The organism is Pseudomonas sp. IT-196MI5, from assembly GCF_949767415.1.
GTDB lineage: Bacteria > Pseudomonadota > Gammaproteobacteria > Pseudomonadales > Pseudomonadaceae > Aquipseudomonas.
The window spans coordinates 684,809-740,604 of sequence record NZ_CATKPZ010000011.1; the positions used below are offsets into that span (position 1 = coordinate 684,809).

Sequence of the window (55,796 nt, forward strand, 5' to 3'; positions counted from 1 at the left end):
CGTTGGAACCGCCGGTTTCAACGCCGATCTCGCGCAGTACCGCCAGGGAGGCGTTACGCAGGATCTGGTATTCCTTGTCGGTCAGGGTCTGTGCCGGAGCCACGGTGATCGAGTCACCGGTGTGCACGCCCATCGGATCGAAGTTTTCAATGGAGCAGACGATGATGCAGTTGTCCTTCTTATCGCGGACAACCTCCATCTCGTACTCTTTCCAGCCGATCAGCGATTCGTCGATCAGCAGTTCCTTGGTCGGCGACAGATCCAGACCACGGGCGCAGATTTCTTCGAACTCTTCACGGTTGTAAGCGATACCGCCACCGGTGCCGCCCATGGTGAAGGACGGACGAATGATGCACGGGAAGCCGAGCTTCTCGAGGACCGCATTGGCCTCTTCCATGCTGTGGGCGATACCGGAACGCGGGCACGCCAGGCCGATGGATTTCATCGCCTTGTCGAAACGCGAACGGTCTTCAGCCTTGTCGATGGTGTCGGCGTTGGCACCGATCATCTCTACGCCGAACTTCTCCAGAACGCCTTCGCGCTCCAGGTCCAGGGCGCAGTTCAGAGCGGTCTGGCCACCCATGGTTGGCAGCAGCGCGTCCGGACGCTCTTTCTCGATGATCTTGGCAACGGTCTGCCACTTGATCGGCTCGATGTAGGTGGCGTCGGCCATGGCCGGGTCGGTCATGATGGTGGCCGGGTTGGAGTTCACCAGGATGACGCGGTAACCCTCCTCGCGCAGGGCTTTGCAGGCCTGGGCGCCGGAGTAGTCGAATTCACAGGCCTGGCCGATCACGATCGGGCCAGCACCAAGAATCAGGATGCTTTTAATGTCTGTACGTTTTGGCATGGGTTTGTCACTCAAATCCGCAGGTCAGTCGGCAAGCCGTCTTGTTCAATCTCTGAAGCCTTGAGGGGGCCGCCGGTGTCGGGACCACCCTCAAGCTTTGCTACATCAGGGCGAGCGATCAGCGTCGCTTGGCCATCTCGGTGATGAAGCGATCGAACAATGGCGCTACGTCGTTCGGGCCAGGGCTGGCTTCCGGGTGACCCTGGAAGCTGAAGGCGCTCTTGTCGGTACGCTCGATACCTTGCAGGGTGCCGTCGAACAGCGATTTGTGGATCGCGCGAACGTTGGCCGGCAGGGTCGCTTCGTCTACGGCAAAACCGTGGTTCTGGCTGGTGATCATCACCACGCCGCTGTCCAGGTCCTGGACGGGGTGGTTGGCACCGTGGTGGCCGTGACCCATTTTCAGGGTCTTGGCGCCGGAGGCCAGGGCCAGCAGCTGGTGACCGAGGCAGATACCAAAGACCGGGATCTCGGTTTCCAGCACGTCCTTGATCGCCTGGATAGCGTAGTCGCAAGGCTCCGGATCACCAGGGCCGTTGGACAGGAACACGCCGTCCGGCTTCAGTGCCAGCACCTCGGCAGCAGGGGTTTGTGCCGGCACGACGGTCACGCGGCAACCGCGCTCGACCAGCATGCGCAGGATATTCACCTTGACGCCGTAGTCGTAGGCAACCACATGGTACGGCAGCTCGGAGGCTTCGATGGTTGCGTGGCTGTCGGTTTTCAGATCCCAGACAGTCGAGCGCCACTCGTAGCTTTCCTTGGTGCTGACGACTTTCGCCAGGTCCATGCCCTTGAGACCAGGGAAACCCTGGGCGGCGGCAATGGCGGCGGCTTCGGAAATGTTGTCACCGGCCATGATGCAGCCGTTCTGTGCGCCTTTTTCACGCAGGATGCGTGTCAGGCGGCGGGTGTCGATACCGGCGATGGCCACAACGTTGTTGGCCTTCAGGTAGTCGGACAGGGACATCGTGTTACGCCAGTTGCTCGCCACCAGTGGCAGATCACGGATGACCAGGCCGGCAGACCAGACGCGGTTGGACTCGGCGTCCTCCGGCGTGGTGCCGGTGTTGCCGATATGCGGGTAAGTCAGGGTAACGATCTGTTGGGCATAGGAAGGATCGGTAAGGATTTCCTGATAGCCGGTCATTGCGGTGTTGAACACCACCTCACCAACGGTCTGACCGTCGGCTCCAATGGCTTCGCCGCGAAAAATGCTGCCATCAGCAAGGGCGAGTATGGCTGGCTTAGTCAAGAAGACCTCCCGTAAATAAAGCCTGAAAGGGCGATCGCAGGTTGTAAAAAAGCGGAGTGACGTATGGACACGTCACCCCGCTTCTTCACCGAATTATTCTGCGCGCTTTTAGTGGACACACTAAAGCTGTAGCTTACAGAAAAAGGCCTTTTTGGTCTACCGCCAATGAGCCTTAAAGGCTGGAGAATGCGACAGGACGCCGCCTGGCGGAACAAAACCGGGCTCAAACGCGGTGCGCGAGCCCGATTTCGGATGCATCTTAACGCAGATCGAGCACGTCTTGCATGTCGTAAAGGCCAGGCTCGCGCCCATCCAGCCACAACGCAGCACGCACCGCACCCTTGGCGAACGTCATGCGACTGGACGCCTTGTGAGTGATCTCGACACGCTCGCCGTCGGCGGCGAACAGCACGGTGTGATCGCCGACGATGTCGCCGGCACGCACCGTGGCGAAACCGATGGTTTCACGATCACGGGCGCCGGTCTGGCCCTCACGACCATACACCGCCACCTTTTTCAGATCGCGGCCCAACGCATCGGCAATCACCTCACCCATGCGCACGGCAGTGCCGGACGGCGCATCGACTTTATGCCGATGGTGAGCTTCAGTGATTTCGATGTCGACATCGTCACCCAATACGCGAGCGGCCGTGTCGAGCAACTTCAGGCACAGGTTGACCCCGACACTGAAGTTGGCGGCGAAGACAATCGGAATGTCCTTGCCCGCTTCCGCCAGTAACTGCTTTTCTTCAACGCTGAAACCGGTGGTACCGATGATCATCGCCTTGCCGTGCTTACGGCAGAAGGCGAGGTTCTTCAGGGTCACCGTCGGGTGCGTGAAGTCGATCAGCACGTCGAACTCCTCGACCACCCGATCCAGATCACCAGACAGAGGCACACCGATACGACCCAGCGCAGCCAGCTCACCGGCATCCGCGCCGACCAGCGTGCTGTCGGGACGATCCACCGCCGCCGTCAGACCGGCGCCCGGGGTTTGCTGCACCGCTTCAATCAGGGTCTTGCCCATGCGCCCGGCGGCGCCCATCACTGCAATACGTCGCATGCCTGTCTCCTTACAAATCGCCGAAGAAGCGCTTCACGCCTTCGAACCAACCAGTGGTTTTCGGCGAATGGCTGTTGTCATCCGCCAGCGAACTGCGGAACTCCTCGAGCATTTCACGCTGGCGACGGCTCAGGTTGACCGGAGTCTCGACCGCCACACGGCACATCAGGTCACCGGCACCGCCGCCACGCACTGGCGCGACACCCTTGCCACGTACACGGAACTGCTTGCCGGTCTGGGTCCCCTCAGGGATCTTCAGCTTGACCCGGCCATCAAGGGTCGGAATCTCCAGCTCGCCACCCAGCGCCGCATCGACGAAGCTGATCGGCACTTCGCAAAACAGATGCTTGCCATCGCGCTGGAAAATCGCGTGCTCGCGCACGTTGATCACCACGTACAGGTCGCCAGTCGGGCCACCCTGGGCACCCGCCTCGCCTTCGCCGGACAGACGAATGCGGTCACCGGTATCGACACCGGCCGGCACTTTCACCGACAGGGTCTTGTACTCTTCGACACGGCCTTCGCCGTGGCAGGAATCGCACGGATCGGAAATGATCTTGCCCTGGCCATGGCAGCGCGGGCAGGTCTGCTGCACCGAGAAGAAACCTTGCTGCATGCGCACCTGGCCGATACCGCCGCACGTCGGGCAGGTCACCGGCGCAGAACCTTTCTTGGCCCCGGAGCCGTCGCAAGGCTTGCAGTTGACCAGCGTCGGAACGCGGATATTCACGGTCGTACCGCGCACCGCCTCTTCAAGATCCAGCTCCAGGGTGTAGCGCAAATCACTGCCGCGTTGAGCGCCACCACGGGAACCGCCGCGACCACCACCGAAGAAATCACTGAAGACATCGCCAAAGATGTCGGAGAAGTTCTGACCACCGAAACCGGCGCCGCCACCACCCATGCTCGGATCGACACCGGCATGGCCGTACTGGTCGTAAGCCGCGCGCTTGCTGGAGTCGGACAGCACTTCGTAGGCCTCGTTGGCCTCCTTGAACATCTCTTCCGATGCCTTGTCATCGGGATTACGGTCCGGGTGGTGCTTCATCGCCAGGCGACGGTAGGCCTTCTTCAGGTCTGCTTCGCTTGAGCCACGCTCAACACCCAACACTTCGTAATAGTCACGCTTTGCCATAAGTCTTTGCACTCTTGAGGACGTCCGACAAAACCCTCCTGAGTCTGTCGAACTCGTTGAGCCCCAATGCAGGCCCGGACCCAACTCACGTCAATTCAACGATCCTGGTCTTTGATTCTTGCGGTACTTGCGGCGCGAAAAGCAGGAGCATTTCCGGCCATACCACCAACAGGCGAACGCTGTCGCATGCTGTAAAAATTCGCGTATTCCAGATACGCCAACGCGGGAGCAAGCTCCCGCGCGGCGACATCCTACCAGTCACCGCCTGAAGGCAGTCAACCGGCCGACCAACAACTTACTTGTGGTCTTTGACTTCTTCGAACTCGGCGTCGACAACGTCGTCAGCCTTTTGCGCCTTGTCGTCGTGCGGTGCAGCGCCTTCAGCAGGCTGAGCCTGTTCGGCGTACATCTTCTGCGCCACTGGAGCGGAGACTTTCGACAGCTCTTCAACCTTGGCGTCGATAGCCGCCTTGTCGTCGCCTTTGATGGCGGCTTCCAGGGCAACTACGGCAGCTTCGATTGCAACCTTCTCTTCAGCGGTCACTTTATCGCCGGCATCGGTAACCATTTTGCGCGTCGAGTGAACCAGTGCGTCGCCCTGGTTGCGGGCAGCGGCCAGCTCTTCGAACTTGCGGTCTTCCTCGGCGTTCGCCTCGGCATCACGCACCATGCGCTCGATTTCTTCGTCGGACAGACCGGAGTTGGCCTTGATCACGATCGACTGAGTCTTGCCGGTAGCCTTGTCCTTCGCACCTACGTGCAGGATGCCGTTGGCGTCGATGTCGAAGGTCACTTCGATCTGCGGCACACCACGTGGAGCCGGTGGAATGTCGGCCAGGTCGAACTTGCCCAGGGACTTGTTCTGTGCGGCTTGCTTACGCTCGCCCTGCAGCACGTGAATGGTCACGGCGCCCTGGTTGTCATCGGCAGTCGAGAACACTTGCGATTTCTTGGTAGGGATCGTGGTGTTTTTCTCGATCAGCGCAGTCATCACGCCACCCATGGTTTCGATACCCAGGGTCAGCGGGCTGACGTCGAGCAGCAGAACGTCTTTCACGTCACCGGCCAGTACCGCGCCCTGGATAGCAGCACCCATGGCAACCGCTTCGTCCGGGTTGACGTCTTTACGAGCTTCTTTGCCGAAGAACTCGGTCACCAGCTTCTGAACCAGTGGCATACGGGTCTGACCGCCCACCAGGATCACGTCGTTGATCGCGCCAACGTCGATACCGGCATCTTTCATTGCGATGCGGCAAGGTTCGATGGTGCGCTGAACCAGATCTTCCACCAGCGCCTCGAGCTTGGCGCGGGAGATCTTCACGTTCAGGTGCTTTGGACCGGTCGCGTCTGCAGTGATGTACGGCAGGTTCACGTCGGTCGACTGGCTCGAGGACAGTTCGATCTTGGCTTTTTCAGCGGCTTCTTTCAGGCGCTGCATGGCCAGCGGGTCGCCCTTGAGGTTCATGCCGCTTTCTTTCTTGAATTCGTCGACGAGGTAGTCGATCAGACGAATGTCAAAGTCTTCACCGCCCAGGAACGTGTCACCGTTGGTGGCCAGTACTTCGAACTGGTGCTCGCCATCGACTTCAGCGATCTCGATCACGGAAACGTCGAAAGTACCGCCGCCCAGGTCGTAAACGATCACGGTGTGATCGCCCTTGGCCTTGTCCATACCGTAAGCCAGAGCGGCTGCGGTTGGTTCGTTGATGATACGTTTTACGTCCAGACCGGCGATGCGACCGGCGTCCTTGGTGGCCTGACGCTGGCTGTCGTTGAAGTAGGCCGGAACGGTGATCACCGCTTCAGTCACAGTCTCGCCGAGGTAGTCTTCGGCGGTCTTCTTCATTTTCTTCAGGATTTCAGCCGAGATTTGTGGCGGTGCCATTTTCTGGCCGTTCACTTCAACCCAGGCGTCGCTGTTGTCAGCCTTGACGATCTTGTAAGGGACCATCTGGATGTCTTTCTGCACGACTTCTTCGTCGAAACGACGACCGATCAGACGCTTCACCGCGTACAGGGTGTTATGCGGATTGGTCACGGCCTGACGCTTGGCCGACTGGCCAACCAGGATTTCGCCATCGTTGGCGTAAGCGATGATCGACGGCGTGGTACGCGCGCCTTCAGCGTTTTCAATAACTTTTGCCTTGCCGTTTTCCAGCACGGAGACGCAGGAGTTGGTAGTCCCCAGGTCGATACCGATAATTTTGCCCATGTTCACTCTCCCGAAACTTTGGATTTGGTTGCCGCAGCAGTGGTGGCTAACTGCGGTAGCACTTAAACGCTTGACTTATAAATGGGGGCCTTGCGGCGAATTTCAAGCCTGCTCGTCAATCGAAGGCGAAACCGGCGCAGGCGCCTTGCTGACCACGACCATCGCCGGGCGCAGCAAGCGACCATTGAGCTGATAGCCCTTCTGGAACACCTTCAGAACGCTGTTCGGTTCGACATCGGCGCTTTCCTGCATGGCCATCGCCTGATGTTGAACGGCGTTGAACGGTTCGCCATGCGGATCGATCGCTTCAAGCTGATAACGCTTGAGGGTGTCCTGGAACATTTTCAGGGTCAGCTCGATGCCTTCGCGCATCGGACGGATGCTTTCGTCGTCCGGGCTGGACAGTTCCAGGCCGCGTTCCAGGCTGTCGACGATCGGCAGCAGGTCGCCGGCGAATTTTTCCAGCGCGAACTTGTGAGCCTTCTCCACATCCTGCTCGGCGCGACGGCGGACGTTCTGCAGATCGGCGGCTACACGCAAAGCCTGATCCTGAGCGCCTGCCAGTTGCTCTTCGAGCACTTGTACACGAGCCGCCAGGTCTTCACCCGAAGCCTCGGGCGCCTGGTTGGCGTCTGGGTTTTGCGTATCCACTGTCTGTTCGTCAGCCATAGATTTCTCCTTTCAATATCGTCCGCGAGCTCAACTCGCGCTTCTGCCCAGCTATATGGGGCCGCAAAATCCGGCTTCAAGGGGGTTATGTGATTAACCCTACAAAAAGCTCTGCATTGTCATTCCCGGACGCACTAAGGATTTCGTCGGATCAAGCGAAAGGAGCTAAGCGAGGGCATTGTCAGCCAGAAACAAAACACTGTATAAATAACCAGACCTAAAGCCTGGGAGCGGCCTTTATGCTGGTGCACCTGTCCGTACACAACTACGCCATCGTTGAACATCTCGATCTCGAACTCGATCGCGGGATGAGCGTGATCACCGGGGAAACCGGCGCGGGCAAGTCGATCATGCTCGATGCGCTGGGCCTTACCCTGGGTGATCGCGCCGACAGCGGCGTGGTTCGCCCCGGCACCGACAAGGCCGACATCCTGGCCACCTTCGATCTGGCCGACATTCCGGAAGCCAGCGCCTGGCTGGCCGAACGCGACCTTGAAAGCGACGGCCCGTGCATCCTGCGCCGGGTGATCACATCCGAAGGGCGCTCGCGTGGCTACATCAACGGCACGCCCTGCCCGCTTGGCGATCTCAAGGCGCTGGGCGAGCTGCTGATTGACATTCACAGCCAGCACGAACACCAATCCCTGCTCAAGACCGACACCCATCGCCGCCTGCTCGACGAGTACGCCGGGGCCACGGATCTTGCCCGCCAGGTGCAGCTTGCCGCACAGCGCTGGCGCCAGACTCGCCAGGAGCTGGATCGACTCTCCAACTCCGGCGACGAACAACGCGCTCGCCACCAATTGCTCAGCTACCAACTCGAAGAGCTGGAAAACCTCGGCCTCGGCGACAACGAACTGGAACAGCTTGAACAAGAGCACAAGAACCTGACCAACGCCGAGACCTTGCTGGGTATTTGCCGGCAAGTCGTCGAACAGTGCAGCGAAAGTGATTCCGGCAATGTGCTGAATGCACTCACTGCCAGCCTCAACCGCTTGTCCAGTGTGAACAACTCGATCGGTGCACTCGGCGAGGCCAGCAGCCTGCTGACCAGCGCGCAGATCCAGGTAGAAGAGGCCGTGGGCGAACTGAACCGCTTTCTCGATAACTTCGACGCCGATCCGGCGCGCCTTCAATACCTCGAAGAGCGGCTCGATGCGATCTATACAATGGCCCGCAAGCACCGCATCCAGCCGACCGAAGTCGCTGAGATGCAACAGAAGCTGCTCGATGAAATCGAATCCCTGAATGCCAACGACGAATCCATCGAGCGCCTGAGCGACGAACTTTCTTCCTACGCTCGCCATTATCAGGAAAAAGCCCGAGAGCTTAGCGATCTGCGCCATCAAGCCTCGAACAGCCTGGCCAGCGCCGTGGAGCAGGAAATCCAGCGCCTGGGCATGCCTGGTGGGCGCTTCACCATCGAACTGCGTCCAAACAGTAGCGACGAACTGCTGCCTAACGGACTTGAACAGGTTGAACTGCTGGTCAGCGCCAACCCGGGCCAACCATTAAAAGCTTTGGCAAAAGTCGCATCCGGGGGCGAACTGTCGCGGATCAGCCTGGCGATTCAGGTCATCACCGCACAGACCTCCCGCGTACCGACCCTGGTATTCGACGAAGTCGACGTCGGTATTGGCGGCCCGACCGCGGAAATCGTCGGCCAGTTGCTGCGCAGGCTTGGCGAGCGCGGACAGGTGCTGACCGTGACCCACTTGCCGCAAGTGGCGGCGCAAGGTCATCAGCATCTATTTGTGCATAAAGTGCGCGGCGAAGATGCCACCCGCACGGCCGTTTCCAAATTGAGCAAAAACGACCGCGTCGAAGAAGTCGCACGGATGCTGGGGGGCATTGATCTCACCAAGGAGTCCCTGGCGCACGCCAAAAAAATGGTGGTGGCCGTAAAAGCCTGAATAAAGGCAGAAAGCACGAAGGCGACCCTGGGGTCGCCTTCGTTCGTATCGCGAACCGATGTTCGCGCGACATGCTTACTTTTTCTTGCGCACGTACAGCACCAGATTGTGATCAACCATCTCGAAACCATACTTGTCGACGATTGCTTTCTGAAGCCGCTCGATTTCTTCGTCGAAGAATTCGATCACTTCGCTGGTTTCGACATTGACCATATGGTCGTGATGCTTGCCGTCGTCCAGTTCGAAGACCGCATGGCCTCCGTCGAAGTTGTGCCGCACCACAAGGCCAGCTGCCTCGAACTGGGTCAGAACACGGTAAACCGTGGCCAGACCGACGTCCTCACCAGCCTCCATAAGGGCCTTGTAGACATCCTCGGCACTCATGTGGCGCTGCTCGGCGGAATCGAGCATTTGCAGAATTTTGACCCGTGGCAGGGTCACTTTGAGGCCGGCTTTGCGTAGTTCGCTATTTTCAACCATGGTCAGCTTTCTCGCGATGCTGCTTCGCAGCTTCTCTTAATGCGGGTATGATCGGCGTTTACGTTGTCCCAGCCAAGATAGTGGAAGTCGCCCACCGATGCAAAACACCAAGCTCTTGCTAACCAGTTTCACCCTTGTGGGACTGCTCGCACTCGCCGGTTGTTCATTCCCCGGGGTTTACAAAATCGACATCCAGCAGGGCAATGTCGTCACGCAGGACATGATAGACCAGTTACGCCCGGGAATGACCCGTAAGCAAGTACGGTTTATCATGGGCAACCCTCTGCTGACTGACACGTTCCATGCCGATCGCTGGGATTATCTGTACAGCCTGCAACCCGGTGGCGGTGAACGCCAACAGGAACGCATCAGCGTTATCTTCAACCCAAATGACCAGCTTGTCAGCCTCTCCGGTGATTTCATGCCAGGCGTGAGCCGTGACGAAGCCATTCTCGGCAAGGACAGCGGCACGACAGTGGCGGCCCCGGCAGAAAACGTCGAGAAGCCAAAACCGGAAAAACCGGTCAAGCCAGGTTCGTTGCTCGATCAGATCCAGAAGGACGTCGACGGTGTAGAAACCGCTCCAGTCCCGACACCTGAACCGCTGGACACCTCGCCGCAGTAATTGGTGAATGATGCCGCTTGCCTGGGCATTCAAGCTCCAGCAAGGCTGCTCTGAAAATCCGCTGCCAGACCTCTGGCGGCGGATTTTTTTATGTATCGGCATTAGTGATCGATCCGGATCGCTTGCCGGAATTACTATCGATGATTCCCGCTTATTTAATACACATCAGCATAAAGTCCTGGGAACCATCACCGGAAGGGTCCTTCATTCCTGCCAGTTGAGTGATCACACTCAAATTATCCTGCTTGGGTGTAGACCCAAGTCGCGCCCGCCCATAATAAATATCATCTTCGGAACGGCTGTTCGTAAGGGATACAGAGCAGAACCGTGGAGCCTGGATGAAGACATCCGGCTTGAAGTTAACCTTATAGTTCGCAAAATAATCAGGCTGGGAGAAGTACTCTACCGCAGAGATCCACTCGGGTGCCTGAGCCACCACCTTGCCTTGTGCGCTTATCGTGGCGGTTAACACATTGGAGGCTGCACTGACCGGCATGACAGTGAAAGCCACACCCATTGCTGCCAGCACACCTATATGCTTCAACGACTTGATCAAGTCCATTTCAGATTTATCCCTAAATGAGTTTGTTTGCCCCTCACATAACGAGGGCAAGACTTGATTTAGGCTTAATCAGAACCACATTCAATCAAGATTGAAGCAAAGAGAAAATTCTCAGCAATACTCAAACCAATCCTACATTCCCCCGATAAAAAACCTACAAAGCATATTTACACTCAGGGATTTAACCACCTGCGGGCCGAAATTTTAGTGCCTGGCGCGCACTTCAATCATTGATTCCGCGCCTTGGCCTCGGCCGCTTTTGCTGCACGCAGGCGACGGACCTCTTTCGGATCCGCCAGCAGCGGCCGGTAGATTTCGATTCGGTCCCCCGCCTGAATCATTCGAGTGTCCGGGTCGGTGATCACCTTGCCAAAGATACCCACCGGGCAGGCGGCAAGATCCAGCTCAGGAAACTCTGCCCCTACACCAGACCTGAGCACGGCCGCCCGAACCGTAGTGCCGACCGGCACCGCGAGTGAAAGCAGCACCTGCCTGTCCACAGCGGCGTACACCACTTCGATATCGATCACGGCTTCAACCATGAATCTGTTTGGCGCGCTGGCAGAACGCATCCACCAGCGTATTGGCCGCCTGGTTGAACAGCGGTCCCAGAGTGGCGCGAACCAGTGGCCCGGCATAATCGAACGACAGATCAAGACTGATCTTGCAGGCCTTCTCACCCAGCGGCTTGAACACCCACACACCATGCAATTGATTGAACGGACCTTCTTCAAGATTCATTTCGATCGATTGACCGGGAACCAGAGTATTTCGCGTCACGAAGTGCTGACTGAGACCACCCTTCGCCACTCCGACGCTCGCTCGCATATGCTCAGGGGAGCTTTCCAGGACTTCTGCCGATGAACACCATGGCAGAAACTCCGGATAGCGCGCTACGTCGTTGACCAGGTCATACAGCGCTTGTGCCGGGTATGGCAGCAAGGCCGAACGTGAAATGTGTGTCGTCATGTCAGCGTCACTTCCACAGCTGGGCGGCAAACACTACGAGAATGCCGATGGGCGCCACATAGCGCATCAAGAACAAGGACAGGCCAAACAGCGCAGGGTTGCGGATCGACAACTCGTCGCGCACCGCCTCACGCCCCATGATCCAGCCCGCAAACACCACGAAACACAAACCGCCAAGCGGCAACATGAGTCGCGAGGTGAAGAAATCGATCACGCCAAAGAAGTCGAGACCACCGGCGGCTCCCCATTGGTAGAGGTGGAACATCCCGCCTTCGTTCACGAAGAACTTGGCCTCCTTCCAGATATTGAAGGAGAACACCGTGCCCAGACCGACAAACCAGCAGCTGAAAGCCAACCAGAAGGTGACCCATGCACGACTCACTTTAGTGCGCTCGACCAGGTAGGCCACCATCGGTTCAAGCAGGGAAATCGCCGAACTCCAGGCAGCGACCGCCACCAGCACGAAGAACACCACTCCCATCAATTGCCCGAACGCCACGTTACCGAAGGCAAACGGCAGGCTGACGAACATCAGCCCCGGCCCTTCGCTCGGATTCAGGCCCGCCGCGAAAACAATCGGAAACAGTGCCAGGCCGGCCACCAGGGAAACGAAAGTATCGAGCAGCGCCACGCCAACGACCGTCCCTGAAATCGACGAGTTCTTTGGCATGTAGGCGCCGTAGATCATGATCGAGCCGACGCCCACGCTCAGGGAAAAGAACGCATGCCCCATCGCGGGCAACAAGCCGTCCAGGACCTTTTCCGGGTGGAAGTCGAACATGAAATGCACGCCTTCCATGAAATGCCCGGTGGTCATGCTGTAGCCAAGCAACACCAGGATCATCACGAACAGCAACGGCATCATGATGCGCAAACTGCGTTCCAGCCCGGCAACTACGCCCTTGGCGATCACCACCGCTGACAACAGCATGAAAATCGTGTGCCAAAGTGTCAGGCGCCAAGGGTCGGCGATCACGTTGCCGAAGTAAGCCCCCACCTGATCCGGGGTCACTCCCTGGAAGTCGCCACGCCCCATATCGATGATGTAATCCAGCGACCAGCCGCCGACAACGCTATAGAAAGACAGGATCAACAACGCCGTGATCATCCCGGCAAATGCGCCCCAGGACCATTTCGTCGAGTGCCCCGCCTCGACCGCCAGCGTCTTCAAGGCATTGGCCGGGCTCTGCCGGGCACGCCGGCCGATCAGGGTTTCGGCCAGCATGACCGGCACCCCGATCAGCGCGATGCAGGCCAGAAACATCAGCACGAAGGCGCCGCCGCCATAGACGCCGACCATGTACGGGAATTTCCAGATACTACCCAGCCCCACGGCCGAACCGGTCGCGGCGAGTATGAAGACCCAGCGGCTAGCCCAACTGCCGTGGACAGAAACCTTGTCTGTCGACATCGTTATCACGCCCAAGCGTTCAAAAAAGAGGCCGCATTGTCCGGGATTCAATCAACCTGCTCAAGCATGTAGCAACACCGTAGCCGACTCGCGTGCAACTCCCTATAATGCCGCCCCTATGGCTAAACAGAAGAAACACCCAACAGGGACCATCGCGCAAAATAAAAAGGCGCGACACGATTACTTCATCGAACATCGGTTCGAGGCTGGTCTGGTCCTGGCCGGCTGGGAAGTAAAAAGTCTGCGGGCAAGCAAGCTGCAGCTGGTTGACAGTTACGTACTGCTCAAGGATGGCGAAGCCTGGCTGCTCGGCAGCCACATTACGCCCCTGACGACCGCCAGTACCCACGTCATCGCCGATCCGGTGCGCACCCGTAAGTTGCTGCTCAACCGGCGCGAGCTGGAAAAGCTGGCCGCCGCCGTGCAGCAAAAGGGTTACGCCTGCGTGTGCCTGTCCTGGTACTGGAGCAAGCACATGGTCAAGTGCGAGATCGCGCTGGGCAAGGGCAAGAAGGAATACGACAAGCGCGATACCGAGCGCGAACGCGACGCCGGTCGCGAGTTGCAGCGTGCGGTGCGCAACAAGGGCAAGGAAGACTGATTATCTTTTGCCTGAGACCGTCATCGCGAGCAAGCTCGCGATGACGATCGCATAAACGATCGACTGACTACATCCCCTTGCGCCGCTCCGCCCGGGCCATGCGCTGCACTTCCTGACGCACTTCTTCCAGCACCTCCTGCACATACAAAATGTGTCGACTGGAAACTTCCCGTGCCTGCTCCGCCCGCCCCTCGATAATCGCCTGATACAACTCCCGGTGCTGCGCGATCAACATGTCGCGGGTTTCAGTGCGCTGCTTGTACATGCCACCGATGTTGGTCACCACGTTGCGCTTGAGCAGGTCGAACAGCCCGCGAATGGTGTGCAGCAACACGGCATTGTGGCTGGCCTCGGCGATTGCCAGGTGAAAGCTTGCGTCCGCCGCTCCCTCTTCGGCACGGCTCACTTCTTCGTGACGCGAATAACAGTCCTGCAATTCGTTGAACGCCGCGGTCAGCCGCTCGCGATCCACATCAGTGGCACGCAGCGCCGCGTAGTAGGCGCAAGACGCTTCCAGCGTATGGCGAAACTCCAGCAGATCGCGCTGCGCCTCAGGATTGCTTTCCAGCAGATGCAACAAGGGATCGCTGAAGGTGCTGCCCAGTGATTCCACCACATAGTTACCGCCGCCCTGGCGACTGACCAGCAGGCCCTTGGCGGTCAACTTCTGAATGGCTTCGCGCAACGAAGGGCGTGACACGCCAAATTGTTCGGCCAACGCGCGCTCAGCCGGCAAGCGCTCACCCGCCTTCAGCGTGCCCTCGAGGATCATGCCCTCAAGCTGCTCGACAATATCGTCAGACAAACGGCGCTGACGAATCTGATCAAACCCCATAACTCGATTACTCCACGATCCGACGGCTCGCCGGGGCTCTATTCTGGCCTATCGGCGCCATGCCAGCACCTGCCAAAGCACATTTGGTCATACCAGACAGACGACTTGCGCACTTCGCATTCGACAAAAGTTTTAGGGCGGCAAATTGACACACCGCCTACAAGGCTTTTACCCTAGCCAACAGCGATTGTAAATTGGTCTTACCAATTATCCAAGAACGCTGATCAGTGCCTGACCAACAACAATTAGGGGCCACCCCATATGCAAACCTGGCAACAGCTCTATACCCCGCTCGGCAGCCTCGGCCTGTCCGCACTCGCAGCCGTTATCCCCATCGTGTTTTTCTTCCTGGCTTTGGCCGTGTTCCGCCTCAAAGGACACGTGGCCGGCAGCATCACCCTGGCGTTGTCGATTCTGGTGGCGATCTTCGCTTTCCAGATGCCGGTCGATATGGCGTTCGCCGCCGCCGGGTATGGCTTCGCTTATGGCCTGTGGCCGATTGCCTGGATCATTGTGGCAGCGGTGTTCCTCTACAAACTGACGGTCAAGAGTGGCCAGTTTGAAGTCATCCGCAGCTCGGTCCTGTCGATCACCGATGACCAGCGCCTGCAGGTCCTGCTGATCGGCTTCTGCTTCGGTGCCTTCCTCGAAGGGGCGGCCGGTTTCGGCGCTCCGGTGGCGATTACCGCTGCCCTGCTGGTAGGGCTGGGCTTCAACCCGCTGTACGCCGCCGGCCTGTGCCTGATCGCCAACACCGCACCGGTAGCCTTTGGCGCGCTGGGCATTCCGATCATCGTTGCCGGGCAAGTGACCGGCATCGACGCCTTCAAGATCGGCGCCATGACCGGTCGCCAACTGCCGCTGCTGTCGCTGTTCGTGCCGTTCTGGCTGGTGTTCATGATGGATGGCCTGCGCGGCGTGCGGGAAACCTGGCCGGCAGCCCTGGTGGCCGGCTTGAGCTTTGCCATCACCCAGTACTTCACTTCGAACTTCATCGGCCCGGAACTGCCGGACATTACCTCGGCCCTGGTCAGCCTGATTTCCCTGACCCTGTTCTTGAAAGTCTGGCAACCAAAACGCGCCGCCGGCCAACACATCGTCGGCGCTGTCTCGGCCTCCGTGGTAAGCGCAAGCGTCGGTGGTTTCGGCCAGAAGCGCACCACCGTAGCTTCGCCTTACAGCCTCGGGGAAATTTTCAAGGCCTGGTCGCCGTTCCTGATCCTGACCGTACTGGTCACGATCTGGACCTTGAAACCGTTCAAGGCGATGTTCGCCGCCGGCGGTTCGATGTACAGCTTCGTATTCAACTTCGCCATCCCGCACCTGGACCAGATGGTGATCAAGGTCGCACCGATCGTGGCCGCGCCGACCGCCCTTCCGGCAGTGTTCAAACTCGACCCGATTTCCGCCACTGGCACAGCGATTTTCTTCTCCGCGCTGATCTCGATGCTGGTCCTGAAGGTCAATCTCAAAACTGGTCTGACCACTTTGAAAGAGACCTTCTACGAACTGCGCTGGCCAATCCTGTCCATCGGCATGGTGCTGGCGTTTGCCTTCGTGACCAACTACTCGGGCATGTCCTCGACCATGGCCCTGGTACTGGCGGCGACGGGTGCGGCCTTCCCGTTCTTCTCGCCGTTCCTCGGCTGGCTGGGCGTGTTCCTCACCGGTTCCGATACTTCGTCCAACGCCCTGTTCAGCTCGCTGCAAGCGACCACCGCGCACCAGATCGGCGTCAACGACACCCTGCTGGTGGCGGCGAACACCAGCGGCGGCGTGACCGGTAAAATGATCTCGCCACAATCGATCGCCGTGGCTTGTGCCGCGACCGGCCTGGTGGGCAAGGAATCGGATCTGTTCCGCTTCACCCTCAAGCACAGCCTATTCTTTGCAACGATTGTCGGCTTGATCACGTTGGCCCAGGCCTACTGGTTCACCGGCATGCTGGTGCACTGAGGACCACAGGCAACACGATAAAAACCGACGCGGGGCCACGCCCCCGGCGTCCGCTATTCACACCCCGGTCTGTAAGGCTGCTGAAAGCTTGCCGCTCTATATTCAGCAGCCTCGACAGACGAATAACCGGGACCACCCGGAGACCGCCTGATGAGCGAGCTTTTTTACAACGCCGTGCCGAATGCGACCCGTGTCGCCCCGCCACTGCCCGAGCCTCGACAATACCCCAGCAAGAAACCGTCACGGGTCTACCTGTTCGGGACCTGCGTGGTCGATTTGTTCTACCCGCAAGCCGGTATGGACGCGATCCACCTGCTCGAGCGCGAAGGCATTCGCGTCGAATACCCGCAAGGGCAAAGCTGCTGCGGCCAACCGGCCTACACCTCGGGTTACACCGAACAGGCACGGACCGTGGCGCGCTCGCAACTGGCGCTGTTTGCCGGCGACTATCCGGTGGTGGTGCCGTCAGGCTCTTGCGCGGGCATGCTGCGTGAACATTACGCCGACTTGTTCAAGGACGAGCCGGAGACGTTGAAACAGGTTCAGGCCCTGGCGGCCAGAACCTACGAGCTGGCCGAGTTCCTGTTGTTTGTCTGCAAGGTGCAGCTCAAGGACAGCGGCGAGCCGGTAAAAGTGGCGCTGCACACCTCGTGCTCGGCACGCCGCGAGATGAACACCCACCTGCACGGCCGCGAATTATTGGCGCAGTTGAGCAACGTGGAACGGGTCGACCACGACCACGAAAGCGAATGCTGTGGCTTCGGCGGGACATTCAGCGTCCGTATGCCAGACATTTCCGGCGCGATGGTGGCTGACAAGACCCGGGCGTTGAAGGAATCCGGCGCGCACAAGATATTGAGTGCCGACTGCGGCTGCTTGATGAACATCAACGGCTCGCTGGAAAAACAGCAGGAAGCGTTGCGCGGTCAGCATCTGGCCAGTTTCCTCTGGCAGCGTACCGGAGGTGCCCGATGAGCACTTCCGCGATTATTCCTACGGTTGCCGTAGAAGAGGATTTTCGCACCCGCGCCCACAAGGCGTTGGGTGACGCGCAATTGCGAAACAACTTTCGCAAGGCGATGGATTCACTGATGAGCAAACGGGCAGCGGCGTTCAGCGATGCCCATGAAAGAGAACACTTGCGCTCACTGGGCAATGCAATCCGTGCCCGCGCGCTCTCCAAGTTGCCCGAGCTGCTCGAGCAACTGGAACAGAACCTGACCCGCAACGGTGTGACAGTGCACTGGGCGGAAACGGTGGACGAGGCCAATGGCATCGTCCTCTCGATCATCCGCGCTCACGAGGGGCGGCAAGTGATCAAGGGCAAATCGATGGTCAGCGAAGAGATGGAGATGAACCATTTCCTCGCTGATCGGGGCATTGAATGCCTGGAATCGGACATGGGCGAGTACATCGTCCAGCTCGACCACGAGAAGCCTTCACACATAATCATGCCGGCAATCCACAAGAACGCCGGCCAGGTCGCGTCCTTGTTCCACGACAAACTTGGCGTGGAATACACCAAGGACGTTGACCAACTCATTCAGATCGGTCGCAGAGTCCTGCGGCAGAAATTCTTCGAAGCGGACATCGGCGTCTCCGGCGTCAACTTCGCCGTGGCCGAAACCGGCACCCTGCTGCTGGTGGAAAACGAAGGCAACGGCCGCATGACCACCACGGTACCGCCCGTGCACATCGCCGTCACCGGCATCGAAAAAGTCGTGGAAAACCTGCGCGATGTGGTGCCACTGCTGTCGCTGCTGACCCGCTCGGCCCTGGGCATTCCGATCACCACTTACGTCAACATGATCTCCGGCCCGCGCAAGGCACATGAACTCGACGGCCCGCAGGAAGTGCACCTGGTACTGCTCGACAATGGCCGCAGCCAGGCATTTGCCGACAGCGAATTACGTCAGACCCTGAACTGCATTCGCTGTGGCGCCTGTATGAATCATTGCCCGGTCTACACCCGAATCGGCGGCCATGCCTATGGGGAAGTTTACCCCGGCCCTATCGGAAAAATCGTCACCCCGCACATGGTCGGCCTGGCGAAAGTGCCGGATCACCCGAGCGCCTCGTCGCTGTGCGGCGCCTGCGGTGAAGTTTGCCCGGTGAAAATCCCGATCCCTGCCCTATTGCGGCGCCTGCGGGAAGAAAACGTCAAGGCCCCGGACAGCCCCCATCAAGTGATGCGTGGTCAGGGCAGCAAGTATTCGCGCAAGGAGCGGTTCATCTGGAATGCCTGGGCGAAGCTCAACAGCTCGCCGACGCTGTATCGCCTGTTCGGATTCTTCGCCACCCGTTTGCGCGCCCTCACACCGAGCAATGTCGGCCCGTGGACGCAAAACCACAGCGCCCCGAAACCCGCCGCCCGCTCACTGCATGACATGGCCCGCGAGCATTTGGCCAAACAGGGAGACCGTCGATGAGCGCCAAGCAAAATATCCTCGCCAAACTGCGTAAAAGCCTGACAGGTACCACGCCAGTGGCCGACAACTTCGATGTCGATCTGGTGACCCAGCCTTACACCTACGCACCTGAGCAGCGCATTGCGCAACTGCGCAAATTGATGGAAGCGGTGCACACGGAAATCCATCTGACGTCCGGTGAACAGTGGCCGACCCTACTCGCGCAGTTGCTGCAGGACCGCCAATTGCCGAGTCTGCTGATCGCACCGACAACGCCCCACGGTCAACGGATCACGCAGCACTGGGCGAATAATCCCGGCCTGCCAATGCTCAAGGCCTACGACCGCCCGGTTGAAGAATGGAAAGCCGAGCTGTTCAACGACACCCCGGCCAGCCTGACTGGCACCCTCGGTGCCATCGCAGCAACAGGCAGCCTGATTATCTGGCCGACCCGGGAGGAACCACGCCTGATGAGCCTCGCGCCACCGGTGCATTTCGCCCTGCTCAAGGCCAGCGAAATCCGCGATAACTTCTATCAGGTACAACAGGAATTCGAATGGGCCCAAGGCATGCCGACCAACGCGTTGCTGGTGTCCGGCCCGTCGAAGACTGCCGACATCGAGCAAGTGCTGGCGTACGGCGCCCACGGACCGAAAGACCTGGTCGTGCTGATCCTGGAGGACCAATGAGTCTACCGGCCGCTTTCCTGCGTGATGCACAGCAACTGATTCCACAAGAGCGACGCTTCGACGACCCGCTGTCGACCCTGGCCTTCGGTACCGACGCCAGTTTCTATCGGTTGATTCCGCAACTGGTGATCCGTGTCGAATCCGAAGAAGAAGTGGTGGCGCTACTGAAACTGGCACAGCGCGATCAAGTCCCGGTAACTTTTCGTGCTGCCGGCACCAGCCTCTCTGGTCAAGCCATCAGCGACTCGGTTTTGATCGTGCTCGGAGATAACTGGAACGCGCGCGAGATTCGCGGGCAAGGCACACAGATTCGCCTGCAACCGGGCGTGATCGGCGCCCAGGCCAATGCCTGGCTGGCGCCTTTCGGACGCAAGATCGGCCCGGACCCGGCCTCGATCAACGCCTGCAAGATCGGCGGCATCGTCGCCAACAATGCCAGCGGCATGTGCTGCGGCACCGCGCAAAACACCTATCACACACTGGCTGGCATTCGTCTGGTACTGGCCGACGGCAGTCGTCTCGACACCGAGGATCCCGCCAGCGTCGCGGCGTTTCGTCAAAGCCACGCCGCGTTGCTGGAGCGCTTGGCGACTCTGGGCCGCGAGACCCGGGCAAACGCCGAACTGGCTGCGAAAATTCGCCACAAATACCGCCTGAAAAACACCACCGGCCTGTCGCTCAATGCCCTGGTGGATTTCGACGAGCCTGTGGATATCTTGAGCCACTTGCTGGTGGGCTCCGAGGGCACGCTCGGGTTTATCAGTGCCGTGACCTACGACACCGTGATCGACCACCCGAACAAGGCCTCGGCCCTGATTGTGTTCCCGGACGTCGAGACCTGCTGCAACGCGGTCACCGTACTGAAAAGCCAACCGGTGTCGGCCGTGGAACTGCTGGACCGGCGCAGCCTGCGTTCAGTGCAGGGCAAACCCGGCATGCCGCCTTTCGTACAGCATCTGTCGAACAATGCCTGCGCCTTGCTGATCGAATCCCGCGCCGCATCGTCCACCTTGCTGCACGAACAACTGGCGCAGATCATGGCGTCGCTGAAAACGTTCCCCGTGGAAAAGCAGGTCGACTTCACCGAAGACCCGCAGGAAAACGCCCGTCTCTGGGCCATCCGCAAAGACACCTTCCCGGCCGTCGGTGCGGTGCGCAAGACAGGCACCACGGTGATCATCGAAGACGTCACCTTCCCGGTCGAACAACTCGCCATCGGCGTCAACCGCCTGATCGAACTGTTCGACAAACATCACTACGACGAAGCGATACTTTTCGGACACGCCCTGGAAGGCAATCTGCATTTTGTCTTCACCCAAGGCTTCAACAACCCGGAAGAAGTCGCACGCTATCAGGCGTTCATGGACGACGTGGCGCAACTGGTGGCAGTGGAGTTCGGCGGTTCGCTGAAAGCCGAGCACGGCACCGGGCGCAATATGGCGCCGTTCGTCGAACTGGAATGGGGCAGCGATGCCTACCAATTGATGTGGCAACTCAAGCGGCTGCTCGATCCCAACGGCATTCTCAACCCGGACGTGGTGCTCAGCGAAGACCCACAGATCCACCTCAAACACCTCAAGCCATTGCCGGCCGCCGACGAGATTGTGGACAAGTGCATCGAATGCGGCTTCTGCGAACCGGTCTGCCCGTCGAAAGGCCTGACCCTGAGCCCACGCCAACGCATCGTGATCTGGCGCGACATTCAGGCGAGAAAACGCGCCGGCATCGACACCACCGAACTTGAAGCCGCGTACGAATACCAGGGCATCGATACCTGTGCCGCTACCGGCCTGTGCGCGCAACGTTGCCCTGTAGGCATCAATACCGGCGAGCTGGTGAAAAAGCTGCGTAGCCGTAAGGCGACGCATACGAAAACCGCCAACTGGCTTGAAGGAAATTTCGCCACGGCACTGCAAGGTGCGCGCTTCACCCTGCACGTGGTCAATGGTGCACGGATGTTGCTGGGGGCGCCGAGATTGGCGAAGTTGTCGGCGACGCTGACGCGCCTGTCCAAGGGTCAGGTCCCGCAATGGACCAACGCGATGCCGCAACCGGAAAAAGCCATTCGCTTCAGCCCGACAGTGACGGACGCGCGCCCGCGTGTGGTCTATCTTGCTGCCTGCGTATCCCGCGCCATGGGGCCGGCATCAGGCGACACGGAGCAAATGTCGCTGCACGACAAGACCCGGGGCTTGCTGGAAAAGGCCGGATATCAAGTGGTGTTCCCGGACAACCTCGACAACCTGTGCTGCGGTCAGCCATTCGCCTCCAAAGGTTACGCCGAGCAAGCCGAGCACAAACGCCAGGAACTGATCGGCGCCCTGCTCCACGCCAGCCGTGGCGGGCTCGACCCGATCTACTGCGACACCAGCCCCTGCACCTTGCGCCTGGTTCAAGACCTCGGTGAAGTCCGTCTGGACCTGTACGACCCGGTACGTTTCATCCGCACTCACCTGATGGATCGCCTGGATTTCACGCCTCAGGAGGCGCCGATCGCCGTGCACGTAACCTGCAGCACACAACACCTCGGGGAAAGCCAGGCGTTGATCGACCTGGCGCGCAAGTGCAGCAAAAACGTGGTCATTCCCGAAGGCATTCACTGTTGCGGCTTCGCCGGCGACAAAGGTTTCACCACGCCGGAGCTGAACGCCCATTCGCTGCGCACGCTCAAGGACGCGGTGCAGCAGTGCAGCGAAGGGATTTCTACCAGCCGCACCTGTGAGATCGGTCTGACGCAACATGGCAGCATTGACTACCACGGGCTAGTCTATCTCGTGGACCGCGTGACCCAGGCTAGGGTGCCCTGATAGCAGGATCTACAGGAAGGTGCATTCCTTAACGCTACTTGCCGGAGTCAACAGCTCTACAGTGGAAAAACATAACCCTGACGTGCCGCCGCAGTCCACTGATCAAGTCCCGCAAATGTGGGACCTTCCCAAAACTCGGTTGTCCGATTTGATGGCCAGCAAAGCCTGGCCTTTCAGTCCAAGGAGATACACATGAATCGTTCTGTGCTGTTAGGTTTTTTCGTTGTTGCTTCCATGATGGCGTCCACTTCGTTTGCGGCCGAAAAAGACCAATGCGCGCTTAACCTGCAAACCATCGAAAACGCAAAGGCACAGATTCCCGGGGAAATGCTTGACCAGGTGGAGGCCTCCGTCAAGAAAGCCAAAGCCGACCAGGCAAAAGGCACCAAGGCAGGTATTGATAATTGCATCGCCGAAACCAACCAAACCATCATGGACGTCACGAACGCGCACAAAGGCGCGAAGTAACTCTGCCCAAGGCCAACCTTCGGGTTGGCCTTGTCGGCGTACATCAACAACGGAGTACTGGCAGCCGGAAGTTCAATGCCTGGCTGCGTCCGACATGAAGCAAACCAAAACCCGCCAGTTGCGGGTTTTGTTGCATCTGGGGTCTGGAAATGTGTAACCGCCCGCATCGCTGAAAAAAGCTCGACACGTTTTCTGAAAAACCGAATTCTTGCGTTGAATCGTAGTCTTTGAGGTAAGCCCCATCAGATCGTGGCTGATTTTTCCGGCTCGGCTTGCCCGTCCACTCATACGGCAGCACCGAGACCATCAGTTCAAGGAGATACCCATGAAACGCACCACACTCGCTGGCCTGTTCATTGCCGCTGCCATGCTGGCCTCTCCTGTATTTGCTGCGGACAACAACCTTTGTACGAGCATGTTGCAAGAGCTCAAAGGCAAAGTGAATGCGCTGCCGGCGACCTCCACAAACACCTCAATGGAAATCAAAAGACTGATGTCCAGCGCCGAAGCCTCACAAGCCTCCGGAGACGACAAAAAATGCGTCACCGAGGCCACCCAGGCATTGGCACTCGCTGACAAACAGAGCAACGAGCCAAACCCATGATCTGTGGTGGTCAACCTTCGGGTTGGCCTTCCGGGGCGTGATGACGTACACTGTACATGCCTGCTGCTCACTTGATTCAACGAGCATCAGGCTCGGGGCCGTTTAGGATTCGACGCCGGTTGCGAAACTTTAGGTGCATGCCGAGTTGGTAACAGAACTCGTAAATCCACTGTTGCAACTTCCTATAGTTGCCAATGACGAAACCTACGGGGAATACGCTCTCGCTGCGTAAGCAGCCTTAGCCCTTCCCTCCTGGTACCTTCGGGTCCAGCAATCATCAGGGGATGTCTGTAAACCCAAAGTGATTGTCATATAGAACAGAATCGCCGTGCAGTACGTTGTGGACGAAGCGGCTAAAACTTACACAACTCGCCCAAAGCACCCTGCCCGTCGGGTCGCTGAGGGTTAACTTAATAGACACGGCTACGCATGTAGTACCGACAGCGGAGTACTGGCGGACGGGGGTTCAAATCCCCCCGGCTCCACCACTTCATCATCTAAAGACGTCCACGGACGTCTTTTTTTGTGCCTGAAATCCAGCAAAATCAAGGGTTTAAGCGCTACTGGACTCCGCAGAGGTTTTTTGAGTTCCAGGCGATTTGGTATTCCCATTGGTATTCCCGGCGACCCAGCGCTAATCTTGGGAATACCAAAAGGTGACATGGAGTACTTCTCATGTGCGCTCAAACCGCCCGCCTCTCGGACCGTCAGCTCAAGGCTGTCAAACCCAAAGACAAGGACTACGTCCTCACCGATGGTGATGGGCTTCAGCTGCGAGTCAGGGTCAATCGCTCGATGCAGTGGAATTTCAACTACCGGCATCCCGTTACCAAGAATCGAATCAACATGACGCTCGGCTCCTATCCCGAGGTTTCTCTGGCGCAAGCCCGGAAGAAAGCGGTTGAGGCCAGAGAGCTGTTGGCGCAAGGCATCGCCCCCAAAGCTCAACGCAACGAGCTGGTGCAAGCCAAACGAGCGGAGACAGAACACACGTTCGAGAATGTGGCCACCGCCTGGTTCGAGCTGAAGAAGGACTCGGTCACGCCGGCGTATGCTGAAGACATCTGGCGCTCACTCACACTGCACGTTTTTCCGAGCATGAAATCGACACCGATCTCGGAAGTCAGCGCACCGATGGTGATCAAGCTCCTTCGCCCAATCGAAGCCAAAGGCAGCCTGGAAACAGTGAAACGGCTGAGCCAACGGCTCAACGAGATCATGACCTACGGGGTCAACTCAGGAATGATCTTCGCGAATCCCCTCAGCGGTATCCGGGCGGTATTCAAGAAGCCGAAGAAAGAGAACATGGCTGCGCTTGCACCTGATGAGCTTCCGGAGCTCATTCTGGAAATCGCGAATGCCAGCATCAAGCGGATCACTCGCTGCCTGATCGAATGGCAACTGCACACGATGACCCGTCCTGCCGAGGCGGCTACCACCCGATGGGTAGACATCGACTTTGACAAACGCATCTGGACCATCCCGCCGGAGCGCATGAAAAAGCGTCGTCCGCACACCATCCCGCTGACCGAACAGGCACTCGCGTTACTGGAGGCGCTCAAGCCCCTCAGCGGCCACAGGGAATACGTGTTCCCGGCAGATAGAAACCCGCGCACCCACGCCAACAGTCAGACTGCCAACATGGCGTTGAAACGCATGGGCTTCCAGGACCGCTTGGTCAGCCACGGCATGCGCTCCATGGCCAGCACCATCCTGAACGAGCATGGGTGGGATCCGGAGCTGATCGAAGTTGCGCTGGCGCATGTCGACAAGGATGAAGTCCGAAGCGCTTACAACCGAGCTGACTACATCGAACGCCGGCGTCCGATGATGGCCTGGTGGAGTGAGCACATCCAGAAAGCGGCCACTGGCAACCTGTCGGCATCTGCGATCAATCAATCCAGGGACCACAACGTCGTGCCCATACGGTGAGCGCTCACCGGACTTCGCCGGTAATCGAGAATGACTCCCCAGATGGAGTGATGGTTGATTTGGCGACAGCGGCGACACCGGCGACAACCCGCGTAATACCTGGCCTGCAGCATGGCGACAGAAGTGGCGACTGTCGCCGCTGCAAGCCTCGGTCTTGGGGGCTTTTCGACTAAGCCCACGCGAGCGGGAAGGCTCCGCATTCCCACTCGTATGGGCTCTGCGTAATTGCATCTCACTTGACCACCTAATTGCATTGCCACTGACCAGTTGTTTGCATCCGACTTGACCAGTCATTTGCAGTTGATGGGTGTCAGCGGGTGCCACTCAGCGCGAATGCGTCAGCCAAGCACTGAAGGACTGCAACCGACCCAATATAGATAGTCAGCAATGGCTAAAATTGACCGATTCTGTTGAAAAAGCCCGGCTTCGTTCTCACGACAGAAAAGTACGCGTCTGAGATTGAATTCCTTGCTTTCAGCAGAGGCTTCCCGGACTCGGATTTTACGTAGCCGCGTGCAAAAGATGTGTTTTTACCCATCAATATTCGAGCAGTTTGAGAAAACCGACTTTTTCAACAGAATCGGCCGATTTCTGCCTGTCGCAACCGGCAGCTATGGGTAGTTCACTGCCAATCATGGTTACGAAACGTGCTGGTCAGATCGAATGCAAACGGGTGGTCAACTGGAGTGCAGTATTCCAATTGGTATTCCAACTAAAAATAAAATTAGATATTAATGTTATAAATCAATAATTTACTAAACGGATTCAAATTACCCCGGCCCACCACTTCAACATCTAAAGACGTCCACGGACGTCTTTTTTTGTGCCTGAAGAAATCCACCCGCCTCTCAGGCCGCCAACTCAAGACGGTCAAACCAAAAGACAAGGATTACGCACTCATCGATGGTGAGCCGCTCCAGACCGCGTACTGGCGGCGGCCGAGGATGAGGTTGCCGGCGTTACTCATGGTTAATCAACCGTTTCGCCAGGCCCAGACACCGATGCATCCAACGCGGCGAATACTCGCACTAACCGAGGGTCGCTACGCTGCGCAGGATCAACCGCACCAGCATGGTCTGGCGGGTCACCCCGGTCTTGGAGAAAGTCGAGCGCAGGTGTGCCCGTGAGGTGTTGCGGCTGATGCCCAGTTCTTCGGAGGCTTCGTCCAGGGTCAGGCCGTTGGCCAGCAGCATGGCCAGCTGGGTTTCGGCCGGGGTGAAGTCGAACAGGGCGCGGACAATCTCTTGCGGTGCACTGGATTGCTGTTCCGGGTCGCTGATGAAGATCACCACCGCGGGGCACTGTTTGCCTTCGCTCCAGTCTGACAACGGTACCGAGCGCACGATGATGCCCAGGTCCGCGCGGCCCGAAGGCCGTTGCACGCGCAGGGCTTCGACCACCGAGGGGTTGCTGCTTTTTTGCGAGAGCAGCGACTGTTTCACCAGGCGGCGGAACTCCTGGGTATCGCGCGCGGTGCCGATCTGCAGGCCATCGTTGACCAGCTTGATACCGTCTTTTTCCTGGATCAGGCGGTCGGCCACCTGGTTGGTCCGCAGCACTTTGCCGGCTTCGTCGAGAATGATCGTGCCAACCGCCATCTGATCTACCGCGCCGGCATAGAGGTTGCGCTCGGTTTCGATACGGTTCAACCGCATATGGATCTCGATCGAGCGTTCCAGGTGCGGAATGAACTGCGCCAACAGGGCCTTTTCATCATTGTTGAAGGCCCTGTCCTCTCGACCGCGGCTGATGCGGATGCGGCACTGAGCGCCGTCGGCAGTGTTGATGTCGGCGCCGAGGATATGGAACACGTCCAGCGGTTCGAGGAAATTCTTGCAGAACTCGGATTTTTGCCACTCGTCGTCGGAGACGAATTCGGCCAGGGTGACGACCTGGCGGTTGGGCAGGTCGACAAAGGGATCGAGGGTGAAAAAGTGCTGGTTATAGGAGGCAGTGGTCTCAGCCGAGGAGCCAGAGGTGTGGATCATCAGGCCCGTGTCGTGTTGACTCGGTGGGCGCAGGATGAAGGTGACGAACTTGCTTTGCAGATGCACATTGAGCCGGTTGAGGAAGGTCGTCCAGGGGATGTTCTCCAGCGGTCCTTGATAGAGGTTGCCGACGAACTCGCTGAACGTCTCGAGGCTGAGGCTCTGCATGGACAATCCTTTTATATTTATTAGTGTTGGAGATGGTCGAGAATAGGTGCCGTCGTCGATTGAGCGCAACACCCGGATCTATAGTCTGAAAGGAGGTGGGCCTACCTGCCAGATCGTGTAACTTTGCGTCCTGCGAAGCGCACCGGCCGGCCGGTGAGTTTACTTGTACGATCCACCCTATGGGCGATGTTAAACTGCGATTCGTTTCGTACCATTGCTCGACTCAAAAGATTGGTGTGATGACCCAGCAAGTCAGGAAAATCGAACGTTTGACACTGAAAAGCGTCGTCACTCGAGCAAAGCTCGTGTCAATTGCCGAACGCCTGTTCGCCGAGCGCGGTATCGAAGGGGTGTCGTTAAGCGACATCAACAAAGCCGCCGGGCAGCGGAACAAGAACGCCACGAATTACCACTTCGGCAGCAAGGACGGCTTGCTGCAGGCCATCCTCGACAAGCATGAGCCTGGTATTGCCAGCCGGCGCAACGCATTGCTCGATGAACTGGAGAAGCGAGGTAATCCTTCGGTGCGAGACGTGGTCCGCGCGCTGATGTATCCGATGGCCGACAAAATGTTCGATCCCAACGGTGGGAAGGATTTTATCCGCCTGGATGCCCAACTGGTGGCGGTGCATACGCTCTCCGTACAGAACCTGCGCGCTTCCACGCTCAATCTGGGTCAGGTCGATCGGTTGAGGCGGGCGCTGCTCGGGGTCCTCCAGGACCTGCCCGAATCCGTGGCCCAGCAGCGCCTGCACTTGGCGGCAGTATTGCTCCTCCATGGGCTTGCCGATCACTCTCGCATGCTTGATGCGAGCGATAAGAAAACCTTGGCGATGGACACCGAGCTGTTCATCAAGAACATCGAAGACTGCCTGGTGGCACTGCTGGCGAGCCCCATGTCGCCCGAAACTGTCTCCCTTCTTTCCCGCCTTGACGCACCCGAACAGGTTCCAGCCCACGTTTACAGCTTGCCCTCATGAGGCAGCTGTAAACATTGCATGGGCAGTGACTGCTACCTGGAGAGGCTCGTTTCGAACTCACGCGTAAAACGATCGACTTCCGATTCGGGCAGATGATTGATACCTCCCGCCCGTTTCCTGCCTCCGCCGCTGTCAAAGGTACGGCAGAAGTCAGCCGCAGCCACCGGACTATGTCCGGGAGTGCGCACGCTTACCGTGAATCCACCTTGCCTTTTGGGCGACAGGATACCGAGCGCGCGATCTGGCTGTGCCTGTATGAGCTCGTTGGCCAGGGTTCCAATGGCCCGCCGTGCCCATGGCGCGTCAGGCAACATCAACAGCATCGCGCCGGGCACCTGGCGTGTCGGCGTAAGCCGGCGAGCCAGATCCATGTCCTCCTCATAGCCTGCCGCCAGCCGCGCGTAGGCATCCGAGCCTGCGACGAACTCCAGCGGATCGGCGAACGGCTGCATCAGGGTCGACAGCTCGGCCGGATCGAAATGCAGATCGGCAACGGTCTCGCCATAAGCGTTGTAGTTGAGATAGAGGCCGAGCCGCTCCAGGGTCCTGACCGCTTCAGCATCTATGCCTTGCGCCTTGGCCATGGCGCAGCCCACCTCAGGCAGGCTATCGCCGTATGCCGCGGCAATCGCCCATGCACAATGGCGACCGCCAAGATAGCGGTCGACCAGAATGCTGGTGCAGACGTCGGCAGCCTCGTCGATATAGGGCTCGAAGCGCCCATGCCGAGGCATCTCCCCTGCGTGATGGTGATCGAAGTAGCGCACCGAAGCGCCCGCCTCAAGCAGGCGAAGCAGATCGGTACGATTCTGATCGAGGGAGATGTCGAGTGCGGTGATGACATCTCCCTCGCACGCATCGATACGCCGCAGTAACTGAATGTCGCGCTTGACTCCGGTCAGCAGCCTAGCGCTGGCGAACTCGTCAGGCGCGGCAAGCCGCAGTTGCTGCAACGCACACAGCCCATCGGCATCCCCATTGAATGCAACGTAGCGATTCATAGGGCCTCGCGAGCGACAAGATGGCTGACGATCAGTTCGGCTGCTTCCTCGGGAGAGCAAGCGGTGGTGTCGATGCGAATTTCCGGGTTTTCCGGCGGCTCGTAGGGGGAATCGATACCGGTGAAATTCGTCAGTTCGCCACGGCGAGCCTTCTTGTAGAGGCCTTTTGGATCCCTCTGTTCGGCCACGCTGATCGGGGTGTCGACGAACACCTCGAAGAACTCGCCCTGCTCCACCAGCTCGCGCGACATTCTGCGTTCGGAACGGAATGGAGAGATGAAGGACACCAGAACGATCTGCCCCGCATCGACCATCAGCTTGGCGACTTCGCCTACGCGCCTGATGTTCTCGACCCGGTCGGCTTCGGAGAAACCGAGATCCTTGTTGAGGCCGTGGCGCACGTTGTCACCATCAAGCAGATAGGTATGTTTGCCCAATGCATGCAGTTTCTTCTCGACGAGGTTCGCGATCGTCGACTTGCCGGCACCCGACAGCCCTGTGAACCAGAGCACGCAAGGCTTCTGTCCCTTGAGGGTGGCGTGCGCCTGCTTGTTTACGTCAATCGCCTGCCAGTGGATGTTCTGCGAGCGACGCAAGGCAAAGTGCAAGAGTCCGGCGCCGACCGTATTGTTGGTCAGTCGGTCAATCATGATGAAACCGCCGGTATCGCGATTTTCCTTGTAGGGATCAAATGCGATTGGCTGGTCAAAGCTCAGGTTACAGACGCCGATTTCATTCAGGTCCAGTGTCTTGGCGGCGAGATGTTCGAGCGTATTGACGTTGACCTTGTATTTCGGTGTCGCGCTGGTGGCCGTCACGGTCTTGGTGCCGATCTTCAACAGATAGGGGCGACCCGGCAGCATCGGTTCATCGCTCATCCAGACGATCGTTGCCTCGAACTGGTCTGCGACCCTGGCCGGCGCATCGATCGTCGCAAGAATGTCGCCTCGGCTGATATCGATTTCGTCCTCGAGCGTAATCGTGATCGACTGGCCAGAGACGGCTTCCTCCAGGTCACCCTCGCGCGTCACGATACGCGCGACCCGGCTTTCCTTCCCCGACGGCAGGACACGGAGGCGATTGCCGCGCTTGACGCTGCCGCCGACAACGATCCCGGCATAGCCGCGAAAGTCGAGGTTCGGTCGGTTGACCCACTGCACCGGCATGCGAAACGGCCCGGACTGATCCGCAGCATCCTCGACCTGCACCGTCTCAAGGTACCCCATCAGTGTCGGCCCCTGGTACCAGGGGGTGTTCGCGCTCGGCTCGGTGATATTGTCGCCCTTCAGGGCTGACATCGGGATAGTGACGATATTCTGCAGGCCAATCTGGCTGGCGAAAGCGCGGTAGTCCGCGTCTATCTTGTCGTAGATCTCTTTCGAGTAATCCACCATATCCAGTTTGTTGATGGCCAGCACGACATGGCGAATGCCGATCAGCGACACCAGATAGCTGTGTCGCCGCGTCTGGGTCAGCACCCCTTTGCGCCCGTCGATCAGAATGATGGCGACATCCGCTGTCGAGGCTCCGGTGACCATGTTGCGCGTATATTGCTCGTGGCCCGGCGTATCGGCGACGATGAACTTGCGCTTGTCGGTCGAGAAGAAGCGATAGGCAACATCGATGGTGATGCCTTGTTCACGCTCGGCGGCAAGTCCGTCGACCAGGAGTGCGAAATCCAGGTCGCCACCTTGCGTTCCCACCCTCTTTGAATCCGCTTCCAGCTGGCTCAACTGGTCTTCGAAGAGCATCTTCGACTCGTAGAGCAGGCGCCCGATGAGCGTGCTTTTTCCATCATCGACGCTGCCGCAGGTAATGAAACGCAGCAGGCTCTTGTTCTCGTGGGATTTCAAATATTGCTCGATGTCTTCGGCAATCAAATCGGATACGTGTGCCATTAGAAATACCCCTCCTGTTTCTTTTTCTCCATCGAGCCCGCGGAGTCGTGATCAATCAGGCGACCCTGGCGCTCGGACGTCCTGGCCAGAAGCATTTCCTGAATGATCGCCGTCAAGGAGTCGGCCTCGCTCTCGATTGCGCCGGTCAGCGGGTAGCAACCCAGCGTGCGGAAACGCACTTTCCTGATCTCGGGAACCTCGCCGTCGTTCAGCGGCATGCGCTCGTCATCGACCATGATGAGCGTGCCGTCGCGCTCCACCACCGGTCGCTCTTTCGCCAGGTAGAGCGGCACGATCGGAATGTCGTTCAGATAGATGTATTGCCAGATGTCGAGCTCGGTCCAATTGGACAGGGGAAACACCCGGATGCTTTCGCCCTTGTGCTTGCGGGCGTTATACATCCGCCACAGTTCGGGACGTTGCAGCTTGGGATCCCAGCGGTGCTGTTCGGAGCGAATCGAGAATATCCGCTCCTTGGCCCGCGACTTTTCTTCGTCCCGCCGTGCGCCGCCGAAGGCCGCATCGAAGCCGTGCTTGTCCAGCGCTTGCTTCAATCCCTCGGTTTTCCAGATGTCGGTGTGTATGGCCGAACCATGGGAAAAAGGGCTGATGCCCTTTTCCAGTCCCTCGGGATTGATATGGACGAGCAGGTCGAAGTCGTGCTTTTTCGCCATGGCGTCGCGGAACTGAATCATCTCGCGGAACTTCCAGGTCGTGTCGACGTGGAGCAATGGGAACGGCAGTTTTCCTGGGTGGAACGCCTTCAGGGCCAGGTGCAGCATCACTGCACTGTCCTTACCGACGGAGTAGAGCATTACCGGATTCTCACACTCAGCGACCACTTCTCGCATGATGTGAATGCTCTCGGCCTCAAGACGCTGCAAGTGCGTCAGCATGTAGTTCCTCCTTCCTCTGCGCTGGATCGTGATGCCACCGAGAATCCGATGCCCGGCCCAGTCACTCGAGGTGCGATTGCGTGTGGACGTTTATCGCCCACCTCTTTTTTAAGCCTTGTTACTTAAACTGGCTTTAAAGGTAGATCTCGCAATTGCATGGATCATCGTCCGTTTAGACTATTCGCAGTTCGAATGCTTTTAATACTATCGCCTTATCTTGAACCGCCAGTTGGCCGGGGCGATAGCGGTAGCTCCTGATCGACTGGCCCATTGCGCCGCAGCAATCAGGTGTACCTATTGGAGGCAACGCCCCATGAACACTCAACAGGCCGACTGGCCGAACCTTCAGTTTGACTACGACAATTGCCATGTCCTGGTGACCGGTGGCACCAGCGGCATCGGGGCCGGCATCGCCGCAGCGTACCGAGCAGCAGGTGCGCAAGTGACGATCACCGGCACCCGGCCCTGCGCCGCCGATTACGACCTTGACCTCGACGGCTACCGCTACTTGCAGCTCGACATCGAGAACGCAGACAACATCTCTGCCGTCGCGGCAGCGCTGCCGCGCCTGGACATCCTCGTCAACAACGCCGGCTTTGCGCTGCCAAGCTGTGGCCTGGACGAGTACGAACCGGACGTTTTCGAACGCGCGGTGCGCATGCACCTGGTCGGTGGCTATCGCATGGCGCATGGCTGCGCCGACAAACTCCTGAAAAGCACGCTGCCAGGCGGCCCTTCGATCATCGGCATTGCATCAATGAGCTCGTTCTTCGGGATCGATGTGGTGCCCGGCTATGGCGCGGCGAAGACTGGCGTCGTCGGGATGACCCGGGCACTGGCGGTCCATTGGGGCGGGCGCATTCGCGTCAACGCGGTCGCGGCGGGGCTTACCGCAAGCCGCATGACGGCGACGACTGTCGCCAATGCGCAGTGGTCCGCGCCCACGCTTGCGCGTACGCCGGCAGCACGGCTTGGGGTGCCGCAGGACATCGCCGGTCCAGTCCTTTTCCTGACGAGCGCGGCCGCCGGCTGGATCACGGGACAGACACTGCCTGTCGATGGCGGTTTCACGGTCGCCGGCTGAGTCCGGCGTCGGCCCTTCCAGTACTGCCTGTCGCCAACACCTCTCCTCACACTTATGGAGCAGCGCATGAAACCTGACATCATCCGTATCAAAGACCTTGGCGCCCCCGAGCTGACCGAGCGCCAGCGTCGAGCGATCGCGGGCGTCCCCCCCGTGGAAATGCGCGAGGAGGCCGTCCTCGCAGCCGCATGCCAGCGCACAGGGCTTTCCGACTTCGGTTCGGAGGACTTCCGCGAACGGCTGCGAATCTGGCTGAAGAGTTTTGACGAGGACACGGAGCTCGGCCCCCTGGGGCGCGTGGGGATGTTCGGCGATGCCGTGCGCTACGCATCTTCGCGCTTGCGCTTCGAAGATCTGGTGAAGCGACACCCGGAAATCAACGACGTCGCGATTGATCGGCCGATCATCGTCGCCGGGCTTCCCCGCTCAGGCACGACTCACCTGGTCAACATCCTGGCAGCCGATCCGCGACTGCGCTCGATGCCGCTATGGGAAGCGATGGAGCCGATTCCTGCGCCGCAAGACCAAACATCAGATGGGGAAGATCCGCGTATCGTTCGCACCCGCCAGGCCTGGGGCGAATTCGAAGCCATATTGCCGTTCATGCCGGCGATGCACGAAATGTCCCCCACCCACGTGCATGAAGACATCGAACTGCAAGGCCTGGACTTCTCGTCCTATCTGCCGGAATGGCAGTCTCGCCCGTGTCGCTGGCGCGATTACTACTACAGCCACGATCAGACGCCGCACTACCGTTATGGTCGCCGAGTCCTGCAGGCGCTCACCTGGCTCCAGGGCCCGAACCGATGGGTGATGAAATCGCCGCCGCACATGGAGAACCTGCGGCCGCTGATGACGACCTATCCCGACGCCACGCTCGTCATCACCCATCGCGACCCCGTTGCCGTGCTCCAGTCCGCGATCACCATGATCGCCTATGGCGACCGCATCCGCCGCCATACCGTCGACGTAAAGGCGTTGGCGCGCTACTGGACAGATCGAGTGGAACATCTGCTGCGCGCCTGCGTTCGGGACCGGGACAGTGTTCCCGCCGGCCAATCGCTCGATGTGCTCTTCGACGACTACATGGCCGACCAACAGACGGTGATCGAACGCATCTATGCCATGGCCGGCCTGCCATTGACCGCCGACGCCAAGGCGCGGATCCAGGCCTATGTGAACGCCAATCCACGGGGCAAGCATGGTCGCGTCGTCTATGACCTGAAAGGTGATTTCGGGGTTGATATTGCCGCTTTGCGCGAGCGATTCGGCTTTTACTATGAGCGCTTCTCGGTCAGGCCAGAGCGCATCGAAGGAGAGCGGCCATGACCGATCAATCTACGGAACGCCTGTTGTCCGGCCGCGCGTGGGACGACTTCTGCGAAACCGTTCGCCAGGCCGGCCACAGGGTCGATGCTTTCGGCGCCGAGGCCGATACCCTCGACCGCGCCGAATGGTATCGATTCATGACCCGGCTGATGCGCAACGGTTTCGAACGCTACCTGGAGAACTGCGAGCCAGAACGGCCGCGCCTGCGCGATGCGCCCTGGCGCCAGTCCATCAACTTCCAGTCTCCCGATCAGGATCATCTGCTTGCCGAGTTCGTCGACGGTAGTCATGACTATGTCATTCGTGGCCATCGTGGCGGGCTGCCGTACTTTGTCATCGCCTCATGGCGCGCGCCACAACCGCACCATCCGGGCGCTCAGGACTGGGCAACGCGTGGGGTGGCCGGTCTTGACGAATTCGATCCCGCTGCGCTGCAGACCACCGGCTTCATCTCCTCACGCCAGGTGAAGTTCGATGCGCAGGGCAACTTCGAAATCGTGGTCAGCCAGAACAAACCCGCAGACGGGCGCGACTGGCTGTCGATCTCACCGGACTGCGTCGGTCTCCTGGTGCGCACGCTCTACCATGATCGCGCGAATACCGCGCCGCCTCACTTCACCATCGAACGGATCGATACCCCTCACCCGCGCCCCGTCACCGCCGCCGAAATAAGCGATGCGCTCGCCAAGGCGGGTCAGATGGTACTTGGCTATTGCGAGCTGGTGCGCAGCTGGTGGCAGGACAATCTCAGCCAGCGGCCAAACCGCATCCGCTTCGACCGCGCGGTGTACCTGTCCAATGGCGGTGTGCCGGACCGACACCACGGCTTCGGTACCTGGGAGTGTGCTGGCGACGAGGCGCTGGTTATCGATTTCCTGCCCTCGGCCTGTGATTACTGGATATTCCAGCTCTGTTCGATCTGGCAAGAGAACCTCGACAACTACGAGGACGGCGGCGGTTGTGTGCAGAAGTACAAGGCCAGCTATCGCCACGACGGCTCGGTGCGCGTCATCGTTGCGCAAGGCCAGCCCGGCATCGCCGGCAATTGGGTCCAGTCCTTCGGCCATGTCCATGGCGGCATGAGTTTGCGTCTGATTGGCACACAGGGTGAGCCGCCGCAGGTAACGCTGCGCCGTATTGCGCTCGCCGTGCTGCAAGAGCGTGGTGAAGAGGCACTGGAAGACATCGTGCCGATCATCAGTGGCGAGGTAGCACGATGAGCACGCCGTCGCGATCCATAGCTGCGGCGGTGGTCGGCACCGGCTTCGGTCTTTTTACCCATGTCCGTGCGCTGCGCGAGGCCGGGTTCGAAGTGCGTGCGATCGTCGGCCGAGACCGTGCTCGCACCATCGCGCGCGCTGCACCTCTCGGCATCCCGCTGGCAACCGATAGTCTTGCCGAGGCGCTTGCCGATCCAGCGATACAGCTCGTTACGGTGGCCACGCCCCCGCACGCACACTATGCACCGGTGATGGCCGCGATCGCCGCCGGGCGGCATGTCGTGTGCGAAAAGCCCTTTGCCCGCGACGCCGCCGAAGCGGCGCAGATGCGCGAAGCCGCGACAAAGGCCGGTGTTCATCACCTGCTCGGTGCCGAATTCCGCTTCGACAGCGCGCAGGCGCTGCTGCGGCGCGTCGTTCAGTCAGGGCTGATCGGCACGCCGCGCCATTTCCTGCGCATCTACCATCAACCGGGCCTACAAGACTCGACAAGCAAACTCAGCGACTGGTGGGAGGACGCAGACCAGGGCGGCGGCTTCCTTGGCGCATTCGGCTCGCACATGATCGATCAGGTCGAATACCTGTTCGGGCCCATCGCTCGTGTCAGCGGCATGCTGCAGACGCTGGCGCCCGGGCGCCCCACCATGACGGCCGACGATTGCTACACCGTGCAGTTCGAAACGGACAGCGGTGTTGCCGGGTCAATCATCGCCGCGCTGGCCGCGCCGGGGCCGCTGGTGATGGCCACCAAAGTGGTGGGCAGCGCCGGCGGCGCGTGGATTCAGAGCGGCGCGACGTTTGGTGACCCCGAAGAAGTCTGGGTGAGCGACGCCGATGGCGTGCGGCGCATCGAGATGCCCGCGGATCTGGTCAACGCAATGCCGACAGCTTTTCCCGTCGCCGAGCTGATCCAGACCGAGCAGGACCGCTGGCACACCATGGGCTTCGATGTTGCGCCCTATGCGCGCCTGTTCGCCGAGATGCGCACGCGGATCGAGAATCGCGCACCCGCGATCCCCGAGCGTGCCGCCACATTCAACGACGCTGTGCGTGGCCAACAGGTGCTCGACGCCATTCGACTGTCGGCGCGCAAGCGCGCCTGGATCACAATCTGAAATGAAGGAATCCACTATGACGAAATTGATGCTTCATGCAACGGTTCACGGACCTGACGATATTCGTGTCGAGCAGGTACAGCGCCCCAGTGCCGGGCCGGACGATATTGTGGTCAAGGTCGTGGTCTGCGGCATCTGCGGCTCTGACCTCGGTTATGCGCGCGCCGGCGGCCTGCCGATGGGGGGCGATGGTCCCTTATCGCTCGGGCATGAGTTTTCGGGCGTGATCGAGGAGCTGGGTGCGCGAGTGACGGCGCTGCGCAAAGGCCAGCGCGTGGTGGTCAACCCGACGACGCCTGCGAACATGATCGGCTCCGGAGGCCCTGGGGCCTTCGCTTCGCACATTCTCGTGCGCAATGTCATGGCCGAGTCGTCGGTCTTCCCCATTCCCGACACGCTGGACTTCGAAACCGCTGCACTGGTCGAACCGCTCGCCGTCGCGCTGCACGGCGTCAACCGGTCGCGTGCCGGCGCTGGCAGCAAAGTAGTCGTTTTCGGCGCGGGTCCCATCGGGCTCGGCGTCGTGGCAATGCTCCGTCTGCGCGGCGTCGCGGACATCATCGCCGTCGATCGAGTGGACTCACGTCTGGAGCGTGCGCGCGCGCTCGGTGCAAACGCCACCTTCAATCCCGACAACTGCGATCTCTGGGCTGAAATCGGCCAGCGCCATGGCGCAAGCACGCTCTACGGGATGCCAGTGGTGGATAGCGACGAATTCATCGAGGTGTCGGGCGCCGCTCCGGTTATTCCCCAAATCATCGCGCGCGCACGTTTCGGGGCGCATCTGACGGTGGTGGCGGTGCATCACGCACCGGTCGCCATGGATCTGGCGATGGCGCTGGGCAAGGAAATGGAAGTGACCACCGCCATGGCCTATCCCACCGAGTTTGGCGAAGTGCTGGAGATCCTCGCCGCAGGCCGGATCGACACCATCGCGCTGATCAGTCATCGCTACGCCTTCGAAGATTTCGAGCAAGCCTTCGCTACCGCCGCGCGCGCAGATGAATCGGCCAAGGTGTTGGTGACGTTCGGATGAGTCTCAATCCAGAACATAGTGATGGTACGGCTGCATCATCGTTCTTGTGCAGACGACCACCATGACTTCAGCGCATTTCGATGATGTCCGCTTTGGATCGAAGCGGACATCCAGCGACCTCCACCATCGCTCGAAATCCCGAAGCGCTTGACCGGCCTGCCGGCAAGCGCAAGCAGGACCCACGTTAACGATCAGTACTTGATGTCCCGGGCCGTGCGACGGGTATCTTGCTTGGTGCTGCGCTTGTCCTGGCGACAGTCTACGTTGCTCTTGTCATTGCCTTTTCTACAATCATCCTTGGTTTGCCGCGCAGTGGAGCGCCCTTCCTGCCTGGTATCGCGAGCTTCACGCCGTTGCTGACCCTGCTCGGTCGCGTAGGCGGGTAGCGTCACCCACTGCACGCCAGTGGCGACGAGCAGCATCGCCAGGGCTTTCAAGTAGTGCCTGCGAATCATGTTTTTTCTCCAAAGCCATATCGCTCAGTCGCTTCGTTCGCTCCCCCAGGAATTCAGCGAAAACGTGAGTTACATCGTACGCTCACAACTCACAAAAGCACTTTGTGGCAGGTGAAATCTGACGATAGGGTTACATGGACAGTCGCGCGATGCCGCTATGTGCATGGTTGCAATATGGGCACGGTAGGGTCGTCACTGGACCGGACGGGCGGGTTGGGGGTCAGGCTTTGGGAGCATCATTTCAAGCACGCGGTGAGATCGAGTGACCTGTGATCGATGCAACGACTTCTCCGCGTCCTAGGACATTTCCCGCAAAATGCGTCGCCTTTCATGAACTGGCGGATGCTGCCTCTCGAAGATAGCCTTCGTCGGTCGCTGCAAATCAGTGATCGGCTTTGACAGGCTGAAGAGCTACCTTCCACTCTTCCCAATAAAACGGCATGCTTCTGCGCGTTCTGTCTTATGGTGGCTGTGCGTGGGGCATCTTCGGATGCACCGGTTTTGTTGCTCCCCGGTCTGTCAACCCGCGTACAGCTGCCACCCACATCTGATTGACAGCAGATAGCTGGCAGCTCCTTCAACCAAAGACGGAGCACAATCATGAAAAAACATAGTCCCAACCCGCCAAACACTGCACCTGACTCAACAACTGAAACACCCGACTTTCCCAACCTCTCCGACCTCACCGAACCCGCCATCAGCGCCCGCCTCCGCAACCCCAATCACCTCGATCCCATCAGCCACGTCTTCACCCTGCGCCCAAACATCGACACACCGTCCCTACTCACCCACGCCAGTGAAACCCTGGCCTCGCTCAACGTCATGAGCACCGACCTTGCCTGCGAGCTTGAGAGTTCGCGTCGCAACATCGCCCTGGCGATCCAGCAGTTGGCCGTGCTGGCGCAATTGCTAGTGAACCGGGCACTGGACAACATCGCGCCACTCGACGAAGTGGAGGCTTGAGATGGATCGATACATGCCGATGACCGGCATCGACTGCACCATTGCGTCACTGCTGATCGACACCGAAGCACCGCTGGATGTGCTGCATGAAACAGCCGCCTATCGCATTCGAACCGCGACGCAATTGCTGGAGAGCTTCGCGGCTGACGAGGGTGTTTACAGCGAACTGGCGCGGGTGCTGGTCACTTCCCTGCGCGATGGTTGCGATTTGCTGGATGTGGTTGGGCGACGGCTGCAGATGCAGGTTTGATCCTGGGAAAACAAAATGGGCGACTTCCCTGAAGTCGCCCATTTTCATTGGTATTGAAACTAGCCAAACGTCAGGGCGAAAGGGGCTGCTGCGTGTTGTATTGCCTTCACCACATGAGGCGCCTGCTCCCGAAATTCAGGGTAGCGCCTCAGCACCGATTCAACTGCCGCAAGCAATCGCTGAATACGCAACTCAGGATGTTCAACCTCACACGTCTGCGCAAATTCCAATAAACCCTGGCGGGAAGCAAACAACGACTTGTTACCCACAAGGTCTAGCGCCAAAACATCTTCAGGGATGTAGGCCGTCGTATTAACGATGTCGTATGCCGGCGCGAGGCGCGCGTCACGTTGGGTCGGCTCCGAATAGAGCAAGCCGAAGTTTTTCAAATGAGCATCGCCGTTCCCAACGATGCAGCTCAGCGCTACGTAATCGAAAAGTTGATCAAGCGAGGTTCGTTGATTGTTTGCTGGGCAAAACAGTCGAATCGCTTTGGCAATGGCTGCATAGCTTTTGCTGTACTTCTGATCGGCCGAGAGCCCCATCAGTGCGGCCATGTCCTCGAATCCAATCGGGTTAAGCTGCTCGTCCCGATCAAAGCGACGCATGACAAACAGCTTTGCATTGTCGGACAGGTAAAACTGCGGGACCGGAATGCCCGCCTCCCTGGCAATGGACATGCAAAGGAACTCATTGATGGCCAGTCCTGGGAACTCATCCCGGCCACTCTTGATTATCAAGTCAGAGGTTTTCGAGGTGGCTCGTTGCAATTCGAAATCTTGCTGCTCAGGCACCAAAACCTTCGGCTGAACACCCGATATACCTGCCCGCAAAATATAGCGGTCAAGAAGGTCGGCGAAGATATCTTCCGCTCCATCCCACGTGAGAATTTCTTCGAGTTTTTCTCCAGGGAACTGCTGTTCACCAAGCAGGGCATCAACGGTTTCGGAATGCACCTGAATCCTGCCAATAGGTGAACTGCTGCCAGAAAGAGCAAGCAACAACATTGGATCGACGTTTACGGTTTTCGCCAGGCGATTGCGCAACTGCTCCAACATATAGCCTTCAGGAAGGTTCATCTGGAATACGGGATGCAGATCCCGCCGACGAAACTCGTCAGCCCGAACGGGCATCAACAGACTGATGGCCGTGTTGGGCAATGCGTCTTCTTGATAGCGGAAAATATAATCTTCGCCACTGGTAAGGATTCGGCCGCTATGGCCCTCTGGCGTACTGACTTTGAGGGAGGCCATTTTCATTCGAACAACTCCCCGAGCTCTTCAAGGGTCGGCATGGCCGCCGGTATAACGGTGAGCTCGCAGTCCAAAGCGCTCAAGACTCTTGCGTAAGCGTTCATGGCAACAGTATCGGCCCCCTTCTCGACAGCAATGACTTTCTGCCGCGTCAAACCGGCGAGCTCAGCAAGTCGAGCTTGTGTCAGACCTCGCCGAATACGCGTTTCACGTATTTGGCTACCGAGTCGAGAGATCAGCAGGGTGTACTCCATGTTCAGTTACCGTGACATTTATATTTGAATGTATCGTATACAGAACATTATTGCGAATATGCCTTACTCACCCGCCTCACCCCAACCCCCACCAATATCCCCAACACAATCGACACCAACGGCACCGTCCCCACCCAGGTCAGCGTCGGAAACACCAACAAAATCTGCGAGTCATTGCCGCCCAGCATCATCGAGGCGCCGGTCCCCATTAACACCCCTGCGAGCAAATACCTGACCGCTGTCGTCACTGCAAACCGCTGATAGTTGAACGTGCGGCGATGCAACGTGTAACAGAGCATGCCCAGCATCAGCATGGCGAACACCGCCACACGCTGGGTGGTCAATGGTGTATCGCCCGATATCCAGAACATGTGCGAGAGATCGTAGAAGAACACGCTGGGCGTCCACAGCGGTTCGAAGGTGTAGAGGGCACTGGTCAAAGCCCCCAGTAGCAGGCTCGACAGCACCAGGTGTCTGTCGCCGTGAATCCGCACCAGGAACAGCAAAATCAGCAGCACGATGCCGATGACCAGCCAGTAATGACGACTGGAAATCATCGGCATTTGCAGCGCCCAGTGTTCGGTCAGCATGTTCAGGTGATGCCACAGTACGATGCCCAGCACCCAGCCGAGGATGGTGAAGGCCTTGTTGAGGTTGCCGCTGGCGAGCTTGGTGAGGGTGCCGACGCTGCATCCGTCGTTGAGCACCGAGGCGAGGCCGAACAACAACCCGCCACCGACCAGCGACAGGTAGCCGACCTCGGGAATGAACAACGGCTGACTGACGCCAGACAAGGCGTAGAACGGCGCGAGCAACAGACCGAACAAACCGCAACTGACAAGCGACACGAACAGGGTCGGCCGGCGCTTGAGCAGCAGCCCGATGGCATTGACCAGGCACATGCCCATGCGCTGGGACACCCAGCCGACAAGGAATGCCAACAGCAGCGAAATCAGCAGTGAAAGCACAAGCCTCCCTGTTTCCGGGCAGTAACATCCAGGCATTCTCTGAAGGACAGATTAGTCGCTACGCAAACACTTCGGATGAACAGACAAAGCCCTTCTACACTCGATCCGCATACGCCCTGCGGTGATAGCCACCTGATGAATTTCGGGCACGCGGCGATGATCAGCGGCTACATCGGCAAGAGCGACGCACTGGCCGACGCGCTCCATAAATATGCCAAGGGCTATACCGAGCAGAACGAACGCGATTTCGAGCGGTTCCAGCAAGCCTGCCGCAAGGGCCTTTTGCGTGCCCGGTCGGAAGCGGACTTTGCCGCGGATCATTTGCCGTAGCGGTGTCGCAAGCTCTGGTACGGGGCTTTGAGCGAGATGAATTTTTCTTCACCCCACCCCCTCGCGCCAGCCTGTACATTGCCCTCGCTCATTCAAGAAACTACGGTTTGCCCGCCTCCCGCGGGCTTTTTTTTGCCTGCGAATTCGCAATCCGAGACTCATTGAAGGTTTCCTCGAGCAACAAAAAACCCGCAGCCCTTTCGGGGTGCGGGTTTTTCAGTTCAACGCCAACTCAATTCACTGGTTGAGTCTGAGTCGCCGCTACCGGTTGTTGCGCTTTGGAGAGCACCGGCTGTTCCAGCCTCGCTCGCCCGTAAAACGCCAGCGCCGTCAGCAAGCATGCCAGCCACACGAAGATCCCGGCCCAGAAGGTGTGGGACATGTAGTGCCACCCTTGCAATACCCGCGTTGTGCCGTAGATGAAACCGAGGGTCAGCGAGCCGTACATGATCGCTTTCGAATAGCGCCAGCGATAACGGCGAGCCACGAAGTACAACGCCAGCATGGTGAAACCGCCCGACGCATGTCCGCCCGGCCAGCAGCGCCCCTCACCGGCGACTTTCAGCAGGTCGAAGTTTTCATACCACTCAACGTGCTCCATTTTGCCGCCGTATTGGGTCGTCTCGATCGGGCAATACACGCTGGTGTGGCCCTTGAGGTAGTGAATGACCCCGGTGCTGATGGAAAACGCGAACACCACGTAGAGAAAGTCGCGACGGTGCCGGGTGGCAAAACGCAGCACCGGTGCGACTTTGATTTTTTCCAGGAAAGCGATGATTTTCGAGTGCTTTTCAGCCTTCAGACGCGGCCAGAGGAACGACAGCAAGGCACCGATAATCGCAATTTCGCCAGTCCAGTTCGGAATGATCCGCGCCCATTTATGGGTGATTTTTTCGAACAGATGGACATGGTCCAACGGGTACGTCTGCGTTACCGGATCAAAAAAGTAATTGTTGAAGGCGATGTCTATGCTGGTCATGTCGAACATCAGAAACACCGCGACCGCGCAGGCCAGCGGAATACCGAAATTCACCCAGTAAAAGCGGTAGCGAGAAGCGGTCAGCATTGTGAATCCTGATTCAAAAAGAGGAGGGAAAAACTCAATGAGTGCTCACCGAGCTCCAGTCGGAAGCGTCGATGAAGCCAAGCAAGCGCGGAGTCTGCGGGGTTTCGGCAGAAATAAACAGTGAAGCGCCATAACCCAGGGTCGAAGGCGGTAACTCGAGGTCTTTTTCCATTTGCTCCATGCACTCGCTGTGGGTCACCAGAACCAGGTTACGCCCGGCCACTTTATGCGCCAGCGCGTCACGCAGCATGGTGCCCTTGCAAATGATCAGCCAGTCTTCCCCCGTGCCAACCTTGTTGAACATGAAGTTGGCGGTCTGTGCCGTGCGCAGGATCGGGCTGTTGTAGATATCGGCGTTGTCCAGGCCAAGGTGTTTGAACTGTGCCCCGAGGCTCTCGGCAACACGACGAGAGCGCTCGGTAATGCCATCGTTGCCGACCAGGCAAGGCGCCGAGGAGTGATCACAACGCTCGACGTGGCGCACCAGCACGATCATGTCGCCCTTGGCCCACCCCGTCATCAAAGCCTGTGCTCCGGCCACATTGCCGTGAGCCAGGTCCGGCGCGGTGGCGGGACGCAGCAAAAACACGGTCAGCGGGATGACCAGCAGCGCCGAGGCCAGCACCACCGCCGCGTTGCGATAGCGGGCAAAACGGTTCAGATCGATCGAGCGTTTTATTCCGAAAAGACTCAGTCTTAATTCCACATCAAGCCGCCTCGCCGGCACGTACCACCTCATCAGATCACGGGAAGTTAATGAAACGTGCGTTGCCTGCGGGTGAAAGACATGTGAAAAAAAGCTTAAAACGCTGCAAAAACCTTGTTACAGAATCCGCCGCACAAAAACCTTTCAGCTCCCGGAATTGCTGCCGATACATCCTGCTTACACAGCTTGGCGGCCTCAAAAAAAACAATCTTCCAGCCGACCGACGAAAAAGAAGCACCACGTTCCTGGAGGAATTTGATGAATAGCTGGTTCGGCAACATCAGCGTGAACCTGAAACTGGGCCTGGGATTTGGCCTGGTCCTGGCACTGACCTGCGTCCTCGCCCTGACCGGCTGGACCAGCCTGGGCGGGTTGATCGACCGTAGCAACTGGATGAGCGACATCACCCAGCTCAACGCCGGCCTGACCAAGCTGCGTGTGGTTCGCCTGCAATACATGCTCACCAACGGCGACGAAACCGCTGCGCAGAGCGTGCAGACCACCCTCGATGCCTTCTCGGCCCAGCAGCAAGACCTGCTGGCGAAGTTCAAGAGCCCGGAAAACCTCAAGCTACTCCGGGAGCAAGGCGCCGTCATCGATGCCTACAAGACATCCCTTGGCAAGATGCGTAGCGCCTATCGCGCCGGCAACAGTGCCCGCGACGCCATGAGTGCCAACGCCGAAACCGCCAACACGCTGATCAATGACATCGATGCCCGCGTGCAGCAAATGCCGTTGAGCGACCAGCGCTTCGAACAGTTCCAGGCCATTACGGCGGCAAAGGAGGCGTTCCTCTTGGCCCGTTACGAAGTGCGTGGCTACACCGCCAGTACCGATGGCCAGACAGAGCAAAAAGCCGTCGGCCAACTGGACGCCGCCATTGCCAGCCTGAAACCGCTGAATGCGCATTTCGCCGATTCGCAGCAAGACGCCCTGCGCCAGCTGGAAACGGCGCTTGGCAACTATCGCGGTGCCTTGCAGGCCTACAAGGCCGCCAGCAATGACGCGGTGCAAGCGCGCAAGGAAATGACCGACCAGGGGGCCGCCATCGTGGCCCAGAGCGATCAGCTGTATCAGATTCAGCTCGACCGCCGGGACGCCGAAAGCGCCCAGGCGCGCACCCTGCAACTGATCAGCACATTGCTGGCGTTGCTGGTGGGCATCATTGCCGCCGTGGTCATCACTCGCCAGATTACCCGCCCACTGCGCGAAACCCTGGCGGTGGTCGATCGCATCGCCAGCGGTGACCTGTCCCAGAACGTGGTGGTCAGCCGTCGCGATGAACTCGGCGTGTTGCAGCAAGGCATTGTGCGCATGGGCGTGACGCTGCGCGACTTGATCAGCGGCATCCGCGACGGCGTGACCCAGATCGCCAGCGCCGCCGAAGAGCTGTCGGCTGTGACCGAACAGACCAGTGCCGGGGTCAACAGCCAGAAAGTCGAGACCGATCAGGTCGCCACCGCCATGCACGAGATGACCGCCACCGTGCAGGAAGTCGCGCGCAACGCCGAAGAAGCCTCGCAAGCCGCTGCGGCGGCGGATGACGAGGCCCGTGAAGGTGACAAAGTGGTCAACGAAGCCATCGCCCAGATCGAGCGTCTGGCCAGCGAAGTGGTACGTTCCACCGAGGCCATGAGCGTGCTGCAACGGGAAAGTGACAAGATCGGCAGCGTCATGGACGTGATCAAGGCCGTGGCCGAGCAGACCAACCTGCTGGCGCTCAACGCCGCCATCGAAGCGGCCCGTGCCGGTGAAGCCGGTCGTGGTTTTGCGGTGGTGGCCGACGAGGTCCGCGGCCTGGCCCAGCGTACGCAGAAATCCACCGAGGAAATCGAAGGCCTGGTGGCCGGCTTGCAGAACGGCACGCAACAAGTGTCGGCGCTGATGAACAACAGCCGCGTCCTCACCGACAGCAGCGTGGCCCTGACCCGCAAGGCCGGCGAGTCACTGGAGAACATCACCCGCACGGTGTCCAACATCCAGTCGATGAACCAGCAGATCGCCGCCGCTGCCGAACAGCAAAGCGCCGTGGCCGAAGAGATCAGCCGCAGCATCATCAACGTGCGCGACGTGTCCGAACAGACTGCTGCTGCGAGTGATGAAACGGCTGCGTCGAGTGTTGAACTGGCACGGCTGGGGAATCAGTTGCAGATGATGGTGAGTCACTTCCGCGTCTGACGTTCAGTCAGCGCCAAATGATAGAACCAATCGCGAGCAGGCTCGCTCCCACAATGAATCTGTGTCGTCCACAAAGACCGTGCACAGCATCCAGCCCCTGTGGGAGCTTGCTCCGGGCGGCGCTCCGACGATGGTCGTTAACGATGACGCGTGTTGACTGGCTAAACGCGGCGCTTCTGACTCCATCGCGAGCAAGCTCGCTCCTACATTAGTGAACAGCATTGGGTTGTCGGGCTTGATGTCAGCAATTCGGCCTGGAGATGCCATTCTTTAACATCAAAGCGCCACCACTGTGACACAGTCCTTGAAACTCACTGAAACCCCGTACGCAAATCCCCTTCCCGTGCCAGGAACCGCCCTTCCCTGCGCCCGTTGGCCTGACCATCGCGGTAGCTCAACGCACCGTTGACCCATACGCCCTCGATACCTTGTGCTGCCTGCTGCGGATCGTTGAAATCGGCGACATCGCGGATGGTTGCCGGATCGAACAACACCAGGTCCGCCCAATGACCTTCGCGGATTTGGCCGCGTTCCTTCAAACCGAAGCGCGCCGCCGACAGCCCGGTCATTTTGTGCACGGCGGTGTGCAGCGGGAACAATCCGACGTCACGGCTGAAATGCCCGAGCACCCGGGGGAATGCGCCCCACAAGCGCGGGTGTGGGAACGGGTCTTCCGGCAAGCCGTCGGAGCCGACCATCGACAGCGGATGCGCGAGGATTCTGCGCACATCCGCCTCATCCATCCCGTAGTACACCGCACCGGCCGGCTGCAGTTGGCGAGCGGCCTCCAGCAACGGCACATTCCATTCGGCGGCGATGTCCATCAGGTCGCGGCCGCCCATTTCCGGGTGCGGGGTCGACCAGGTGATGGTGATGCGATGGGCATCGGTGACTTGCTTGAGGTCCAGGGTCGACGAGCTCGCCGCATACGGATAGCAATCACAGCCCACCGGGTGGGTTTTCGCGGCCTGTTCGAGTGACGCCAACAGTTGCGGACTACGCCCCCAGTTGCCGGCACCGGCACACTTGAGGTGGGAAATGATCACCGGGCTTTGTGCATGGCGACCGATCTGGAAGGCCTCGTCCATGGCCTCCAGCACCGGTTCGAATTCGCTGCGCAAGTGGGTGGTGTAGACCGCCCCGAACGCCGTCAACTCTTCGGTCAGTTGCATCACTTCATAGGTGGATGCTGAGAAAGCGCTGGCATAGGCAAGACCGGTGGACAGGCCCAGCGCGCCGGCCTCAAGGCTTTCGTGCAGTTGCTCGCGCATCGCGCTGATTTCGTCTGCCGTGGCGGTGCGCAACAGGTCGTCCAGATGATTGCTGCGCAACGCTGTATGGCCGACCAGCGCGGCGACGTTCAGCGTGGTGCTCGCCGCTTCGACCGCCGCGCGGTAGTCGTGGAAGGTCGGATAAACGAACGCCGCAGCCGTACCGAGCAGGTTCATCGGGTCCGGCGGATCGCCACGCAAACTCACCGGCGAAGCACTGATCCCGCAGTTGCCGACGATCACCGTGGTCACGCCCTGGCTGAGCTTGGGCAGCATCTGCGGCTGACGAATCACCACGGTGTCGTCATGGGTGTGCACGTCGATGAAACCCGGCGCCAGCACATGGCCCTGCGCGTCGATCTCCTCGCTGGCATGGGCATCGCGCAAGTCGCCGATACGCTCGATGCGCCCGTTGAGAATGGCCACGTCGGCGGGGTAACCGGGGCTGTTGCTGCCATCGATGATCAGGGCGTTGCGAATCAGCGTGTCGTACAGCATGTCAGTCTCCCGGCGGTAAGTGATCGTCGCCGCCGCGGTATTCGTCGAGGGCGAGTTTATTACGCTCAGTCGTGTTGCATCCTGGCGCGCTTGAGCAATTTCTTGCAACGCTCGGACAAATGCAGCACCCGCAGATGCTTGCCGGCTTTGACATAGCGTTCGCGCAAGGTGTCCAGCGCGGCGATGGCCGAGTAGTCGACAAAACTCAGGTGCTGGCAATCCAGCGTCACTTGCACCGGGTCATTGGCCGTATCGAACTGATTGAGAAAGGGTGTGGTCGAGGCGAAGAACAGCGTGCCATGCACCCGGTACAGCTTGCTGCCGTCGTTCTCCAGGTAGCTGTCGGCATACAGCTGACGGGCCTGTTGCCAGGCAAAGTTCAGCGCCGCAATGATGATGCCGCAGAGCACCGCAATGGCCAGATCGGTGAACACGGTAATCACCGTCACCGCGATGATCACCAGCACGTCATTGAGCGGCACTTTGTTCAGCACCCGCAGCGAGGCCCAGGCGAAGGTCTGCTGCGACACCACGAACATCACCCCCACCAGCGCGGCCAGCGGAATGCGCTCGATCAGTGGCGACAGAAACAGGATGAACAACAGGATCATCACCCCGGCCACCACACCGGACAAGCGCCCGCGCCCGCCGGAACTGAGGTTGATCACGGTCTGGCCGATCATCGCGCATCCGCCCATGCCGCCGAACGCACCGGACACCAGATTCGCCGCCCCCAGCGCCACGCACTCGCGATCCGGGTAACCACGGCTCTCGGTGATTTCGTCGGTGAGGTTCAGGGTCAACAGGGTTTCCAGCAACCCGACCAGCGCCATCAGGATCGCGTAGGGCGCGATGATCCGCAGGGTGTCCAGATTCCACGCGATGTCCGGCAGCGCCAGCGTCGGCAAGCCACCGGCAATGTGCGCCATGTCGCCCAGGGTGCGGGTCGGCAGGCCAAGCAGATACACCGCCAGGCCCACACCGAGAATCGCCACCAAAGCCGGCGGCACGGTACGGGTCAGACGCGGCATCACATAGACAACGGCCATGGTCACCGCGACCAGCCCGAGCATCATGTACAGCGGCGCACCGCTCAACCAGGCCTCCCCGCTCTTGAAGTGCTCCAGTTGTGCCAGGGCAATGACGATCGCCAGGCCGTTGACGAAGCCGAGCATCACCGGATACGGCACCATGCGCACCAGCTTGCCGAGCTTGAGCAGCCCGAACGCCATCATGATCAGCCCGCCCAGCAACACCGTGGCCAGCAGATACTGCACGCCGTGCTGCACCACCAACGCGACGATCACCACCGCCATCGAACCGGCCGCGCCGGACACCATGCCGGGGCGCCCGCCGAACAGCGCGGTCAGGGTGCAGATGATGAATGCGCCATAGAGCCCCATCAGCGGATTGAGATGAGCCACCAGCGCGAAGGCGATGCACTCGGGCAACAGGGCGAAGGACGTGGTAAGCCCGGCCAGGACATCGGCGCGTAGACGTTTTGCTTTCATGAGGGATCGCACACAGGGAGAGACTGGAAAAGAGTGTGCGGATGTTACGGAAATGCAGTCAGACCGACCAGTTGTTGTGCCTGCGCAGACGCCATCGCGAGCAAGCTCGCTCCCACAAGTTTTCTGTTGTTCGCTCATTTCGTGAACGACACAAAACCTGTGGGAGCGAGCTTGCTCGCGATAGCCGCAACGCGGTCTAAAGCGAACTCACACCATCTCGCCGCGAATCCACTCAACCACCGACGTGCGCTTCGGCACCCAACCCAGCAACTCCCGCGCATGCTTGCCACGCACCCGGCTGTTGGAGCCCAGGCCATAGTTGGCCATTTCATAGCCCCACTCGGCTTCCGCGTCCTTGAGCGGCCAGTCTTGTGGTTCGCCCAGGTTCAGCGTCTGGGCCATGGCGGTGGTCATGTCGATGAATGACGCTTCACCGCTCTCAACGAAGTAGAAGGTGCCGGGTACGTTTTCAGTCAGCGCCAGCAGGTACAGCGCAACCACGTCCTCGATGTGCACATTGGACCAGATGTTACGGCCCGTGCCGACATGGCGCACCACGCCGCTTTTGCGTGCCTGTTTGAGCAGGCGTGGCAACTGCACGCTGTCACGACTCACGCCCAGGCTGTGACCGTAGATCAGCGTGTTGCAGATCACCGCCGAGTTCACCCCATCCATGGCCGCCGCCAGGATCAGATTATCGATGGCCACGCGCGCAGCCTTGTCGACGGTCGGTTCCGGCAGGTTGTCTTCGAAGTAAATGACATCGCTGGATTGACCGCCCGAGGCATCCCCGACAATGCTCGAACCGCTGGTGTGCAGGAACACTTTGCCAGCGCCGCGCAGGGCATCGAGCAGGGTTTCCACCGCACCACGATGATCACTGCTGGCCGCGTTGATCACCGCGTCGGCAGCCAGCGCCTGATCGGCCAACAGGGCGGAGTCGTCGAGGGTGCCGATCACCGGGGTGATGCCCAGCGCGCGCAGTTCGTCCGCTTGTTCGGCGCTGCGCACCAGACCGGTGACATTGTGGCCGGCCTGGACCAGGCCCGTGGCGATGGAGCCGCCGATAAAACCGGCAGCACCGGTAACGAATACGTTCATGGAGAAACTCCCTGCGTGGATAAGTGATGCAAGGAGTATCCGGCAGCGATCCCGGGGGAAAAATCCCTGCCAGCCCAATTCACTTTTGCGCAGAAATCACGAATCAGCCCTTGAAATCTGCGCTCGCATAATCCGCCAACTTGCCCTGGATAAAGTCCAGGAAGCATTGAATCCGCAGGGCCAGCTGTGAGTTGCGGTAGTACACCGCGTTGATCGGCTGGCGATAGCCGCTGTTGAATTCGGCCAACAACACTTTCAAGCGTCCGGCACGAATGTCTTCGATGGTCATGAAGTGCGACAGGCTGGCGATGCCCTGGCCGTCCAGTGCGAGATGGCGGATGGTCTCGCCGCTGGAGGCGCTGATCGATGCCTGGATCGGCCAGCGATCGCCATGCACATAACGCAGCGGCCATTGGTTGAGGCCTTCGTTCTGGGTAAATCCCAGCAGCGAATGTTCGGAGAGGTCGGCCACGGCTTGCGGTGTGCCGTGCTTTTCCAGATAGGCCGGGCTGGCGACGATGTGCAGCGGGCTGCAACCCAGGGAGCGAGCATGCAATGTCGAGTCGCTCAGGGTGCCGATGCGGATGGCGATGTCGGTGCTCTGCTCCAGCAGGTCGATGATCAAGTCGTTGCTGTTGAGTTCGAGCTGGATGTCGGGGTAGAGCCTGCGGAATTCATCGATGTAGGGCACGATGGCGTGCAGCATGAAAGGCGATGCCGCGTTGATCCGCAGCCGCCCGGACGGCGTTTGCTGGCGTGAGGACAGGCGCTCTTCGAGTTCGTCCATCTGATCGAGAATGCGCTTGGCGTGCTCGAAGAAATACTTGCCCTCCTCGGTCAGGTCCATGCGCCGCGTGGTCCGATTGATCAGTGTGGTGTCGAGCTTGGCCTCCAGCCGCGACAGCGTGCGACTGACCGCCGAAGGCGTTTGCCCGACCTGCTCGGCCGCCGCAGAAATCGACCCGCATTCAATCACACAGACGAAAATCTGCAATTCATCGGATCTGGCTTTCACGTGTGTCCCTTATCGATATAGTCCTGCGCCGTTCTATTGTGCAGCGCAAATCCATTGTGGCGAGGGGGCTTGCCCCCGTTGGTCCGCGAAGCGGACCCAAAACCCACTAATGCGGTGGTTCAGAAAGTCGCGCGTCAACCGACTTTACGACGGCTTCGCCGCCGAACGGGGGCAAGCCCCCTCACCACAGGAACTGTGCCTGACTCAAACAATCGATAGTAGCCCGAAACAGTTACGCCTTCAGGCCAAACACCTCAGCCAAATGCTGCTCATAGCGCGCCACGTCGCCTTCGATGTTCGGGCGTTTCATCACGTCCACGCACAGGAACGTCGGCAAGCCGGTCATGCCCAGGAACTCGTTGGCCTTGTGGAACGGGAAGTACACCGCGTCCACGCCTTTGGCCTCGAAGAAGTCGGTCGGGTCGTCGAAGGCTTGCTGCGGGGCGTTCCAGGTCAGCGACAACATGTATTGCTTGCCGTGAATCAGGCCGCCGCTGCCGTATTTCTGCGAGGCGTCGGAGCGAGTGCGACCGTCGCTGGCATAGAGGCTGCCATGCCCTTCGGTAAAGACCTCGTCGATGTACTTCTTCACGGTCCACGGCGCGCCCATCCACCAACCGGGCATCTGGTAGATGATCACGTCGGCCCAGAGGAACTTGGCCACTTCTTCGGCGACGTCGTAGCCTTCGTCGATGAAGGTGGTTTTGACATCCACGCCGCCGCGATCCAGCACGCTCAACGCGACTTCATGCAGGGTGGCGTTGTAGCGGCCTTCGGAGTGCGCGAATTTTTTGCCGCCATTGAGCAACAGGACTTTTTTCATGAGAGATCTCGGAAAGGGTCGGGAATCGGATGGCGGCAGAGTACCGGTCGACCTCGCGCGGAATAAGCCTCGATCGAGCAAAGATCATTTGATCTACAAGCACGAATCAGCGGCCGATTGTTGCCTTAGACTGGCATCAGTTCTGACTTGAGGAGAGATGTAGATGAGTGAAATCCAGGGCTTCATCCTGCACGCCAAGACCCGTCCGGAAAAATCCGACGCCTTCGAAGCGTTTTTCAGCGGCTACGTGCAAGCGAGCCGCGCCGAACCCGGCTGCATCGAATACCACATGCTGCGCGACAAACAGGACCCGACCCTGTTCATCTTCTACGAGATCTGGCAATCCCGGGCCCACCTCGATGTGCACTCGAACCTGCCGCACATGAAGCAGTTCCTCGAGCAGCGCGATGACTACCTGGAGCGGGATTTCGAGATCCGCGCCATCGAGATGATCAGTCCGTCGTCCGCTAGCCGCTGATCAGCAAGTGGCCGCCGAGCACACCCAGGCCAACGAAAAACACGCGCTTGAACCACAGGGCGCTGATCCGCTGGCGCAGCGATTGCCCCAACCACATGCCGAGCATGGCCGGGATCAGCGCCAGCAACGATGCACTCAACTCGCCCCCGCCGAGTGCGCCGCGCCATAACAAGCCACCGGCCAGGGCCAGGGTCGAGACGGTGAACGACAGGCCCAGCGCCTGCACCAGCTCGTCCTTATTCAAGCCCAGCGCTTGCAGATAGGGCACCGCCGGAATCACGAACACGCCGGTGGCCGAAGTGATGACGCCGGTCAGCACGCCACACAATGGACCGAGCCAGTGTTCGCTACGCCGCCCCACGCGCAGAGTCGGCAGACACAAACCGCTCAGCGCATACAGCAGCAACGCCGCCCCCAGCCCCCGCACCACCCAGTGACCACCGCTCATGCCGATCCACAGCGTGCCCGCCCCGGTGCCGATGAAGATCGCCAGCAGCATCGGCCACAATCGTTTGATCAACCCGGGCAAATGCCCGCCGAACGCCAGTTGCCAGACGTTGGTGAGTGTCGCCGGAATGATCAACAGCGCCGCTGCCTGCGCCGGCGCCATAGCCAGGCCGAGCAGGCCCATGGCAACGGTCGGCAGGCCGAGGCCGATCACACCCTTGATCATACCGGCCAGCACAAAGGTGCCGATAACCAACAGTGAAAGGGCCAAGCCAAGATTTTGATAAAACGCCGAGAGTGTATTCATGGGGCTATGGTGGGCCCGCAAGGGTTGATTGAAAATCTGCCATATACTGAGGCTGCCTCTCTTCACACAAGAGGCTGAATAATCGGGTGCGGCATCTGACGCCATCGTCGGAACGCCGCCCGGAGCAAGCTCGCTCCCACAGTGGTTATGTGTTGCTCACAAATCCCCTGTGGGAGCGAGCTTGCTCGCGATGGCGTCCTCCCGGACAACACACATCCAGAGGTTGTTGTAATGCACTTCGACCTGACCGATCTGCGCCTGTACCTGAACATCTTCGACTCCGGCAACATCACCGCCGGCGCCGCACGCAGTCATTTGTCCCTCGCGGCGGCCAGTGCGCGAATTCGCGCCATGGAGGCGTCGCTGGGTGTCGAGTTTCTCCAGCGCAATCGCCGTGGGGTCAGCCCGACACCGGCCGGCAATGCCCTGGCCCGACACGCCCGGGTCCTGCTGCAACAGGCCGAACGCCTGCAACAGGAACTGGCCGAGTACGCACAGGGCGTCAAAGGTCAGGTGCGGCTGCTGTGCAATACCACGGCGATCACCGAGTACCTGCCAGAATTGCTCGCAGACTTCCTGCGCAGCCATCCCAACCTCGACATCGACCTGCAGGAACTGCCCAGCACCCGCATCACCCATGCCTTGCGCCAGGGCGCGGCGGACCTGGGCATCGTTTCCGACGCGGTGGACACCGATGACTTGCAGACACGACCGTTCCGCGATGATCCGCTGGTGCTGATCATGCCCAGCGAACACCCCTTGGCACAGGCAACCTCAGTGAGCTTCACCGACACGCTGCATCACGACTACGTCGGCCTGAATGCCAACAGCGCGCTGGCGGTGTACCTGGAAGAGCAGGCACTGCACGCCGGCCTGCGCATGCAGATTCGCATCCGCGCCGATGGCTTCGATGGCGTGATGCGCATGGTCGCCCGAGGCACTGGGCTGGCAATCGTACCGCTGGCCGCGGTCGAACGCGGGTCAGGCGGACTGTCCTTCAAAAGCCTCCCCATCCAAGAACCCTGGGGCCAACGCAAACTATTGCTCTGTGCCCGGGACTTCGCCGCATTACCCGGCTATGCCAAGGCGTTGCTGCACGCCTTGACTCTCCCCTGAGGGGCAGACTTTATCCTTGAGGTTTGATCCTCAAGGACAGCGATGATGGGTAAACGAATACTGGTGATCCTCGGGCATCCATCAAGCAATAGTTTTTGCGCCGCCCTTGCCGAGCGTTACACACAGTCGGCAGCGCGTGCCGGGCATGAGGTGCGGCAGTTGTTTCTGGGCAGCATGGATTTTGATCCGGTACTGCGCGAAGGCTATCAGCAGGTCCAGCCGCTGGAAGCCGACTTGCGTAACGCCCAGGCCGATATCCTGTGGGCTGAACAACTGACGCTGGTTTATCCGATCTGGTGGGGTGGCGTACCGGCCTTGCTCAAGGGTTTTTTCGACCGGGTGTTCTTGCCCGGTTTTGCCTTCAAATATCGCCAGGGCAAAGCCTTCCCCGACAAACTCCTGCGCGGCCGAACCGCCCATTTGCTGGTGACCATGGACACACCGCCCTGGTACTACCGATGGATCTACCGCATGCCCGGTTTGCATCAGGTCCGCAAAACCACGCTGGAATTCTGTGGCATCAAGCCCACCCGAACCCTCACCTTCGGGCCAATTCTCGGCGCCAGCGCAGACCGGCATGCGGCCTGGTTGCGGCAAGCCGAAGCTATCGCCAGCGCTTGAGTCGGTCGATAATGCGCCGAGCTTTA

Annotated in this window: 52 protein-coding genes, 1 other RNA gene and 3 pseudogenes (1 of these 56 cut by a window edge); 28 read left to right on the top strand and 28 right to left on the bottom strand. The window is 59.5% G+C overall.

All coding sequences use genetic code 11. The features are described 5' to 3' along the window. The 6 genes from carB to grpE all read right to left on the bottom strand — a co-directional run. Positions 1-850: the 5' end (the start) of a carbamoyl-phosphate synthase large subunit gene (gene carB, locus ACM6IK_RS10655; protein WP_414874256.1), read on the bottom strand. The gene continues 2,372 nt to the left of window position 1, outside the view; 850 of the gene's 3,222 nt are visible here — the first part of the coding sequence; the start codon lies at positions 848-850; the stop codon falls past the left edge of the window. Positions 851-968: 118 nt separating this feature from the next. Further along, a complete protein-coding gene (gene carA / locus ACM6IK_RS10660; RefSeq protein WP_414874257.1) occupies positions 969-2,105 on the bottom strand; it encodes a glutamine-hydrolyzing carbamoyl-phosphate synthase small subunit in 1,137 nt (378 codons plus the stop codon). 259 nt (positions 2,106-2,364) lie between these two features. After that, the gene (gene dapB / locus ACM6IK_RS10665; RefSeq protein ID WP_414874258.1) at positions 2,365-3,168 is read right to left on the bottom strand and encodes a 4-hydroxy-tetrahydrodipicolinate reductase; all 804 of its coding nucleotides are present in this window, start codon (positions 3,166-3,168) and stop codon (positions 2,365-2,367) included. A 10-nt stretch (positions 3,169-3,178) separates the two neighbouring features. Then, a complete protein-coding gene (dnaJ, locus tag ACM6IK_RS10670) occupies positions 3,179-4,303 on the bottom strand; it encodes a molecular chaperone DnaJ (RefSeq protein ID WP_008047463.1) in 1,125 nt (374 codons plus the stop codon). A 295-nt stretch (positions 4,304-4,598) separates the two neighbouring features. After that, positions 4,599-6,515 (bottom strand): molecular chaperone DnaK, encoded by a 1,917-nt coding sequence (gene dnaK, locus ACM6IK_RS10675; protein ID WP_414874259.1) that lies wholly within the window; start codon positions 6,513-6,515, stop codon positions 4,599-4,601. 102 nt (positions 6,516-6,617) lie between these two features. Continuing rightward, the gene (gene grpE / locus ACM6IK_RS10680) at positions 6,618-7,184 is read right to left on the bottom strand and encodes a nucleotide exchange factor GrpE (protein ID WP_223458579.1); all 567 of its coding nucleotides are present in this window, start codon (positions 7,182-7,184) and stop codon (positions 6,618-6,620) included. A 239-nt stretch (positions 7,185-7,423) separates the two neighbouring features. Between grpE and recN the strand changes: the two genes are divergently transcribed. After that, positions 7,424-9,097, top strand: a complete 1,674-nt coding sequence (gene recN / locus ACM6IK_RS10685) for a DNA repair protein RecN (protein ID WP_414874260.1) — start codon at positions 7,424-7,426, stop codon at positions 9,095-9,097. Positions 9,098-9,172: 75 nt separating this feature from the next. Here recN and fur read toward each other — a convergent pair whose 3' ends face one another. Next, on the bottom strand, positions 9,173-9,577 hold the full coding sequence (gene fur, locus ACM6IK_RS10690; RefSeq protein WP_003197684.1) for a ferric iron uptake transcriptional regulator: 405 nt from the start codon (positions 9,575-9,577) through the stop codon (positions 9,173-9,175). A 97-nt stretch (positions 9,578-9,674) separates the two neighbouring features. Between fur and ACM6IK_RS10695 the strand changes: the two genes are divergently transcribed. Continuing rightward, the gene (locus tag ACM6IK_RS10695) at positions 9,675-10,202 is read left to right on the top strand and encodes an outer membrane protein assembly factor BamE (protein ID WP_108218131.1); all 528 of its coding nucleotides are present in this window, start codon (positions 9,675-9,677) and stop codon (positions 10,200-10,202) included. A gap of 151 nt (positions 10,203-10,353) precedes the next feature. Here ACM6IK_RS10695 and ACM6IK_RS10700 read toward each other — a convergent pair whose 3' ends face one another. The 4 genes from ACM6IK_RS10700 to ACM6IK_RS10715 all read right to left on the bottom strand — a co-directional run bounded on the left by ACM6IK_RS10700 (position 10,354) and on the right by ACM6IK_RS10715 (position 13,144). Next, positions 10,354-10,764, bottom strand: coding sequence for a hypothetical protein (locus tag ACM6IK_RS10700; RefSeq protein ID WP_414874261.1), 411 nt, complete (start codon positions 10,762-10,764; stop codon positions 10,354-10,356). A gap of 227 nt (positions 10,765-10,991) precedes the next feature. Then, the gene (locus tag ACM6IK_RS10705) at positions 10,992-11,306 is read right to left on the bottom strand and encodes an RnfH family protein (RefSeq protein WP_414874262.1); all 315 of its coding nucleotides are present in this window, start codon (positions 11,304-11,306) and stop codon (positions 10,992-10,994) included. Continuing rightward, positions 11,299-11,733, bottom strand: coding sequence for a type II toxin-antitoxin system RatA family toxin (locus ACM6IK_RS10710; protein WP_103394085.1), 435 nt, complete (start codon positions 11,731-11,733; stop codon positions 11,299-11,301). The genes ACM6IK_RS10705 and ACM6IK_RS10710 overlap by 8 nt, the downstream gene beginning before the upstream one ends. A 7-nt stretch (positions 11,734-11,740) precedes the next feature. Further along, positions 11,741-13,144 (bottom strand): sodium-dependent transporter, encoded by a 1,404-nt coding sequence (locus ACM6IK_RS10715; protein ID WP_414874263.1) that lies wholly within the window; start codon positions 13,142-13,144, stop codon positions 11,741-11,743. 118 nt (positions 13,145-13,262) lie between these two features. Here ACM6IK_RS10715 and smpB point away from each other — a divergent pair, with 118 nt between their 5' ends. Beyond that, positions 13,263-13,745, top strand: a complete 483-nt coding sequence (gene smpB / locus ACM6IK_RS10720) for an SsrA-binding protein SmpB (RefSeq protein WP_008057382.1) — start codon at positions 13,263-13,265, stop codon at positions 13,743-13,745. A gap of 67 nt (positions 13,746-13,812) precedes the next feature. Here smpB and ACM6IK_RS10725 read toward each other — a convergent pair whose 3' ends face one another. Beyond that, positions 13,813-14,580, bottom strand: a complete 768-nt coding sequence (locus ACM6IK_RS10725) for a GntR family transcriptional regulator (RefSeq protein WP_414874264.1) — start codon at positions 14,578-14,580, stop codon at positions 13,813-13,815. A 261-nt stretch (positions 14,581-14,841) separates the two neighbouring features. On the opposite strand from ACM6IK_RS10725, the gene ACM6IK_RS10730 reads away from it, so the two are divergent. The 9 genes from ACM6IK_RS10730 to ACM6IK_RS10770 all read left to right on the top strand — a co-directional run bounded on the left by ACM6IK_RS10730 (position 14,842) and on the right by ACM6IK_RS10770 (position 25,444). Beyond that, the gene (locus tag ACM6IK_RS10730; RefSeq protein ID WP_414874265.1) at positions 14,842-16,536 is read left to right on the top strand and encodes a lactate permease LctP family transporter; all 1,695 of its coding nucleotides are present in this window, start codon (positions 14,842-14,844) and stop codon (positions 16,534-16,536) included. A gap of 150 nt (positions 16,537-16,686) precedes the next feature. Continuing rightward, a complete protein-coding gene (locus ACM6IK_RS10735; protein WP_414874266.1) occupies positions 16,687-17,511 on the top strand; it encodes a (Fe-S)-binding protein in 825 nt (274 codons plus the stop codon). Next, positions 17,508-18,965, top strand: a complete 1,458-nt coding sequence (locus ACM6IK_RS10740; protein ID WP_414874267.1) for a LutB/LldF family L-lactate oxidation iron-sulfur protein — start codon at positions 17,508-17,510, stop codon at positions 18,963-18,965. The genes ACM6IK_RS10735 and ACM6IK_RS10740 overlap by 4 nt, the downstream gene beginning before the upstream one ends. Beyond that, the gene (locus ACM6IK_RS10745) at positions 18,962-19,633 is read left to right on the top strand and encodes a LutC/YkgG family protein (RefSeq protein ID WP_414874268.1); all 672 of its coding nucleotides are present in this window, start codon (positions 18,962-18,964) and stop codon (positions 19,631-19,633) included. Before ACM6IK_RS10740 ends, ACM6IK_RS10745 begins: the two co-directional genes overlap by 4 nt. After that, positions 19,630-22,440: an FAD-binding and (Fe-S)-binding domain-containing protein gene (locus ACM6IK_RS10750; RefSeq protein WP_414874269.1), complete on the top strand. Its 2,811-nt coding sequence runs from the start codon at positions 19,630-19,632 to the stop codon at positions 22,438-22,440. Before ACM6IK_RS10745 ends, ACM6IK_RS10750 begins: the two co-directional genes overlap by 4 nt. Before the next feature lie 192 nt (positions 22,441-22,632). After that, positions 22,633-22,908 (top strand): hypothetical protein, encoded by a 276-nt coding sequence (locus ACM6IK_RS10755; protein WP_414874270.1) that lies wholly within the window; start codon positions 22,633-22,635, stop codon positions 22,906-22,908. A 325-nt stretch (positions 22,909-23,233) separates the two neighbouring features. After that, positions 23,234-23,512, top strand: a complete 279-nt coding sequence (locus tag ACM6IK_RS10760; RefSeq protein WP_414874271.1) for a hypothetical protein — start codon at positions 23,234-23,236, stop codon at positions 23,510-23,512. Positions 23,513-23,606: 94 nt separating this feature from the next. Beyond that, positions 23,607-24,000: a transfer-messenger RNA gene (gene ssrA, locus ACM6IK_RS10765) on the top strand. A gap of 187 nt (positions 24,001-24,187) precedes the next feature. Then, positions 24,188-25,444: an integrase domain-containing protein gene (locus ACM6IK_RS10770; protein ID WP_414874272.1), complete on the top strand. Its 1,257-nt coding sequence runs from the start codon at positions 24,188-24,190 to the stop codon at positions 25,442-25,444. Positions 25,445-26,472: 1,028 nt separating this feature from the next. On the opposite strand, the gene ACM6IK_RS10775 is transcribed toward ACM6IK_RS10770, so the two are convergent. Next, entirely contained in the window at positions 26,473-27,600 is a 1,128-nt protein-coding gene (locus tag ACM6IK_RS10775; protein ID WP_414874273.1) for a helix-turn-helix transcriptional regulator, read from the bottom strand. 239 nt (positions 27,601-27,839) lie between these two features. On the opposite strand from ACM6IK_RS10775, the gene ACM6IK_RS10780 reads away from it, so the two are divergent. Continuing rightward, positions 27,840-28,580: a TetR/AcrR family transcriptional regulator gene (locus ACM6IK_RS10780; RefSeq protein WP_414874274.1), complete on the top strand. Its 741-nt coding sequence runs from the start codon at positions 27,840-27,842 to the stop codon at positions 28,578-28,580. 32 nt (positions 28,581-28,612) lie between these two features. Here ACM6IK_RS10780 and ACM6IK_RS10785 read toward each other — a convergent pair whose 3' ends face one another. Genes ACM6IK_RS10785 through cysD form a run of 3 tightly spaced genes read right to left on the bottom strand, consistent with a single transcriptional unit; the run spans position 28,613 to position 32,375 of the window. Then, positions 28,613-29,581 carry an acetyltransferase gene (locus ACM6IK_RS10785; protein WP_414874275.1) on the bottom strand — a complete coding sequence of 323 codons (969 nt, stop codon included), beginning with the start codon at positions 29,579-29,581 and terminating at the stop codon, positions 28,613-28,615. Next, entirely contained in the window at positions 29,578-31,479 is a 1,902-nt protein-coding gene (cysN, locus tag ACM6IK_RS10790; RefSeq protein ID WP_414874276.1) for a sulfate adenylyltransferase subunit CysN, read from the bottom strand. Before cysN ends, ACM6IK_RS10785 begins: the two co-directional genes overlap by 4 nt. Continuing rightward, entirely contained in the window at positions 31,479-32,375 is an 897-nt protein-coding gene (cysD, locus tag ACM6IK_RS10795) for a sulfate adenylyltransferase subunit CysD (RefSeq protein ID WP_151214238.1), read from the bottom strand. Before cysD ends, cysN begins: the two co-directional genes overlap by 1 nt. Before the next feature lie 313 nt (positions 32,376-32,688). Between cysD and ACM6IK_RS10800 the strand changes: the two genes are divergently transcribed. The 5 genes from ACM6IK_RS10800 to ACM6IK_RS10820 all read left to right on the top strand — a co-directional run bounded on the left by ACM6IK_RS10800 (position 32,689) and on the right by ACM6IK_RS10820 (position 38,159). After that, positions 32,689-33,459, top strand: a complete 771-nt coding sequence (locus ACM6IK_RS10800) for an SDR family NAD(P)-dependent oxidoreductase (protein WP_414874277.1) — start codon at positions 32,689-32,691, stop codon at positions 33,457-33,459. A 66-nt stretch (positions 33,460-33,525) separates the two neighbouring features. Further along, positions 33,526-34,788, top strand: a complete 1,263-nt coding sequence (locus ACM6IK_RS10805; RefSeq protein ID WP_414874278.1) for a sulfotransferase family protein — start codon at positions 33,526-33,528, stop codon at positions 34,786-34,788. Continuing rightward, complete coding sequence (locus tag ACM6IK_RS10810) at positions 34,785-36,008, top strand: hypothetical protein (RefSeq protein WP_414874279.1); 1,224 nt, start codon at positions 34,785-34,787, stop codon at positions 36,006-36,008. Before ACM6IK_RS10805 ends, ACM6IK_RS10810 begins: the two co-directional genes overlap by 4 nt. Beyond that, positions 36,005-37,123: a Gfo/Idh/MocA family oxidoreductase gene (locus ACM6IK_RS10815; protein ID WP_414874280.1), complete on the top strand. Its 1,119-nt coding sequence runs from the start codon at positions 36,005-36,007 to the stop codon at positions 37,121-37,123. Before ACM6IK_RS10810 ends, ACM6IK_RS10815 begins: the two co-directional genes overlap by 4 nt. Positions 37,124-37,139: 16 nt before the next feature. Further along, positions 37,140-38,159 carry a zinc-dependent alcohol dehydrogenase gene (locus ACM6IK_RS10820; RefSeq protein ID WP_414874281.1) on the top strand — a complete coding sequence of 340 codons (1,020 nt, stop codon included), beginning with the start codon at positions 37,140-37,142 and terminating at the stop codon, positions 38,157-38,159. Positions 38,160-38,350: 191 nt separating this feature from the next. On the opposite strand, the gene ACM6IK_RS10825 is transcribed toward ACM6IK_RS10820, so the two are convergent. Then, positions 38,351-38,614: a hypothetical protein gene (locus tag ACM6IK_RS10825; protein WP_414874282.1), complete on the bottom strand. Its 264-nt coding sequence runs from the start codon at positions 38,612-38,614 to the stop codon at positions 38,351-38,353. A gap of 180 nt (positions 38,615-38,794) precedes the next feature. Here ACM6IK_RS10825 and ACM6IK_RS10830 point away from each other — a divergent pair. The 3 genes and pseudogenes from ACM6IK_RS10830 to ACM6IK_RS10840 form a co-directional block, all read left to right on the top strand. Continuing rightward, positions 38,795-38,887: pseudogene (locus tag ACM6IK_RS10830) on the top strand (hydrolase); the annotation flags it as partial. Positions 38,888-39,214: 327 nt separating this feature from the next. After that, entirely contained in the window at positions 39,215-39,577 is a 363-nt protein-coding gene (locus ACM6IK_RS10835; protein WP_414874283.1) for a DUF6124 family protein, read from the top strand. Between the two features lies 1 nt (position 39,578). Beyond that, positions 39,579-39,827 (top strand): hypothetical protein, encoded by a 249-nt coding sequence (locus ACM6IK_RS10840; RefSeq protein ID WP_150727517.1) that lies wholly within the window; start codon positions 39,579-39,581, stop codon positions 39,825-39,827. Between the two features lie 59 nt (positions 39,828-39,886). Here the strand turns inward: ACM6IK_RS10840 and ACM6IK_RS10845 are convergent, their stop codons facing one another. The 3 genes from ACM6IK_RS10845 to ACM6IK_RS10855 are packed head-to-tail and all read right to left on the bottom strand — an operon-like array spanning position 39,887 to position 42,302. Beyond that, entirely contained in the window at positions 39,887-41,086 is a 1,200-nt protein-coding gene (locus ACM6IK_RS10845) for a type II toxin-antitoxin system HipA family toxin (protein WP_414874284.1), read from the bottom strand. Then, a complete protein-coding gene (locus ACM6IK_RS10850) occupies positions 41,083-41,334 on the bottom strand; it encodes a helix-turn-helix domain-containing protein (RefSeq protein ID WP_414874285.1) in 252 nt (83 codons plus the stop codon). Before ACM6IK_RS10850 ends, ACM6IK_RS10845 begins: the two co-directional genes overlap by 4 nt. Positions 41,335-41,381: 47 nt before the next feature. Next, the gene (locus ACM6IK_RS10855) at positions 41,382-42,302 is read right to left on the bottom strand and encodes a YeeE/YedE thiosulfate transporter family protein (RefSeq protein ID WP_414874286.1); all 921 of its coding nucleotides are present in this window, start codon (positions 42,300-42,302) and stop codon (positions 41,382-41,384) included. A 144-nt stretch (positions 42,303-42,446) separates the two neighbouring features. Between ACM6IK_RS10855 and ACM6IK_RS10860 the strand changes: the two are divergent. After that, positions 42,447-42,632 (top strand): annotated as a pseudogene (locus tag ACM6IK_RS10860) (DUF2252 family protein); the annotation flags it as partial. 232 nt (positions 42,633-42,864) lie between these two features. Here ACM6IK_RS10860 and ACM6IK_RS10865 read toward each other — a convergent pair. Together ACM6IK_RS10865 and ACM6IK_RS10870 are read right to left on the bottom strand one after the other, a co-directional pair. Next, positions 42,865-43,698, bottom strand: a complete 834-nt coding sequence (locus ACM6IK_RS10865; RefSeq protein WP_223546110.1) for a phosphatase PAP2 family protein — start codon at positions 43,696-43,698, stop codon at positions 42,865-42,867. A 34-nt stretch (positions 43,699-43,732) separates the two neighbouring features. Beyond that, positions 43,733-44,404, bottom strand: a complete 672-nt coding sequence (locus ACM6IK_RS10870; RefSeq protein WP_414874287.1) for a histidine phosphatase family protein — start codon at positions 44,402-44,404, stop codon at positions 43,733-43,735. A gap of 50 nt (positions 44,405-44,454) precedes the next feature. Between ACM6IK_RS10870 and ACM6IK_RS10875 the strand changes: the two genes are divergently transcribed. From ACM6IK_RS10875 to ACM6IK_RS10885, 3 genes and pseudogenes are all read left to right on the top strand, one after another. Next, positions 44,455-44,670, top strand: a complete 216-nt coding sequence (locus ACM6IK_RS10875) for a hypothetical protein (RefSeq protein ID WP_414874288.1) — start codon at positions 44,455-44,457, stop codon at positions 44,668-44,670. Between the two features lie 127 nt (positions 44,671-44,797). Beyond that, positions 44,798-45,724: pseudogene (locus ACM6IK_RS10880) on the top strand (methyl-accepting chemotaxis protein); the annotation flags it as partial. Next, entirely contained in the window at positions 45,719-46,582 is an 864-nt protein-coding gene (locus ACM6IK_RS10885; protein ID WP_414874318.1) for a methyl-accepting chemotaxis protein, read from the top strand. The pseudogene ACM6IK_RS10880 and the gene ACM6IK_RS10885, both read left to right, overlap by 6 nt. A gap of 311 nt (positions 46,583-46,893) precedes the next feature. On the opposite strand, the gene ACM6IK_RS10890 is transcribed toward ACM6IK_RS10885, so the two are convergent. From ACM6IK_RS10890 to ACM6IK_RS10910, 5 genes are all read right to left on the bottom strand, one after another. Further along, entirely contained in the window at positions 46,894-48,351 is a 1,458-nt protein-coding gene (locus ACM6IK_RS10890; RefSeq protein ID WP_414874289.1) for an N-acyl-D-amino-acid deacylase family protein, read from the bottom strand. 65 nt (positions 48,352-48,416) lie between these two features. Then, complete coding sequence (locus ACM6IK_RS10895) at positions 48,417-49,862, bottom strand: SulP family inorganic anion transporter (RefSeq protein WP_414874290.1); 1,446 nt, start codon at positions 49,860-49,862, stop codon at positions 48,417-48,419. A 207-nt stretch (positions 49,863-50,069) separates the two neighbouring features. Next, positions 50,070-50,963 (bottom strand): NAD-dependent epimerase/dehydratase family protein, encoded by an 894-nt coding sequence (locus ACM6IK_RS10900; protein WP_414874291.1) that lies wholly within the window; start codon positions 50,961-50,963, stop codon positions 50,070-50,072. Positions 50,964-51,066: 103 nt separating this feature from the next. Continuing rightward, on the bottom strand, positions 51,067-51,978 hold the full coding sequence (locus ACM6IK_RS10905; RefSeq protein WP_414874292.1) for a LysR family transcriptional regulator: 912 nt from the start codon (positions 51,976-51,978) through the stop codon (positions 51,067-51,069). A gap of 232 nt (positions 51,979-52,210) precedes the next feature. After that, positions 52,211-52,801, bottom strand: coding sequence for an NAD(P)H-dependent oxidoreductase (locus tag ACM6IK_RS10910; RefSeq protein ID WP_414874293.1), 591 nt, complete (start codon positions 52,799-52,801; stop codon positions 52,211-52,213). 163 nt (positions 52,802-52,964) lie between these two features. Here ACM6IK_RS10910 and ACM6IK_RS10915 point away from each other — a divergent pair, with 163 nt between their 5' ends. Then, positions 52,965-53,279: a putative quinol monooxygenase gene (locus ACM6IK_RS10915; RefSeq protein WP_414874294.1), complete on the top strand. Its 315-nt coding sequence runs from the start codon at positions 52,965-52,967 to the stop codon at positions 53,277-53,279. Here ACM6IK_RS10915 and ACM6IK_RS10920 read toward each other — a convergent pair. Beyond that, on the bottom strand, positions 53,269-54,033 hold the full coding sequence (locus ACM6IK_RS10920; protein WP_414874295.1) for a sulfite exporter TauE/SafE family protein: 765 nt from the start codon (positions 54,031-54,033) through the stop codon (positions 53,269-53,271). The two genes, ACM6IK_RS10915 and ACM6IK_RS10920, sit on opposite strands and share 11 nt — an antisense overlap. Before the next feature lie 231 nt (positions 54,034-54,264). Here ACM6IK_RS10920 and ACM6IK_RS10925 point away from each other — a divergent pair, with 231 nt between their 5' ends. Together ACM6IK_RS10925 and ACM6IK_RS10930 are read left to right on the top strand one after the other, a co-directional pair. Beyond that, positions 54,265-55,149, top strand: coding sequence for a LysR substrate-binding domain-containing protein (locus ACM6IK_RS10925; protein WP_414874296.1), 885 nt, complete (start codon positions 54,265-54,267; stop codon positions 55,147-55,149). Positions 55,150-55,191: 42 nt separating this feature from the next. Further along, positions 55,192-55,770, top strand: coding sequence for an NAD(P)H-dependent oxidoreductase (locus tag ACM6IK_RS10930; protein ID WP_414874297.1), 579 nt, complete (start codon positions 55,192-55,194; stop codon positions 55,768-55,770). The last annotated feature ends 26 nt before the right edge of the window (positions 55,771-55,796 follow it).

Excerpts from the sequence above, each read along its gene's own strand:
- dapB (WP_414874258.1), bottom strand. The coding sequence starts at position 3,168 with ATGCGACGTATTGCAGTGATGGGCGCCGCCGGGCGCATGGGCAAGACC.
- dnaJ (WP_008047463.1), bottom strand. The coding sequence starts at position 4,303 with ATGGCAAAGCGTGACTATTACGAAGTGTTGGGTGTTGAGCGTGGCTCA.
- dnaK (WP_414874259.1), bottom strand. The coding sequence starts at position 6,515 with ATGGGCAAAATTATCGGTATCGACCTGGGGACTACCAACTCCTGCGTC.
- grpE (WP_223458579.1), bottom strand. The coding sequence starts at position 7,184 with ATGGCTGACGAACAGACAGTGGATACGCAAAACCCAGACGCCAACCAG.
- recN (WP_414874260.1), top strand. The coding sequence starts at position 7,424 with ATGCTGGTGCACCTGTCCGTACACAACTACGCCATCGTTGAACATCTC.
- fur (WP_003197684.1), bottom strand. The coding sequence starts at position 9,577 with ATGGTTGAAAATAGCGAACTACGCAAAGCCGGCCTCAAAGTGACCCTG.
- ACM6IK_RS10695 (WP_108218131.1), top strand. The coding sequence starts at position 9,675 with ATGCAAAACACCAAGCTCTTGCTAACCAGTTTCACCCTTGTGGGACTG.
- ACM6IK_RS10700 (WP_414874261.1), bottom strand. The coding sequence starts at position 10,764 with ATGGACTTGATCAAGTCGTTGAAGCATATAGGTGTGCTGGCAGCAATG.
- ACM6IK_RS10705 (WP_414874262.1), bottom strand. The coding sequence starts at position 11,306 with ATGGTTGAAGCCGTGATCGATATCGAAGTGGTGTACGCCGCTGTGGAC.
- ACM6IK_RS10710 (WP_103394085.1), bottom strand. The coding sequence starts at position 11,733 with ATGACGACACACATTTCACGTTCGGCCTTGCTGCCATACCCGGCACAA.
- ACM6IK_RS10715 (WP_414874263.1), bottom strand. The coding sequence starts at position 13,144 with ATGTCGACAGACAAGGTTTCTGTCCACGGCAGTTGGGCTAGCCGCTGG.
- smpB (WP_008057382.1), top strand. The coding sequence starts at position 13,263 with ATGGCTAAACAGAAGAAACACCCAACAGGGACCATCGCGCAAAATAAA.
- ACM6IK_RS10725 (WP_414874264.1), bottom strand. The coding sequence starts at position 14,580 with ATGGGGTTTGATCAGATTCGTCAGCGCCGTTTGTCTGACGATATTGTC.
- ACM6IK_RS10730 (WP_414874265.1), top strand. The coding sequence starts at position 14,842 with ATGCAAACCTGGCAACAGCTCTATACCCCGCTCGGCAGCCTCGGCCTG.
- ACM6IK_RS10735 (WP_414874266.1), top strand. The coding sequence starts at position 16,687 with ATGAGCGAGCTTTTTTACAACGCCGTGCCGAATGCGACCCGTGTCGCC.
- ACM6IK_RS10740 (WP_414874267.1), top strand. The coding sequence starts at position 17,508 with ATGAGCACTTCCGCGATTATTCCTACGGTTGCCGTAGAAGAGGATTTT.
- ACM6IK_RS10745 (WP_414874268.1), top strand. The coding sequence starts at position 18,962 with ATGAGCGCCAAGCAAAATATCCTCGCCAAACTGCGTAAAAGCCTGACA.
- ACM6IK_RS10750 (WP_414874269.1), top strand. The coding sequence starts at position 19,630 with ATGAGTCTACCGGCCGCTTTCCTGCGTGATGCACAGCAACTGATTCCA.
- ACM6IK_RS10755 (WP_414874270.1), top strand. The coding sequence starts at position 22,633 with ATGAATCGTTCTGTGCTGTTAGGTTTTTTCGTTGTTGCTTCCATGATG.
- ACM6IK_RS10760 (WP_414874271.1), top strand. The coding sequence starts at position 23,234 with ATGAAACGCACCACACTCGCTGGCCTGTTCATTGCCGCTGCCATGCTG.
- ACM6IK_RS10770 (WP_414874272.1), top strand. The coding sequence starts at position 24,188 with ATGTGCGCTCAAACCGCCCGCCTCTCGGACCGTCAGCTCAAGGCTGTC.
- ACM6IK_RS10775 (WP_414874273.1), bottom strand. The coding sequence starts at position 27,600 with ATGCAGAGCCTCAGCCTCGAGACGTTCAGCGAGTTCGTCGGCAACCTC.
- ACM6IK_RS10780 (WP_414874274.1), top strand. The coding sequence starts at position 27,840 with ATGACCCAGCAAGTCAGGAAAATCGAACGTTTGACACTGAAAAGCGTC.
- ACM6IK_RS10785 (WP_414874275.1), bottom strand. The coding sequence starts at position 29,581 with ATGAATCGCTACGTTGCATTCAATGGGGATGCCGATGGGCTGTGTGCG.
- cysN (WP_414874276.1), bottom strand. The coding sequence starts at position 31,479 with ATGGCACACGTATCCGATTTGATTGCCGAAGACATCGAGCAATATTTG.
- cysD (WP_151214238.1), bottom strand. The coding sequence starts at position 32,375 with ATGCTGACGCACTTGCAGCGTCTTGAGGCCGAGAGCATTCACATCATG.
- ACM6IK_RS10800 (WP_414874277.1), top strand. The coding sequence starts at position 32,689 with ATGAACACTCAACAGGCCGACTGGCCGAACCTTCAGTTTGACTACGAC.
- ACM6IK_RS10805 (WP_414874278.1), top strand. The coding sequence starts at position 33,526 with ATGAAACCTGACATCATCCGTATCAAAGACCTTGGCGCCCCCGAGCTG.
- ACM6IK_RS10810 (WP_414874279.1), top strand. The coding sequence starts at position 34,785 with ATGACCGATCAATCTACGGAACGCCTGTTGTCCGGCCGCGCGTGGGAC.
- ACM6IK_RS10815 (WP_414874280.1), top strand. The coding sequence starts at position 36,005 with ATGAGCACGCCGTCGCGATCCATAGCTGCGGCGGTGGTCGGCACCGGC.
- ACM6IK_RS10820 (WP_414874281.1), top strand. The coding sequence starts at position 37,140 with ATGACGAAATTGATGCTTCATGCAACGGTTCACGGACCTGACGATATT.
- ACM6IK_RS10825 (WP_414874282.1), bottom strand. The coding sequence starts at position 38,614 with ATGATTCGCAGGCACTACTTGAAAGCCCTGGCGATGCTGCTCGTCGCC.
- ACM6IK_RS10835 (WP_414874283.1), top strand. The coding sequence starts at position 39,215 with ATGAAAAAACATAGTCCCAACCCGCCAAACACTGCACCTGACTCAACA.
- ACM6IK_RS10840 (WP_150727517.1), top strand. The coding sequence starts at position 39,579 with ATGGATCGATACATGCCGATGACCGGCATCGACTGCACCATTGCGTCA.
- ACM6IK_RS10845 (WP_414874284.1), bottom strand. The coding sequence starts at position 41,086 with ATGAAAATGGCCTCCCTCAAAGTCAGTACGCCAGAGGGCCATAGCGGC.
- ACM6IK_RS10850 (WP_414874285.1), bottom strand. The coding sequence starts at position 41,334 with ATGGAGTACACCCTGCTGATCTCTCGACTCGGTAGCCAAATACGTGAA.
- ACM6IK_RS10865 (WP_223546110.1), bottom strand. The coding sequence starts at position 43,698 with ATGCTGACCGCTTCTCGCTACCGCTTTTACTGGGTGAATTTCGGTATT.
- ACM6IK_RS10875 (WP_414874288.1), top strand. The coding sequence starts at position 44,455 with ATGAAACGTGCGTTGCCTGCGGGTGAAAGACATGTGAAAAAAAGCTTA.
- ACM6IK_RS10885 (WP_414874318.1), top strand. The coding sequence starts at position 45,719 with ATGGGCGTGACGCTGCGCGACTTGATCAGCGGCATCCGCGACGGCGTG.
- ACM6IK_RS10890 (WP_414874289.1), bottom strand. The coding sequence starts at position 48,351 with ATGCTGTACGACACGCTGATTCGCAACGCCCTGATCATCGATGGCAGC.
- ACM6IK_RS10895 (WP_414874290.1), bottom strand. The coding sequence starts at position 49,862 with ATGAAAGCAAAACGTCTACGCGCCGATGTCCTGGCCGGGCTTACCACG.
- ACM6IK_RS10900 (WP_414874291.1), bottom strand. The coding sequence starts at position 50,963 with ATGAACGTATTCGTTACCGGTGCTGCCGGTTTTATCGGCGGCTCCATC.
- ACM6IK_RS10910 (WP_414874293.1), bottom strand. The coding sequence starts at position 52,801 with ATGAAAAAAGTCCTGTTGCTCAATGGCGGCAAAAAATTCGCGCACTCC.
- ACM6IK_RS10915 (WP_414874294.1), top strand. The coding sequence starts at position 52,965 with ATGAGTGAAATCCAGGGCTTCATCCTGCACGCCAAGACCCGTCCGGAA.
- ACM6IK_RS10920 (WP_414874295.1), bottom strand. The coding sequence starts at position 54,033 with ATGAATACACTCTCGGCGTTTTATCAAAATCTTGGCTTGGCCCTTTCA.
- ACM6IK_RS10925 (WP_414874296.1), top strand. The coding sequence starts at position 54,265 with ATGCACTTCGACCTGACCGATCTGCGCCTGTACCTGAACATCTTCGAC.
- ACM6IK_RS10930 (WP_414874297.1), top strand. The coding sequence starts at position 55,192 with ATGATGGGTAAACGAATACTGGTGATCCTCGGGCATCCATCAAGCAAT.